This window comes from Vibrio azureus, assembly GCF_002849855.1.
Taxonomy (GTDB): Bacteria; Pseudomonadota; Gammaproteobacteria; order Enterobacterales; family Vibrionaceae; genus Vibrio; species Vibrio azureus.
The window spans coordinates 1,728,451-1,786,121 of the sequence record NZ_CP018616.1 but is presented as its reverse complement, the minus strand read 5'-3'; the positions used below and the strand labels follow the sequence as shown (position 1 = coordinate 1,786,121).

38 protein-coding genes (2 of these 38 only partly in view) are annotated in these 57,671 nt (G+C 41.4%); 19 read left to right on the top strand and 19 right to left on the bottom strand.

Going from position 1 to position 57,671, the window contains the following annotated elements; translation table 11 throughout:
* Nucleotides 1-1,513, top strand: the 3' portion of a protein-coding gene (locus BS333_RS08085; protein ID WP_021709534.1) for a UvrD-helicase domain-containing protein. It extends 458 nt beyond the left edge of the window; the window shows 1,513 of its 1,971 coding nt (coding positions 459-1,971); the start codon falls outside the window, past its left edge; it ends in the stop codon at nt 1,511-1,513.
* A 115-nt stretch (nt 1,514-1,628) separates the two neighbouring features.
* Here the strand turns inward: BS333_RS08085 and BS333_RS08080 are convergent, their stop codons facing one another.
* Nucleotides 1,629-2,009, bottom strand: a complete 381-nt coding sequence (locus tag BS333_RS08080) for a lecithin retinol acyltransferase family protein (RefSeq protein WP_021709533.1) — start codon at nt 2,007-2,009, stop codon at nt 1,629-1,631.
* 263 nt (nt 2,010-2,272) lie between these two features.
* Between BS333_RS08080 and BS333_RS08075 the strand changes: the two genes are divergently transcribed.
* From BS333_RS08075 to BS333_RS08065, 3 genes are read left to right on the top strand one after another with little or no spacing between them, the layout of a single operon-like run.
* Nucleotides 2,273-5,164 (top strand): SNF2-related protein, encoded by a 2,892-nt coding sequence (locus BS333_RS08075; RefSeq protein ID WP_021709532.1) that lies wholly within the window; start codon nt 2,273-2,275, stop codon nt 5,162-5,164.
* Between the two features lie 19 nt (nt 5,165-5,183).
* Nucleotides 5,184-8,318, top strand: coding sequence for a site-specific DNA-methyltransferase (locus BS333_RS08070; RefSeq protein WP_021709531.1), 3,135 nt, complete (start codon nt 5,184-5,186; stop codon nt 8,316-8,318).
* 2 nt (nt 8,319-8,320) lie between these two features.
* Entirely contained in the window at nt 8,321-11,788 is a 3,468-nt protein-coding gene (locus BS333_RS08065) for a DEAD/DEAH box helicase family protein (RefSeq protein WP_021709530.1), read from the top strand.
* Between the two features lie 158 nt (nt 11,789-11,946).
* Here BS333_RS08065 and BS333_RS08060 read toward each other — a convergent pair whose 3' ends face one another.
* Nucleotides 11,947-12,249: a hypothetical protein gene (locus tag BS333_RS08060; protein WP_021709529.1), complete on the bottom strand. Its 303-nt coding sequence runs from the start codon at nt 12,247-12,249 to the stop codon at nt 11,947-11,949.
* 315 nt (nt 12,250-12,564) lie between these two features.
* Here BS333_RS08060 and BS333_RS08055 point away from each other — a divergent pair, with 315 nt between their 5' ends.
* Both BS333_RS08055 and BS333_RS08050 read left to right on the top strand, forming a co-directional pair.
* Nucleotides 12,565-14,322 (top strand): DUF262 domain-containing protein, encoded by a 1,758-nt coding sequence (locus BS333_RS08055; RefSeq protein WP_021709528.1) that lies wholly within the window; start codon nt 12,565-12,567, stop codon nt 14,320-14,322.
* A 207-nt stretch (nt 14,323-14,529) separates the two neighbouring features.
* Nucleotides 14,530-15,348: a PhzF family phenazine biosynthesis protein gene (locus BS333_RS08050; RefSeq protein ID WP_021709527.1), complete on the top strand. Its 819-nt coding sequence runs from the start codon at nt 14,530-14,532 to the stop codon at nt 15,346-15,348.
* A gap of 67 nt (nt 15,349-15,415) precedes the next feature.
* Here the strand turns inward: BS333_RS08050 and BS333_RS08045 are convergent, their stop codons facing one another.
* The 4 genes from BS333_RS08045 to BS333_RS08030 form a co-directional block, all read right to left on the bottom strand.
* Nucleotides 15,416-17,527 (bottom strand): TonB-dependent receptor, encoded by a 2,112-nt coding sequence (locus tag BS333_RS08045; RefSeq protein ID WP_021709526.1) that lies wholly within the window; start codon nt 17,525-17,527, stop codon nt 15,416-15,418.
* Between the two features lie 286 nt (nt 17,528-17,813).
* Complete coding sequence (gene fhuB / locus BS333_RS08040; protein WP_021709525.1) at nt 17,814-19,820, bottom strand: Fe(3+)-hydroxamate ABC transporter permease FhuB; 2,007 nt, start codon at nt 19,818-19,820, stop codon at nt 17,814-17,816.
* Nucleotides 19,820-20,719: an iron-siderophore ABC transporter substrate-binding protein gene (locus BS333_RS08035; RefSeq protein WP_033003664.1), complete on the bottom strand. Its 900-nt coding sequence runs from the start codon at nt 20,717-20,719 to the stop codon at nt 19,820-19,822. The genes fhuB and BS333_RS08035 overlap by 1 nt, the downstream gene beginning before the upstream one ends.
* Nucleotides 20,720-20,738: 19 nt before the next feature.
* Nucleotides 20,739-21,506: an ABC transporter ATP-binding protein gene (locus tag BS333_RS08030; protein WP_021709523.1), complete on the bottom strand. Its 768-nt coding sequence runs from the start codon at nt 21,504-21,506 to the stop codon at nt 20,739-20,741.
* 193 nt (nt 21,507-21,699) lie between these two features.
* On the opposite strand from BS333_RS08030, the gene BS333_RS08025 reads away from it, so the two are divergent.
* On the top strand, nt 21,700-22,902 hold the full coding sequence (locus BS333_RS08025; protein ID WP_033003663.1) for an MFS transporter: 1,203 nt from the start codon (nt 21,700-21,702) through the stop codon (nt 22,900-22,902).
* Nucleotides 22,903-22,904: 2 nt separating this feature from the next.
* Here the strand turns inward: BS333_RS08025 and BS333_RS08020 are convergent, their stop codons facing one another.
* Complete coding sequence (locus BS333_RS08020; RefSeq protein WP_021709521.1) at nt 22,905-23,636, bottom strand: siderophore ferric iron reductase; 732 nt, start codon at nt 23,634-23,636, stop codon at nt 22,905-22,907.
* 221 nt (nt 23,637-23,857) lie between these two features.
* On the opposite strand from BS333_RS08020, the gene BS333_RS08015 reads away from it, so the two are divergent.
* Together BS333_RS08015 and BS333_RS08010 are read left to right on the top strand one after the other, a co-directional pair.
* Nucleotides 23,858-24,475: a class I SAM-dependent methyltransferase gene (locus BS333_RS08015; RefSeq protein WP_021709520.1), complete on the top strand. Its 618-nt coding sequence runs from the start codon at nt 23,858-23,860 to the stop codon at nt 24,473-24,475.
* Nucleotides 24,476-24,478: 3 nt separating this feature from the next.
* Complete coding sequence (locus BS333_RS08010) at nt 24,479-25,606, top strand: HNH endonuclease (RefSeq protein WP_021709519.1); 1,128 nt, start codon at nt 24,479-24,481, stop codon at nt 25,604-25,606.
* A gap of 411 nt (nt 25,607-26,017) precedes the next feature.
* Here the strand turns inward: BS333_RS08010 and BS333_RS08000 are convergent, their stop codons facing one another.
* Both BS333_RS08000 and BS333_RS07995 read right to left on the bottom strand, forming a co-directional pair.
* Nucleotides 26,018-26,341: a hypothetical protein gene (locus BS333_RS08000; RefSeq protein ID WP_021709517.1), complete on the bottom strand. Its 324-nt coding sequence runs from the start codon at nt 26,339-26,341 to the stop codon at nt 26,018-26,020.
* Nucleotides 26,342-26,514: 173 nt separating this feature from the next.
* A complete protein-coding gene (locus tag BS333_RS07995; protein WP_161622355.1) occupies nt 26,515-26,871 on the bottom strand; it encodes a hypothetical protein in 357 nt (118 codons plus the stop codon).
* Nucleotides 26,872-27,344: 473 nt separating this feature from the next.
* Between BS333_RS07995 and BS333_RS07990 the strand changes: the two genes are divergently transcribed.
* Complete coding sequence (locus BS333_RS07990) at nt 27,345-28,034, top strand: tail fiber domain-containing protein (protein WP_021709515.1); 690 nt, start codon at nt 27,345-27,347, stop codon at nt 28,032-28,034.
* 210 nt (nt 28,035-28,244) lie between these two features.
* A complete protein-coding gene (locus BS333_RS07985; RefSeq protein WP_021709514.1) occupies nt 28,245-28,553 on the top strand; it encodes a hypothetical protein in 309 nt (102 codons plus the stop codon).
* A 111-nt stretch (nt 28,554-28,664) separates the two neighbouring features.
* On the opposite strand, the gene BS333_RS07980 is transcribed toward BS333_RS07985, so the two are convergent.
* A complete protein-coding gene (locus tag BS333_RS07980; RefSeq protein WP_021709513.1) occupies nt 28,665-28,934 on the bottom strand; it encodes a DUF5062 family protein in 270 nt (89 codons plus the stop codon).
* 460 nt (nt 28,935-29,394) lie between these two features.
* Here BS333_RS07980 and BS333_RS07975 point away from each other — a divergent pair, with 460 nt between their 5' ends.
* Nucleotides 29,395-29,673: a helix-turn-helix domain-containing protein gene (locus BS333_RS07975; protein ID WP_237359099.1), complete on the top strand. Its 279-nt coding sequence runs from the start codon at nt 29,395-29,397 to the stop codon at nt 29,671-29,673.
* A gap of 468 nt (nt 29,674-30,141) precedes the next feature.
* A complete protein-coding gene (locus tag BS333_RS07970; RefSeq protein ID WP_021709511.1) occupies nt 30,142-34,770 on the top strand; it encodes a BspA family leucine-rich repeat surface protein in 4,629 nt (1,542 codons plus the stop codon).
* A 156-nt stretch (nt 34,771-34,926) separates the two neighbouring features.
* Here BS333_RS07970 and BS333_RS07965 read toward each other — a convergent pair whose 3' ends face one another.
* The 6 genes from BS333_RS07965 to BS333_RS07940 form a co-directional block, all read right to left on the bottom strand.
* Nucleotides 34,927-36,072 carry an RHS repeat-associated core domain-containing protein gene (locus BS333_RS07965; RefSeq protein ID WP_021709510.1) on the bottom strand — a complete coding sequence of 382 codons (1,146 nt, stop codon included), beginning with the start codon at nt 36,070-36,072 and terminating at the stop codon, nt 34,927-34,929.
* The gene (locus BS333_RS07960; RefSeq protein ID WP_021709509.1) at nt 36,065-39,754 is read right to left on the bottom strand and encodes an RHS repeat domain-containing protein; all 3,690 of its coding nucleotides are present in this window, start codon (nt 39,752-39,754) and stop codon (nt 36,065-36,067) included. The genes BS333_RS07965 and BS333_RS07960 overlap by 8 nt, the downstream gene beginning before the upstream one ends.
* Before the next feature lie 361 nt (nt 39,755-40,115).
* A complete protein-coding gene (locus tag BS333_RS07955) occupies nt 40,116-41,240 on the bottom strand; it encodes a hypothetical protein (protein ID WP_021709508.1) in 1,125 nt (374 codons plus the stop codon).
* Between the two features lie 692 nt (nt 41,241-41,932).
* Complete coding sequence (locus BS333_RS07950) at nt 41,933-42,286, bottom strand: hypothetical protein (protein WP_021709507.1); 354 nt, start codon at nt 42,284-42,286, stop codon at nt 41,933-41,935.
* A gap of 332 nt (nt 42,287-42,618) precedes the next feature.
* Nucleotides 42,619-43,590 carry a hypothetical protein gene (locus BS333_RS07945; RefSeq protein WP_021709506.1) on the bottom strand — a complete coding sequence of 324 codons (972 nt, stop codon included), beginning with the start codon at nt 43,588-43,590 and terminating at the stop codon, nt 42,619-42,621.
* Nucleotides 43,587-44,918 (bottom strand): sphingomyelin phosphodiesterase, encoded by a 1,332-nt coding sequence (locus BS333_RS07940; protein ID WP_021709505.1) that lies wholly within the window; start codon nt 44,916-44,918, stop codon nt 43,587-43,589. The genes BS333_RS07945 and BS333_RS07940 overlap by 4 nt, the downstream gene beginning before the upstream one ends.
* A gap of 418 nt (nt 44,919-45,336) precedes the next feature.
* Between BS333_RS07940 and BS333_RS07935 the strand changes: the two genes are divergently transcribed.
* Entirely contained in the window at nt 45,337-47,442 is a 2,106-nt protein-coding gene (locus tag BS333_RS07935) for a collagenase (protein WP_021709504.1), read from the top strand.
* A 256-nt stretch (nt 47,443-47,698) separates the two neighbouring features.
* Here BS333_RS07935 and miaE read toward each other — a convergent pair whose 3' ends face one another.
* Together miaE and BS333_RS07925 are read right to left on the bottom strand one after the other, a co-directional pair.
* Nucleotides 47,699-48,481, bottom strand: coding sequence for a tRNA isopentenyl-2-thiomethyl-A-37 hydroxylase MiaE (miaE, locus tag BS333_RS07930; protein WP_021709503.1), 783 nt, complete (start codon nt 48,479-48,481; stop codon nt 47,699-47,701).
* 93 nt (nt 48,482-48,574) lie between these two features.
* A complete protein-coding gene (locus BS333_RS07925) occupies nt 48,575-49,339 on the bottom strand; it encodes a hypothetical protein (RefSeq protein ID WP_021709502.1) in 765 nt (254 codons plus the stop codon).
* 442 nt (nt 49,340-49,781) lie between these two features.
* On the opposite strand from BS333_RS07925, the gene cysB reads away from it, so the two are divergent.
* On the top strand, nt 49,782-50,756 hold the full coding sequence (gene cysB / locus BS333_RS07920; RefSeq protein ID WP_021709501.1) for an HTH-type transcriptional regulator CysB: 975 nt from the start codon (nt 49,782-49,784) through the stop codon (nt 50,754-50,756).
* Between the two features lie 18 nt (nt 50,757-50,774).
* Nucleotides 50,775-51,980, top strand: a complete 1,206-nt coding sequence (locus BS333_RS07915) for a methyltransferase (protein ID WP_021709500.1) — start codon at nt 50,775-50,777, stop codon at nt 51,978-51,980.
* 129 nt (nt 51,981-52,109) lie between these two features.
* Here the strand turns inward: BS333_RS07915 and ald are convergent, their stop codons facing one another.
* The gene (ald, locus tag BS333_RS07910) at nt 52,110-53,234 is read right to left on the bottom strand and encodes an alanine dehydrogenase (protein WP_021709499.1); all 1,125 of its coding nucleotides are present in this window, start codon (nt 53,232-53,234) and stop codon (nt 52,110-52,112) included.
* A 156-nt stretch (nt 53,235-53,390) separates the two neighbouring features.
* Here ald and lrp point away from each other — a divergent pair, with 156 nt between their 5' ends.
* From lrp to lolA, 3 genes are all read left to right on the top strand, one after another.
* Complete coding sequence (gene lrp, locus BS333_RS07905) at nt 53,391-53,885, top strand: leucine-responsive transcriptional regulator Lrp (protein WP_021709498.1); 495 nt, start codon at nt 53,391-53,393, stop codon at nt 53,883-53,885.
* Nucleotides 53,886-54,039: 154 nt separating this feature from the next.
* Nucleotides 54,040-57,477 carry a DNA translocase FtsK gene (locus BS333_RS07900; protein WP_021709497.1) on the top strand — a complete coding sequence of 1,146 codons (3,438 nt, stop codon included), beginning with the start codon at nt 54,040-54,042 and terminating at the stop codon, nt 57,475-57,477.
* Between the two features lie 112 nt (nt 57,478-57,589).
* On the top strand, nt 57,590-57,671 hold the beginning of the coding sequence (lolA, locus tag BS333_RS07895; protein WP_033003667.1) for an outer membrane lipoprotein periplasmic chaperone LolA. It continues 494 nt past the right edge of the window; the window shows 82 of its 576 coding nt (coding positions 1-82); the start codon lies at nt 57,590-57,592; the stop codon falls past the right edge of the window.

Here is a 57,671-nt window from a genome sequence, read left to right as displayed (position 1 = left end):
TCAATGTACGACGAGGAGGAACGTTTCAAGAGTGGAGAATACAGCCAGTCTGCAACAGTTTTTCTTAGATTATGATCAAGAATTGGCAACTCGTTATGACATGCTTGAACAAGCTGACTCTGGCGAAGATGGTCAAGATGATTTCTCAGTAAGGCTCATTAATGGCGTTGCTGGTAGTGGGAAAACATTGATCTTGATAAATCGTGCTATAGCATTTTGTAAAAAGCATCCAGATAAGAAAGCATTACTTGTTATTCATAACAAACCGATCATTTCAGATATTAAGCATAGATTTGAAGAGTGGTTAGGTGGCGCCCCTTCGAACCTGAAAATCAAAACATTTCATCAATTTGCTCTTAATCAACAGAAGAAAGTTACAAACAATTGGAGGCTCACCCCATTATTTGAAGACAAAGTTGTAGAGCCCCTTCGTGCCCAAATTCTTTGTGCTACCAATGAGAGCTACACTCAATTGAAGTTAACGGATGGGCAGATCTGGTCTGAGTTAGAGTACATCAATGAGTATATGATAAAAGATGAAGATGAATATTTAGAGTATGAACGTCAAGGCAGAGGCTTTGCTCTTCAAAAGTCGCAGCGTGTGCATATTTGGAAGCTCTACGAGATGGTAGTTCAGACAATGTCCAGTCCTAATGGGTATCTTCCAAGCCTTTATATTAAGGACTTAGCTTTACGCGAAGATTCCAATGGGTTGGAAAAGTTTGATCATATTTTGGTCGATGAAGCTCAGTTCTTTACGCCTTCTTGGCTCCAGCTAGTTAAGATGTCGTTAATTTCAAACGGTGCAATATTTCTGTGTGCAGACCCTAACCAAGGCTTTCTAAAGAGCCGGTTGAGCTGGAAAAGTGTTGGCTTCAATGTTCGAGGGCGAACAAAACGGCTCAATTATTCATATCGTACCACTTATGAAATTATGATTGCTGCGAATGCCTTGATCGAAGATCTTGAAGAAGACGCTGATGATTTCGTAAAGCCTGATTTAGAAAGAATGGAGAGAGGTGTAAAACCTCAGTTAATCTATAGTCATACTCTTCAAGATGAAAAGACACGTTTTTTAAATGAATTAAGTGAATGTTGTAGATCCGGCGATATACCTCTTCAGCAAGTCATGGTGCTTTGCAGTAAAAGCTATAGTCCCTGGGACCTTAAATACGATATTGAGAACATCATAGGTAAAGGAACGGTGGTTAACTGCAATGACTGGAAAGACATTAAAGATAATATTGGTGGTAAAATTCGTCTTATGAGTATCAACAGCTGTACAGGAATGGAATCAGGAGTGACATTCGTTCTTGGGGCGGGTAGGGTAATGAATCAAGCCAAAAATATTGATTTAGATGATGCTGAAAGAGAGCTTGCTCAAAAAGAATCTCTTAGAAAACTTTATGTATCAATGACTCGAGCCGGGCAACGACTGGTCTTATTTAGTACTGAGAAACTGCCTGAACGCGTACATGAACATGTAGAGGTATCTGGTGCTTCAATAGATTGATCAGTCAAGCCGATTTAATCGGATCTACTTACCTAAAAATGTCAATTATTTAGATGAGTGCTTTCAAATTCTGCTTAGTTAAGGAGTGGGGCTTTATATGCCCCATTCCTTCCTTTTATACTACGCAATCGTATTTACGAGTTGAATTGACAGTCTTACACCCGATAAAACCACCAGCTAGAATAGGCAGCAAAGAGTTCTTCGATTGGCTGCAGTGAGCAAAAAGCAAACCTACAACTGCACCTTGTAGTTGTTCACTTGAGGATTCGCCGTGTAGCACTTTAGAGACTAAGTGCTCACAGTTATTGGCTAACACCCCATATTTATTAGCTTTCTTGCTCAATTGTTCTGCTTTACTAAGCAGTTCATTTTTCTCTTTCTCACTTAAGCGCTGCGAGACTACCTTGATTGGTTTTCCATTTGCGTACTTTTCTAAGGCACAGATTTCTATATTGCCATTACCGCCCGCATTTAGGGTGGCACAAATAATAAGCATTAAGTCTCATAACTTTACCTAGATCATTGTCCACTCCCTAATTTTCTCATATTCTCCCATCATCAAATCTGACGAGCAAGGCTGATTGGTCTTAAGTTATTGATTTGTAAGTATTATTTATCTTTAGGTGGCGTTTTTCTACCTCGATTTGGCGGAGAACGGCATACAAATTAGCAAGCGAAGGTAAGCTACTAAACTTTAAAGCTAGTGGCTCCTAGCGCTTCAAGAAAGTCGCTTAGAAAAGTGGATAGAGAGCTTAAAGAATGCTTAACAATATCACGCCATACCATGCAAAATACTTCGCTCATGAGCTTTCTATTTTTCATGCCAACAACGGTGTTGATAGGTTGTCGCAGTCGTTGTTTGACGCAAGTGTTGACCTAAACCCCCACCAAATTGAAGCGGCGCTTTTTGCAATTGAAAACCCACTAAGTAAAGGTGTGGTGCTAGCTGATGAAGTCGGTTTGGGGAAAACGATTGAGGCAGGGTTGGTGCTTTGCCAATATTGGGCTGAACGTAAACGCAAGCTGCTGATTATTTGCCCAGCGTCATTGAGACGTCAGTGGGCCAGTGAACTGTTGGAAAAGTTCAACCTGCCATCGCAAGTGATTGATGCAAAAACTTATAATCAGCTGCAAAAAGAGGGTATATATAACCCACTCAATAACAAGCAAATCGTCATTATGTCTTACCACTATGCAGCAAGGTTAGAAGACAAGCTGGTGGCTGAGATGTGGGACCTGGTGGTTATTGATGAAGCCCACAAGTTAAGAAATGCGCATCGCGAAAGCAACAAAATGGGCCAGGCGCTCAAACGTGCTTTAGATGGTTGTAAAAAGTTGTTGCTCACAGCTACACCGCTACAAAACTCTTTGATGGAACTGTATGGCATATCGACATTAATCGACGAGCATACATTTGGTGATCCAAAAGCGTTTCGAAAGCAGTTTATGCAAGCTGATAGTGACACGTTAGAGTTAAAAGAACGTCTATCGGGATTTGTAAAACGCACACTGCGCAAAAACGTACTCGAGTACATCAAATACACAGAACGTAAAGCAATCACAATCCCGTTTTATCCTAGTGAGCAAGAACAAGACTTGTATGACCGCGTTCAGCTACTACTCGAACGTGAAGATAGCTACGCCTTACCAAAGCGGCATAGGCACTTAACAGGCTTGATTCTGAGAAAGCTCCTGTCGTCGAGTACCAAGGCGGTCTTGAACAATTTGCAAATCCTAAAGTACCGTTTGGAAAAGCTGGCTAAAGGCGAGGCAGATGTAAGCGAAATCGACATTGTTCAACAGATTATCACTGACGATGATCTAGAAGACGATTTTGTTGAGGAGTTTGATAGTGCATCGGAAGCTCAAGTGAATAAGCCGCTTGATCATGCCATGCTACAGGCTGATATTGCTGAGTTAGAGCTGCTGATTACTAAAGCCGAACTCATTGGCATTGATACCAAGTCAAAAGAGTTACTGATTGGGTTAGAAAAAGGCTTTGCACAATTGGCTGAAATGGGCGCGGCGAAAAAAGTCATCATCTTTACCGAGTCGATGCGCACTCAGCAGTACCTAGCCCAGTTTTTAGAAAGCAATGGCTACTTGGGTAAGGTGGTGACTTTTAGCGGCACAAATAATACTCCGCAAGCTAACCAAATCTATCAACAATGGCGGGAAGAGTATCAAGGTTCGTCCCGGATCACGGGTTCTGCTCAAATCGATAAACGTTCAGCGCTCATCGACCATTTTAAAGATCATGCAGAGATCATGATTGCGACAGAGGCTGCTGCTGAAGGGGTGAACCTTCAGTTCTGTTCGCTACTGATAAATTATGACTTGCCTTGGAACCCTCAACGAGTTGAACAGCGGATTGGACGTTGCCATCGCTACGGGCAAAAGTTTGATGTGGTTGTGGTTAACTTCCTTAACCAGCGAAACCAGGCAGATCAGCGAGTGCTCGAACTACTGACAGAAAAGTTTAATCTTTTTGATGGTGTATTTGGTGCCTCGGACAGTGTGCTTGGCAGTATCGAAAGCGGTGTTGATTTCGAAAAACGTATTCAATCGATTTACGAGTCTTGTCGAACACCAATCGAGATTGAGACTGCATTCTCGTCGCTGCAAAAGGAACTTGAGGTTGAAATAAGCAACAAAATGCAAAAGACACAAGCGCAACTGCTTGAGCATTTTGATGAAGATATTCACGACATCCTAAAAATCAAACTGGATGAGGCTAAAGAGCGTTTGGATAAGGTTGGTCGCTGGTTTTGGGCAGTTACTCACCAGCAGCTAAAAGAGCAAGCCATCTTTGACCATGACAACTACCGATTTTCGCTTCAAAAGCCAGTCAATCAGTTGCCTGTTGGTCAATATCAGTTGCTCAGAAAGGCGGGACAAGGAGACAGTGAACTACAAGCCCAGGATAATCACAGCTTTGCCTACCGGATTAATCATCCTTTAGGTGAATATGTTATTGATGCGGCAAAATCGCAGTTAACCACCAGTGCAGAGCTTGTTTTCGATTATACCAATCATGCGACGAAAGTTTCCGTTGCTGAAAAGCTCAAAGGCCAATCGGGATGGTTAACTCTAAATATGCTGGCTGTCGATGCATTCAACCGCCAAGAGTTTTTGCTGTTTACTGCACGAACTGACAATGGACAGCTTGTAGATAGTGAGGATTGTAAAAGGTTATTAAGCCTTGGTGCAACAGTAAATAATACCCTTGATGGTGCCGATGTTCATACTTTACCCGTTGATTTGGCGGCACAAAAAAACAGGCAGGTTGAGGCCAAACTTGCAGAAGTGATGGACCAAAACAATGCATTGTTTGAGGTCGAGAAGGACAAGCTGGAAAAGTGGGCAGAAGACAAGATGTTTGCTGCTGAAGAGGCACTGCGGGATACCAAAGCGCAAATTAAATCGGTAAAACGCGATTCTCGGCACGCACTTACCATTGAAGAGCAGAAACTGTACCAAGAGAAACTGCAAAGACTGGAACGTCAGCAAAAACGGCAGCGCATGGAAATTTTCGATGTCGAAGATGAGATCGCCGATAAGCGAGACGAACTAATAGCTGCGCTTGAAGCTCGGATGAAGCAAAAGACAGAAGTCACCGAATTATTCACCATCCGTTGGCAAGTGATTTAATAACTTTAAAGAGAAAACAATGAGTAAGTACAACGAGTTAGTCAAAAAACTAAAAGAGATTTTCCAGATTGACCGTCCAGAGCTGGACTTTGGTATCTACCGTATCCTTAATGCTCGTGCTGACGAGATAAATGACTATCTAGATAACAAGCTTAAGGCCAAGATTCAGTCTGCACTGGCTGAGGCTGGCAATGCAAATAAGGCTGATCTTGAGCAGCAATTGCAAGCAGCGACAGATGCTGGCTTTGAACCAGATCAAAGTCCTAAAGTGCAAGAATTGAAGGGCCAGTTGGCGGCAGCAGCTTCAGGGGCTAACGAGCATGAAAATGCTGTTTTCTCTCATCTGCTAACGTTTTTTTCTCGCTACTACGATAATGGCGACTTTATCAGCAAGCGTCGTTACAAAGGGGATACGTATGCGATTCCTTATGCGGGCGAAGAGGTTATGCTGCATTGGGCAAACAAAGATCAGTATTACATTAAAAGCGGCGAGAACTTCGCCAATTATTCATTCAAATTAGATGATGGCCGTAAGGTAAGCTTTAAATTACTAGCAGCAGATACAGCCAAAGATAATCGCAAAGATAACGATGCCGATCGCCGCTTTGTGCTGATTGAACCGCATACTCGCACCAAACTTGATGAGGATGGTGAAGAGTTTGAACAAGCTTATCAATCAGTTGACGTTGTAAAAACGACTGATCTTGTTGATGGCGAAAGCGTTGAGACTGAAGAGCTGGTTATTCACTTTGAATACAAAGCAATGAAAAAAGGCACTAAGCAGGATGCTCTGGTACAAGCTGCCATCACCACCATTTTGGCTGATAGCGAAGTTCAACAACATTGGGTTGAATTAACTAAGCGTGCACCAACAGAAAAGAACCCGAACCGCACTGAACTTGAACGCCATCTGACGACTTACACTCAGCGCAATACCGCAGACTACTTTATTCACAAAGACCTCGGTGGCTTCTTGAGCAATGAGCTTGATTTTTACATCAAGAATGAAGTGATGAACCTGGACAATGTTCAAAATGCGAAAGTGTTTTCGAATATTGAAAAGCAGCTACGAATGATCCAGTGCTTACGCAAGGTTGCTCAAGAGTTAATTACTTTTCTGACTCAAATTGAGAGTTTCCAGAAAAAACTTTGGACAAAAAAGAAATTTGTAACGCAGTCTAGTTATATCGCTTCTTTAGACAAAATTGATGATAAATATTATAACGATATTATTGGTGTAGATAAGCAATGGGCTAAATGGCAACATTTAAATTTTATCGATACTAACGCAAATCGAGATGCTGAATATTTAAGAAATAATAAAGGTTTGTTGGTTGATACTAGTTTGCTATCGAACTCTTTAGCTGAAAAGATCATTAATGAAATAGAGTCTATTGATGATAATTTTACAGGTCTACTTATTCAAAGCGATAATTATCAAGCTCTACAGTTGTTGCAAAGTAAATATAATTCAAAGGTGAATACTATATATATAGATCCTCCTTACAACACTGATGCTGCTCCAATTTTATATAAAAATGGCTATCGAGATTCGTCTTGGTTAACTTTGTTAAATGATCGTTTGGATAAAGCGCACCCTTTACTAAAAAATTCGGGCGTGTTGTGTGCCACGATTGATGACTATGAACATAATGAATTTGCAAAAATCATTAAACAGAAATTTGGAGCAGATAATTCATTAGGAACTGTGACAGTCCGAATGAACCCTTCTGGTAGAATAACTTTGAATGGTTTGGCTCAAAGTCATGAATATGCAATTTTCTCAGGGAAAAGTTATCAATCTAGACTGTTTAAAATGGAACGTTCAGACGAGCAAAATTCTAGATTTAACAATACTGATGCTACCGGTACTTTCGAGTTGCGCAATTTTCGTAGAGAAGGCTCTTCAAGTGACCGAGCTGAAAGACCTAAAAGGCATTTCCCAATTTATGTCAAGGAAAATACATTCAGAGTTCCTACCATGCGATGGGATGAATCAACACGATCTTATGTTGATATAGAACAGCCATCTGATACTGAGCAGGTTGTATGGCCAATTGATGGTACAGGTCGAGAGAGAGTTTGGCGCTGGGGAATAGATCGTATAAAAAAAGAACACACTGAAATTTTTCCTAAAGTAAATAATAAAGGTGTTCTAAATATTTATTATAAATACCGCCCTAATAATGAAGGCATAACTCCTCCCTCTGTATGGATTGATAAAAAATATAGCGCGACAGAATATGGTACAAACCATCTTAAGCGTTTGTTTGGTAATCAAAGTATCTTTGATTTTCCAAAATCAATACATGCAGTGGAGGATTGTATTGATATTGCAGGAGCTAGAGAGAAAAACTCTCTTTGTTTAGATTTTTTTGCAGGTTCTGGCACTACAGGGCATGCGGTTATTAATTTAAATAGAAAAGATGATGGAAAAAGGAAGTTTATTCTTGTTGAACAAGGTGAGTATTTTAGAACAATAACTTTACCTAGGGTGATGAAAGCGTCATTTTCTAGCGATTGGAAGGGTGGGTTACCGAAGAATGATAGTTATCAATCTGTTGTTTTTAAAGTGATGCAGTTAGAAAGCTATGAAGATACCTTGAATAATATTCACTTATTGAAGAAGGATGCAGGACTTTTTGATTTTATGTCCCCAGAAGTGGCAAATGATTATTTGTTGAAATATATGTTGGAAGAAGAAAGTAAAGATTCATTGCTGAATACAGATAACTTCCGTAAGCCATTTAGCTATGAGATGGATATTGCAGCTGACTCAGCTGGTGCAACAGAACGTAAAACCATTAATCTGGTAGAAACCTTTAACTTTTTGGTCGGATTACACGCTAAATCAATAGAATCTAACGTTGAACGCGGCTATGTGCGTATTGAAGGTACGTTACCTACAGGCGAACGTACTCTTATTTTGTGGCGTGATTGTGACAAGATTGGTTATGACAAGCTAAATGAGTATGCGAACCGTTTTGACTTGTATGCTAAAGAGCAAACCTTTGATGTGATTTATATCAATGGCGACCACAACTTGCCAACTGCGTTTACTGTTGATGGTGAAGATGGGGAAGTTATGCGCAGCCTGAAGCTTCGCCAAATTGAGCCAGAATTCTTAAGCCTGATGTTTGCAGAGGAGGCTTAAGCATGGCTCGCGCTCCACAAAAAAAGACCACAGCAGGTAAAGCGACCAAGAAGCAGGCTAACAGCAAGCTGAGCTTCCATAAGCAACTGGTGCTTAATCGCTTTATGTTTCGTTTCTTTAAGGACGGAACATTACAAGGATTGAAGCTTCGTCTAGGTGAAGACCGTTTTGAGGGCATTCATGAGGATGGCCAAAGCCTGTTTTTCCATGAGTTAAGTAACTACCTGTTTGAGGTCGATTTAGTCGACCTTGATGAGTTGCGTCGTTACGATTTGAATATCGTCAAACACTGGCAACAGATCACGGAACACCGCAACCGCAAAGAAGATACGGTACTGAATATGAAGTACTTTCAGTACTTGTCTTTGTTGTTCACGGAGATCTACCTCGACTGGCATTTTAACCGTAAGCAAGAGTTACTGGATGGGCTGAATCGAGAACTTGAAGAATACAACTTAGAAAACAGTAAAACAGCAAAAGATAGAGCCAATCAGTTTAGACAGTACATCTTAGATGATTTGAATAAGCTGGCATTCTGGAATGCAACAGGGTCAGGTAAGACCTTGCTGTTGCATGTAAATATCCTGCAATACCTGCATTATTTCCAAAATGGCAATGCTAACCATTATCCGGATAAGATCATTCTGCTGACACCGGATGAACGCCTATCGCAGCAGCACATGAATGAGCTGTATGACTCAGGTTTCTCGCATATTCAGCTGTTTGACAAAAGTAAGCCAACGCCATTTCGCGGCACTATAGAAGTTATTGATATCAATAAGCTTGCTGATGAAATGGGGGATAAAACCGTAGCAGTCGAAGCTTTTGAAGGCAAAAACCTGGTGCTGATTGATGAGGGCCATAAAGGTACGGGTACTGCGGCTGGTGCTTGGATGCGTCGTCGTGACAAGTTAACCCGCGATGGTTTTGCTTTTGAATATTCGGCTACTTTTGGTCAGGCTGTATCCGATGGTAAAACTGTAGATGCAGTTGAACTCGATATTAAAAAGAAGAAAGCGAAAATGTTGTTTGAAACAACAGCATTGAGCAAATTGACAGATGAACAATTAGGTCAACTTGACCTCGATACTGAAGAAAAGCGTGATGCCCGTATTCAAGCAACGCGAGAGGTTTACGGTAAGTCCATTTTGTTCGATTACTCTTATAAATTCTTCTACGAAGATGGCTATGGTAAAGAGTCTTTGATCCTTAATCTTAACCCAGAACAAGATAAGCAAGATGAACGCCGCTATGAGTACTTCACTGCATGTTTGCTCAGCTTCTACCAACAGCAGTATTTGTTTAATAAAAACAAAGAGAAGTTAGCTGAGTTCAACATTGCAAAACCACTTTGGGTGTTTGTGGGCAATACCGTTGGCGGTGAAGATTCTGATATTCATGCCGTATTACGCTTTTTAGCTTGGTTCTTGAACAACGAAGCACAAGCGAAAGATTGGATACAAGACTTGGTGGACAACAAAGCGCGGATTCTCGATACCAAAGATAGAAATATTTTTGAGAAGCGTTTTACTGCTTTGATGAATGGCCCTCAAGACATTTACGCAGATATCCTCGCTAAGTTATTCAATACGACGCATTCAGGTCAGCGTCTTCGCGTATTGAATCTGATCGGTAGTAAAGGTGAGTTGGCGCTTCAGGTTGGTGAAGCAGAGCCATTTGGTCTGATTAACATTGGTGATTCACCATCGCTTTATAAGATGTGTGAAGAGGACACTACCTTTGATTATCAAAGAGATGATTTTGCGAGATCACTCTTTCATACCTTGAATGACAAAGACTCTAAACTGCACATCTTGATAGGTTCTCGTAAGTTTACCGAAGGCTGGAGCAGTTGGCGTGTATCTACTATGGGCCTTTTGAATATGGGCCGAGGTGAAGGTTCGCAGATCATTCAGTTATTTGGCCGTGGTGTACGTCTGAAAGGACGCGACTATTCGCTAAAACGCAGCACGCCAGGACAGCGACCAAAAGGAATTCATTTAGATAAGCTTGAAACCTTGAATATTTTTGGTGTTCGTGCGGACTACATGGCGACGTTCAAGCAATATCTTGAAGAAGAAGGTATTACGCCAAGTGATGAAATATTAGAGCTAAACTTTGAAACGCGTTCGAATTTGCCTGCCATCAAGCTCAAAACTCTTAAGCTAAAAGATGGCTACAAAGACAACCAAAAGCACGGCTTCAAGCGGGTGCACTACCCAGAATTGTATCAGGTTCCTTCGGAGTTTGAAGGCAAAATAAAACTGCCGCATGTGAAATTGGATCTTTATCCAAAGCTCGAATCGATTGATACCAGCAGGAAGGAGGGTAGCACGCCAGTTAAATTGCGTTATGACGGTAAGATCGATTACAAAGTTATTGCGGCTTTCGACTTTGAGCGCATATATCTTGCGGTTCAGGACTGTAAGTTACAGCGTAGCTGGTCAAACTTGCGCCTTGATAAGCAACGCTTGATGGACTTCTGTTTGGGTAAAGCAGGCATTTCAAACAAGTGGTATACGTTGCTGATTCCGAAATCAGACCTAAACATCAATAAATTTTCGGATGTAAGAAAGCAAGAAGACATTATGTTGCGTTTGTTACTTGATTACACAGAGCGTTTTTATAACGCATTAAAAAATGCTTATGAAGGCCAGTTCTATCAGGTAACGCAAGTGCAAGAAGACGATCCCGGCATGCTCAAAATGTATCATTTTGAAATTGAAGAATCGGATGAAGGCTTGGATTATGCCCAACGTTTAAAGCAATTACAGGAAATCGTTGCCAAAGGAGATATTGGCCAAGCGAAAGAGTGGAATGCACCAGGAATGGTGGCAGTGACATTCGATAAGCACTTGTACTATCCAATGTTTTCGGTAGAGAAAAATGCTGATTTGCCGCTGAAGATGCGCCCAACGGCATTTGATGCACCAAGTGAAATCACATTTGTTCAAGACTTGCAGATGTTCATTGAAACACCAAAAGGCCAAGAGATTATAGGAGATAAAAGTCTCTACCTGTTGCGTAATGCCGACACTAAATCGAAAGGTTTAGGCTTTGCGACCGCGGGTAACTTTTATCCGGATTTCCTTCTCTGGCTGGTGGATGATAAAACGGGTAAGCAATGGCTCAGCTTTATTGACCCTAAAGGTATCCGAAACCTCAATCTGGATGATGCCAAGTTTGGTCTCTATAAAGAGGTCAAAACATTGGAACGCAAACTTAATGACGAAAGTCTAGCTATTAGCGCGTTCGTCGTATCTTCTACAGAATATCGTGATCTCATAAACGTGAGTGAGCATCAAGATCTTCTGGAAGAGAGAAACATCCTGTTCATGGATGACAACACCTATCTTGAAAAGATGTTTTTGAGGATGCTCGCAATCAGTCATATCTCTGTTGATGACATGGCAGAAGAGCAGTTAGCGAACTTGCTTCTGGCCAAGGTCAAACGGGCAGAGACTGTGTAATGTAGGACAACATGTTTTTAAAGAGAGTCTCGAACGAAGAAGGTTCTTGGGAGCTGAACGAACGATTCACAATAAACCCTTTCTGGTGACTATTTTCTTTCCTGTAACGATACAAAGGTCTCTGTTAATAGATTCCTTTGTACCGAATTTACGGGCAGTTATAGCCAATGCTTAGGGATTTCTAATTCGAAACTCTTCGCTGCATACTCAAGCATCTTGATGATCTCACGGTGCTTTTTTTTATCATAGGGCTGACCGTTTTGCTTTTGCAGAACAATGGCTTTGAGCTCTACGAGGTTAAACATGCCCAGCTTATAGAAGTTTCCCCAACTCGGTATGCCAAATAAGTTGTAGATGACTTCGGTACTATCACGTTCACTAGCAAGGCGTTTGGGTTCATCGATTTTGGCTAGTGCTACTTCGCCTTCTTCTTTAGTCTCGTAGGTGTTGAGTTGTTTCATCGTGCTATGGTGGATATCCTTAAGTAATATCAGACTAGCAAATCTGACGCTGAGAGTCTCGTACACAAGCTAATAATGTTTCGCTTTTCAGTATCCATTTTTCTACTGATTTTGTGGTGTACCGCATTCATTTTTAATAAACTTGTGTTCTATATGCAACAGATTTTTTTTGAGTTTTGCTTCTCTTGTACGCCAAGGCGAAGATAGATACGGCACAGGCTCTAGATTCTAGGGTTATGTTGCAGTGGTATCGTCGATTAGCCAGATTTTATACAAGAGAATAAGTATTTGGATTTAGTTAGAAGGATTTCAAAAGTGGCATATTCAAGCCTGTCGATTAAGCAGTTAATCACCGATATTAGTGACAGTAAGTATTACCTACCGGCTATACAGCGTAAGTTCGTATGGGGCGAAGAGAAAATCTGTAACCTTTTTGATTCAATAATGCGCGATTACCCCATTGGCACTTTTTTATTCTGGGATCTTCCAGCCGAAAAAGCAGACCAATATACTTTCTATGAATTTCTAAAAAACTACCATCAGCGTGATTCTAAGAATGAGTTGGTTCGAAAGGACTTTACTCAAGAAGTTCGGGGTGTATTAGATGGCCAACAAAGAATAAGTTCATTGTATATAGCTTTACAAGGTGTTTACTGTTCAAAGCGAAAATATGCAAAAAAGACCACAGATAATGCATACCCCAAGCGCCAGTTGTACTTAAACTTGTTTGGTGATGAGAGAGATTATGAGTTTAAGTTTTTAGAGCAAAAAGATGCATTGGAAAAAGATGATTCAAAATACTTCTATCTCGTGAGAGACATCTTAAAACATGGTAGAGATGTAGACCCTCAAGATATTATTGAAGAGCTAGAAGATAGGACTCCTTCTGATGCAGATATGTTGAGGCGAAACGGTCGTGTTGCAAGAAAAAAATTATTTTTGCTGGCTAAAAAGTTAAACCAAGATGAGTTGATTAACTACTTCAAAATCGTGGAGAAAGACCTAGATGATATCCTGGATATATTTGTGCGTGTAAACAGTGGCGGTACTATTCTATCAAAATCTGATTTGTTATTTTCTACGTTGGTCGCTCATTGGGAGGATGGAAGAGAGCATATCGAACAGCTTATTGAGACCATAAATGGTGAGGATAGTCTCTTCAATTTTAACACTGATTTTTTAATGAGAACGTGCTTGTTTTTGATTGATGCACCGATGAGCTTCAAGGTACAAACGTTTGATCGAAGTAACATCGCTAAGATTCGTGATAACTGGGAGGCAATCTTTACGGCGCTAACAAAAACTTCATCAATCCTACGTGAGTTTGGTTTCAATAAGACCAGGCTGTCATCTAACTATGCTGCTACACCAATAGCATACTACGTTTACAAAGGCGGAAGGGTAGATAAAGAATCGAAAGCCGAATTGCGAAAGTTAGTCATTCATAGTCTGCTCAAGCAAATCTATAGTGGGCAAGCTGATTCAGCTTTAAGTGGATTACGTGATGGATTGAGAGATAAGCGTGAAGGCAGTTTTCCTCTAAAACAGATTAGCTTTTCATTTTCTAGTTTCCAACATACGAAACTTGCTGGTGGTAAGAGGCTTACAATTGACGGTGATGATATAGAGGATTTCCTAGAGTATAAGAAAGGTAGCTTCTGTTTCTTGCTGTTATCTGTCCTTTATCCAGATCTTCAAATAGACCAAATCAGCTTCCATCAAGATCATATGCATCCCCACAGTGGCTTTAAAACATCAGCATTAGTCGACATGGGATTACAACAGGAAGATATTACTCATTGGCAGAACCTCCGTGACCAGTTACCTAATCTCCAATTACTTGAAGGACAAGAAAACGCGGAGAAACAGGCCACACCGCTGGACATTTGGGTATCCAAGAGTGGGATTGACGAACAGTATTATCGTCAACGTAATTATGTGCCCGCTACACAATCGCTCAAGTTAGTAGACTTTGCTCTGTTTTTCGAAGCTAGGAAAAGATTGATGCGAAAGCAGCTACATCTAATGTTTGATGTTGATACAGCAGATAAAGTAGTCGAGTTAACTGAGTAACCAAGGAAATTTGGTAGCTCAATATTGATTCAGTATAGTTGTAATGGAGGGTAAGTTTATTTGTAATTGCCGGTTGGAATCTCTTTTAATGGAAATGTCCGCTGTATTCTGCTGACTCCTCAAAAAACATCAAACTGTGAGTTTCCAACCACCTGTGTTAGTTTGAACCTCTGTTCGCGATGATTTATCAATCAGGAAAGATATCGTATGGAATTAGAGATTTATCAAGTTGATTCATTTACTCAACAAGTATTTAAAGGCAACCCTGCTGGGGTTTGTATCACGCAAGAGCAGCTTAGCCGACCGTTAATGCTGGCGATTGCGGGTGAAATGGCGGTATCCGAAACGGCTTTTTTGTCCCTTTCAGATATGAACTTAAAGTGGTTTACGCCTGAAGCCGAAGTCAACTTATGTGGTCATGGCACCCTTGCTGTAGCTCATGTATTAAGAGAGAAAGGGCAAGTAAAGGCAGGTGATAAGGTGAGCTTCTCAACCTTGTCAGGCACGCTGACTGCACTGATTAATGAATCGACGATTGAACTTGATTTCCCATCGCCTAGCATTGAGTTTTCTGTGCCGAGCCCTGCCGCTTTGTTAGAACATCTCACGCTGACTCAAGAAGAGATCATCTCGTTCGGCCATTTTGATGAAAAAGTATTGATTGAATTAGCCAGTGAGCAGACTCTACTTAACCTGCAGCCCAATTTTGATGGATTAAAGCAACTGCCTGGTCGTGGGGTTCTTATTACTGCACTTTCGTCTGATCCACATTTAGACTTTGTGTCTCGATACTTTGCGCCTTGGGTGGGGGTGAATGAAGATCCGGTCACAGGCTCTGCTCATTGTGCTTTAACGGTTTATTGGTCAGAAAAACTAGCCAAAACCCAATTGAAAGGTTTTCAAGCTTCCCAGCGAGGAGGGTATGTCGACACGGAACTACTGCCCAACGGTAGGACAAAGTTAATTGGCTCAGCGGTTACGGTGATTAAAGGCAAGATGCAAGTCGCTGAAGAAAGCGGGGCCTAAAACCAACGCGACACCATAGGCATTTGGCCGTAGCTCATTGCCTATGGTGTCTTGTGTGGTTTAAAGCTTAAAATTTAACTTGGTAATTTAAAGTAAATGTACGTCCACGACCTTTGTAGTCAAACATCGCAGAGTTGCCATACCAATATTTTGCTCTTTGACTCCAAATGGTTGAGTAATCCTCGTTCAGCACATTTTGGATACCAAACCCAAGATTGCCGATAGGAAGTTGATAACTACCTATTAAATCAACCACAGTGTAGCCATTCAGCTTTCTATCCGAGGCGTCTTCATAATCAAACATTGTTTGGCTTTGTAACTTTAGGCTATAGTCGTGATCATACCATCCTATCCAAGTGTTGGCTTTGGAAGTGCTTGCCTCCATAGCTTTAAAGTCATCCCAGCCGTGGTCGCTTTTTTCTTGGGTCCTGACGTGATTGCCAGAAGCACCGATCTGAAGGTTGTCCGTTGCCCAATATTTTGCTTGGGCCTCAATGCCATATACTCTTTTCGGTTTGGAAAGCCCTTTAATGGTGAACTCATCGGTATATAAAATTGTTGCATCTGTATAAGAATAATAAGCCGCGGACTGAAACTCTAGGTCATCAATGTTAGTTCGATATCCTATTTCATAACTGTCGGTAGTAATGCCTTCAAGCTTAGAATTTGAAACCCGACTATTTGCATCTTTACCATAGTATTTTGCTGCATTAGGTAGATCGAATCCTTGTGAGAAGTTTGCCCACAGCTGTGAGTCAGGAGTGAGGTCATACATGGTTCCTAGATTGAACAAGAGCTCGTTGTAATCGGTGCTACCACCTGGAACAAAGTCTGAGTTGGTACTTTTTTGGAAGTCAGAAATGGTGGTATGAATATATTGATAACGAACCCCTGCCTGTACAGACCAGCGATCCGATATCGAGTATTCAGATTGTATGAATGATGCTAAAGCCCTGGTTTCAACCCCCGGGTATCTGCCTTCCATATGATCAATGATATGGCTAAGGCCGCCACTTGATTCAGTAATCGATTGATCATAAATGGCATTATTACTTTCAAACTTGTCCAAGTAACTGTCGATTCCGAAAGTAAGGCTTAAATCATTAAATGAACGATTTAAAGCCAGTTTAAAGGCCAAAATGTCTGAGACTTGATTAGATGAACTGGTTTTTAAGTTGTTTTTGCCTGAGCTTGTATATGGGCTAAAAGTATGATCTTCAGTTCTAAAAGAAAGCTCTGACATCAATTGATAATTAAAAAAGTCGTCATTGCTATAAGTTGTGCTTAACATAAAGCGTTGAGTACCTTGCTGCCTGGGCGAAGAGTAGCCTTTACGAACATCGACGAACTGAAATTTTCCTTCGTCATCTTTTTCGAAGTAGAGGCCATAAGGCGAGTCTTGCTGGCTTTCGTAATACTGGGTCAGTATGTTAAGTTGCTGTCCTGCTGTTAGATTGACTTGTGCGTTGGCCATCAAATCGACGGTTTCGTTAAATTGAGTTGAACCTTGGGTGATATCTGGTGTGATAATGTCGCCATGCGCGTCATAATAACCCTGATTTTTAGTGTAAGCGACAGCCACTCTCCCTTGAGCTTTTTCATTACCGAATGCAATGGATTGGGCCAGCTTGTAATCGAGATCTTGATTGGAACCGAAACCTGAGGTACCACCCACAAAGCTTTCAAACTCTCTGCCACTGTCGGTTCCTTTTTTAGTGATGATATTAATCACGCCACCAGATGCGCCTGCGCCATAAAGCGATGTTGCACCGGAAAGGACTTCGATCCTTTCAATATTGAATGGATCAATAGAATCCAATTGTCTGCTAATGGATCGAACTGATTGAAGAGAGACACCATCGATCATAACCATCATGCTCCGGCCACGAAGGTTTTGTCCTGAATGCGTACGGCCACCACTTGCAACATCGAGAGAAGGAACCGCAGTTGCTAAGATCTCGTCTAGGTTTTTACCACCTCGATATTCTTGCTCAATCAGCTCTGAATCTACGTACCAAACGGTACCAGAAATATCACTTAGGGCTTTAGGCATATGGCTTGAAACGATGACCATTTTCTCTTCTTGAGCCTCTTGAGCGAAAGCGTTAAACGCACCACTGGCGGAGAACAGTGCAAGGGAAAGAGTAGTAAGCTTAAAATATCCTTTTCTTATGTTCATAATATTCTCTGTAATCATTATGATTAGGGCGCACTTCGGCCCACTTTAATAAAGGCAGTCTTTAAGTCCCTCAAGCCTTGATTGGATAAATCAGACCTGAGGGCAGAGACTGGCAAAGTATAAATTTTTAAAATTAGACCGCTAAAAGTTATACAACGGGGGTTAGCGTTCGTGTATCAGATGAGTGAAGGCATTACCCTGTCACAGGTGTTTGGTAAAGGTTGGGACTGAGCCACTCGATCATGCCGCGTCCAGAATCGGTATCGAAGTTGGTCATCACATAAAATTAACGCCTCATCAAATAAAGGAAGTAGCCTCCTCCAATGAGTGAAGCCAACAAACCTGAAGGGAACTGCCATGGAAACCACACAACTCTGCCAACCCAGTCTGCCAAAACCATAATGATTGCTCCGAGTAAAGCTGCCGTTAGCATCTGTGGTAAGGCACGATATTGATGGAGAGAACGAGCCATGTGTGGCGCGAGTAAGCCAATAAAACTTAATGGACCTATGACGATGGTACATAGCGTAGTAAACAAGGCGACGAGCAATAATAAGACTAATCGGACCAACGCAATATTTATTCCAATACTATGAGCCACGGTGTCACCCAAGCTGATGAGATCTACCCATCGATACAGTAATAACGCAGTCATTCCTAATATTGACACTCCCACCATCAATAGCACAACGTCGTTGAAATTTGCCAGGTAAGTCGAACCGGATAACCAAGTCAATAGGGCGGTGGCGTTATCATGACCCGAGCTCATTGCAATCCTAAGCAATGCATCAAGGCCAGCACTCAAAGCAATACCAATCAACAATGTTTGAGTTGGCGAAAATTGACTTTTCCTTCCCAGTAACCACACTAATGCGGTGACGGAGAGTGCGCCTAAAGTACCAAGCAACATCTGTTGTTCTCTCTGGACTGCGCCAGCAAAGATAGTCCCTAAGACCAAAGCTAATGCTGCGCCAGAGCTTATCCCTAAAATTTCTGGACTTGCCATCGGATTATTGGAGATTCGTTGGATCAAGCTGCCAGCAAAGGCCAATCCTATCCCAGCAAGTAGTGCAACGAATACCCGTGGCGCTCGCAGTTCAAATAGCTTTTGGTTAAGGGTGAAGCTCCAACCATCTTGATTTTTACCAATAATGAGTGCCAAAAAGCACATCAAGGTTAGGCTTAGTATCAGTACTATGAGCGTATTTTTTGGAGCATGAGACTGATAACCAGCGGTTGATTCATCACGGGCTTTAAATTCTGCTTGTAATGGCGTTTTGTGTAGTAGCCATAATAGAAAAGGCGCGCCAATCAGAGCTGTCATGGCACCAGTGGGTAAAAGCTCTCCTCCAACACCTGAAAAAGGCTGAATAACAAGATCGATCATTAAGAGGAGGCCACTACCAATCAAACCACTGGTAATAATCTGTTTCCAGAGCAGCCTTATACCTAACATTCTTGCGATAGCTGGTGCGACGATACCGACAAATCCAATCAGGCCAACTTCGCTTACCACCGCCGCACAGATAAAAATAGCCAATGACAGACACAATAGCTTGATTTTTTTAATATTGATCCCTAACGATAGAGCAACATTATCACCAAATTGTAAAGCAGATAGTGGGCGTTGAAGCAGCAAGAGCAGCAACGTAGGAACGATGACAATAGGGAGTAAGGTTTGAACGCTAATCCAGCCATTTTGATTTAACACCCCAGCTCCCCAAACAAAAAGGCTGCTGAGTTTTTGCTCGTTAACCATTAATAGCATGGTGGTGATAGAGCCTAAAAATAAACTGACAACCATGCCTGAAAGTACCATATGTAATGGTGCATAACCCCGTGTTGAACTTAGGATAAAGACCAACCCGGTTGCCAGGCAACCACCGATAAAAGCCGCGACAAAGGAAGATAAAGCAAATTGAATTGGAATAATGAGAAGACCGAGCACCATGCCAAGCTCTGCACCTGAGGCAACGCCCAACGTGGTCGGAGAGGCGATAGGGTTGCGTAAGACAAACTGCATTACACAGCCCGACACGGCTAAGGCAAATCCACACATTAGCGCCATAGAAAGGCGAGGTAGATAAGTTAATTGTGTGATCAGGTGTTGGTAATTGTCAGGGTCAAAATAAAACAGAGTCTGCCAGAGTGAACCAATGCCTTGTGAATAAGGAGCGGTAAGGTGCAGTAAGCCACCGAAACTGAAAAAAATAGTTAAGAAAGTCGTTAAAACAATAGCTTTCAATGGCCATTGTTTTGATGAAGTAGATACGTCAATGGAGCGAGTATTCATTATTTTTTTGTCAATTGCTGTGTAAGGTGATCACTCAAGCGTTGTGCGGCAATTAATCCACCAAATGTCCATATCGCGGGCAGTTCATGGACAGACTGGGTCCGTGTAAACGCCATAGCTTGCCAAAGTGGTGAGTGCGACAACTTGTCACGTTGCTGCTGAGTGAGTGGACCAAATAGCGTGACAGTGGCCTTCTGATGTTCCGCAACTTTTTCAGTCCCAACGGTGGTAAACCCCCATAAATTAGTCTCATCTTGCCAATCATTATTTAATCCCATCGAGTTGACGGTTGCATCAATTAAAGAGCCCCGACCGTGAATACGTAACGTTTTATCATTCATAAAACGCACAAATAAAAGAGGTGGGTTAGACAGGTTGACAGAACGAATTTGTTCACCATTTTGTTGTAATTTCAGCTTTGTTTGCTCAATTAACTTGTGAGCTTGTTGCTCTTTATTGAACAAGACACCAAGGGAGCGAGTGATCTCCATTGCTGCGTCCAAGGGACGTTTTTTGTCACTATAAAGGCTATAAACCATAACGGGAGCTATCTTATTCAAAGGCTCAAAAGCTACGGCCATGTGTTGGCTCATTAAAATAACATCGGGCTTTAACTCAGCAAGCAGTTCAAGATTAGGTTCACGACGGGATCCCAAATCGATGACGTTAGCATTCAAACGCGGCTCAACGACCCATTGCTGATAGCCTTTTGCATCCGCAATACCTTGTGGCTCAATACCTAGGCTTAAAATGGTTTCTGCTAAGGCCCAATCGAGAACAAGCACTTTTTTGGGGGTACTTTTAAAAGAAGCGGTGCCCATTTCATGTTGGATTTCTAGAGCAAAGCTGTTGAAGGCACAAGCCAATACAATGAAAATTGCTATAAGACTTTTTTTCACAATCAATACCTTTTGGAATTCAAGCAATGTAGCTGATGGGTTGACCCGTTTGTGGATGTGTAAATAGAGCGAGTTCCACTCCGTAAATCTTTTGTAAAGTTGCAGGTGTCATCAATTCTTGGGGGGCACCTGATGCAATGACTTTTCCTGAATGCAAGGCGAGCAATTGATCACTGAACTTGGCGGCCATATTAATATCGTGAAGAACCATGATTACAGTTAACCCCATTGACTGATTGAGTTCGCGAATCAGGCTTAGCAGTTCATGCTGGTGGGCAACATCAAGCGCCGAAGTAGGTTCATCCAGTAAAATACATTGGCTTTGCTGGGCGAGTAACATTGCAACCCAAGCTCTTTGTCTCTCTCCACCCGACAGTGTTGCTACGAACCGATGAGCCAATGGATTGAGTCCAACTCTCTCAATCGCTTGGTCTACGATGGCATAATCTTGTTTACTGTAACGACCAAAGGCTCCCTTCCACGGGTAGCGACCAAAACAGACTAATTCACGTACCGTAACACCATCAGTAATAGGGGGGTGCTGTGGCAGATAGGCAACTTGATGAGCAAACTCTGCATGGCTAAAAGTGGAAAGTGGCTTTTGATTAAAAGTGATCTCACCACTTGAACAACGGTTTTGTCTGCTCAATAGTTTAATTAGTGTGGATTTTCCGCATCCATTATGCCCAAGTAACGTCGTCACCTTACCTGCCTGAAAGGTCAGATTCGTTGGAGCAAGAATCGTTTTAGCATCAATGACAAATGATGCATCGACCAATTGGTACATATTCTAATCATCGGTTGAGTAAATATTCAAAAGAAGATAATGTAATTATAAGTCAATGTAAATAGTAATAATTTTCAATACCATTAGTGTTATTTTTGTCATTTGCTTTGTTGGGTGTTGAAGATGCCCACCACTGGATATAACAGGCTTATAATTGTTAATGAATCACCCCACACCTAAAGATAAAAAAAAGATGCCCCAAAAATTAAACAAATACTCTCAATTAACTTTGATAGGATTTTCCGCAGCTTTAATGGGGGTTGGCCAAAATGGGCTACTTGTTTCACTGCCATTTTTAGTTGAAAGAACGGCATTTAATTTACCTATTTGGTCTATGCTCATTGCCATTGGTAGTTTTCTTTTTTTGCCATCGGCACCTTTTTGGGGGCGATATAGCGATAAATTTGGCCCGAAAAAAGTAGTGCTCCAAGCTTTGCTAGGTATGGCCGTGAGCTTCTCTTTACTGTGTCTTTTTGCTTTTCTCAGTAATTATCGTCAAGAGTGGGCGATGGTGTCGCTATTAGGTCTTCTGTTCGCCAGAATAATCTATGGTTGCACTGTAGCTGGAATGGTTCCGGCTAGTCAGCATTGGGCGATCATTTTGTACGGAAAAAATGATCGTTTACAGGCGATCACAACGGTAAGTATTGGCCTAAGTGCAGGGCGGTTGGTTGGTCCTTTATTATCGATTTTAATGTTAAAGTTATCTCCTTTTGCGCCTCTACTTCTCATGATTGTTTTGCCTTGTATCGCTTTGTTGGGAGCAATAAGCTTACCGTCACCAAAGTGCGAAGCCTCGGAAGAGCAGCAAAAGAAGTCACTTTCTTGGTATCCACCAAAGAAGTTATTGTCGTTTTTACTCTGTGGGTTATTTCTATGTAGCGCGATTGCTCTTCTACAATATAGCTTTTCACCACTAATTTTCTCGATTACCAGTTGGTCTACTGAACAAATCAGTGATTCGATTGGAGTTTTGTTGACTATTCGTGCAGGTTTAACCTTTTTAACTCAAGTTATGGTGATCAAGAAAAACAAATTAAACGCCTCGGTAATGTATCTCTATGGTTCCATTGCTTTGTTAGTTGGATTTATGCTGTTTTTAATTCCGAATATTTGGGGATTTGTATTAGCAATGGCGATGACAGCAATAGGCTCTTCGTTACTGGTACCTGCCTATACTTCTGTTGCAACAGAGCAACAAAGTCATGCGCCAGGTGCTATTGCTGGTTACATCTCTATGTCGCACACTATTGGTTATAGCCTCGCTTCATTGCTCGTTTTCAGTGTTACGCTCGATCCTCTTTATCCAATTTACTTGTGTATTGGTTTCTCGATATGCATTTTACTCACGGCTTTGTCGGTCAGTAAAAAGGGGCAAGAGACAATCCGCGAATAGCCCTAACGTTTGTTATTTGGTTGTCTTGGACAGTTTTGGCAAAGCTCGCGGTCGTGGCGTTTATAAACGAAACAACAGCTTGTTCTGGTAAAAGTCAGTTGTTTGGTTTTTTGGTTATATTTTAATTTGTCGATTAACTTTTCTGGTAAATTACATGCCGCTAACCAGAGTTTGGCCTGCTCAATCAGTGAACGATTAGCAAGGGCGGGTAGCTGCCACTGAAGCTTGACTAAACAACTTAAGATTCCGTCGGCAAACAGGTAATGAGTGAAGCCTGGTCGTATACGAGTCCACTGGTTGATCTCCTCACGAAAGTGACAGAATAGCGTCTGTAACTCTTGGCCCGCATAAGTGATTAATTCTTTTTGCTCGCCAATATAATGGTGGTGTTGCTCAAATTGATAGCCACTGATAAAGCAGGGCTGAACTTCCTGCTTTATATAAGATAGTTTAGGCAATCCTTTACAACAATACACAGATACACAAGCAAGATAAATTGGCTGCCAACATAGTAAACTCCAGGTTCTCGTCAACCAATAAGCAGAGCCTGCTTCTGGATGCTGGTGTTGTAAACTTTCATAAAGACCACGGATTGATTGTGAGTTAGAAGCTTGTATATCAATTAAAGGCCAAAGTGAGACATCATTTGAAGCTGTTTTTATCTCACCAGAAAGGTGAGGGTTTATCTGTTTAGAATGGCGAAAAAGGTCGTCTAAAAATGAAATACTGTCCATGCTTTTGAATTTATTCCTTTAAATATTGAAAGAATAAATAAACTTTACCATTATTGCAATTGATTATCATTGCCATTCGCCTTTGTCTGAATGCTAAGTTTTCTCAAGTGACAGTCGCGATAAACTTAAGTGAACTAAATCACAATAAATCATACTAAGCTAGCACTAATCTAGAATATGCAATTAAGCTAAAGCTCTAAGTTTACTGATCTTTTTAAGCAATGTGTCACACTGTTAATTTTTATCATCACAATGCCGCCCAGCTCGCGGCGCAATACAATGCAGTCACATTCGAGCAAGTTCACTGTGCATGGCGATCATATTGGCCGTGTTCGGGTGAGCAGGTTCTGGATGTAGGTGCTGGCTCTGGCCGAGATGCTCGGTGGTTCGCTGAGCGAGGGTGCAAGGTGGTGGCTATTGAGCCCGCGCAAGCATTGCGTAAACTCGGTAAGGAATACACATCAGCCTGTTCTATGAACCGTGTCGAATGGCTTGATAGTGCGCTCCCTGATCTGGCAGCACTCAATGCAAGTGTTTATCGATTTGACCTTATACTTGTCTCCGCGGTTTGGATGCACCTGAGCCCAGATCAAAGAGTTTTAGCCATGGCTAAGCTGGCACAACTTCTCTCAGCATCGGGCAAGTTGGTTATTTCTTTAAGACATGGACCTTTTGATGATGCTAGGCAGTCTTTTGCGGTTTCTGTTGATGAGCTAGAACAACATGCCATGAATGTAGGTTTGGGCCTCTGCTACGTCGAAGATAGCGAGGATATTCAAGGACGAAATGGGGTCACATGGCAGAAGGTGGTACTTGAAAAGAAACGAGCCGGAAGTTAAGCAATGGCAATTGAATACTACGTAGGCCGTTTCCAAAGCCTAAAAATGAACAATAGCCTTGGTCGCAAAAGCCCTCATAAAGTATGTATGCTGCTTGCAGTAATGGACTTGATACAAGCGGGTTATATTGTAGGCAATCGAATTGAGCTCAACACCACTTTAAAAGAACGCTTTACTCAGCACTTTAAGCGACTTTCTCAAAGTAACGACAAGAATACCCCTGAAAACCCTTTCTTCCATCTAAGAAGTGACGGTTTTTGGCATCTTTCCTATCATCAAGGTTACGATAAAGAGTCAACGAAGCGTTACTCTGCAAAAGCCATTGCTTATGCGTTTTTAGATGATGAGCTTTTTGATTATATGAAAAGCTTTATTGTTGTTGATCAGTTAAAAGATGCACTTGTCTCTAACCTTTCTGATATGACGACATTGTTTTATCGTTGGCTTGTCAATGTTGGTAAAACAGAGAATACGGCACGTGATTACATAACAGTAATAAAGGGTGATATTTCAAATTGGCTCATGGACTCAGGGCTATTAGAAGATAACTTAACCGACATACATTCGTATTATGAATTCTCTCGCTATGAACAAAAGGCAAGACAGTTAGAACAATTTCAAATTGAAGATACACGCAAAAAAGGCATGTATGGTGCCGCATTATCTCATTATCATAAGTTTTTTGCAGATCTTACTAAGAGCGATGTTAAGGCGGACATTAATCAAGTCTTGTCTGATAACACACTCACCAAAACAGAAAAATCCATTCTCGTGAATACAAGAATAGGGCAGGGTCATTTTAGAGAAAAATTGATTCAGTTGTGGGGTGGTTGTGCAGTGACAGGGTATCGTAATACTCAGCTGTTATTGGCGTCACACATTAAGCCTTGGCGTGATTCGAGTAATCAAGAACGTCTCGACAAGTTTAATGGGCTTCTTTTGTTAGCTAATCTTGATAAGGCGTTCGATCTCGGGTTTATATCATTTGATGATCGAGGAAAAGTCCTGATCTCTGATTATTTAGAGGCGCCAGAGGTGATTGGATTAAAAGAAGACATGGCATTAAAACTGACACCAGCTCATCAATATTATTTAGAACACCACCGAAATGAAATCTTTAAAAGGAATTAGAGTTATTATTCTATTTTTTAGTTCTAGGAATGACGTATTGGCTGAACATTATTTTGTACAATAATGACCTATAAAGAATAAAATAAGGTCGTTATTGGCAAAGTTGCTCAAAGTTTTGTTTATTAATCAATTTACAGGTCTCAATAAGTCGTTGAGGGCTATTGGTGCATATTGTATTTAATGAACCTGTTTGAGCGCTCCAATTTTGTTTTTGCCACTTATTGATCAGTGCTTTCACTTCCTCAAAAGAATTTAAGTTTTGAAATGAATGCGTCAATATATGAGTGGCGTTGGTTTGCTTCATCTGAGCAATATATTTACCTTGCTCGTTCATGGAGTAATATAAAAAAGCGCCCGTTATCCAACCTGATAGACTGAGTAGTATAATTAATGACCTGAGCAGGTATGTATTTATATGTGAAGTCGACATACGGTGGTCACTCCTTCTTCAGTTAGGATTCTTCTTAGTTTGTCTCTGCCATACTCACACAAGGTGGTTACGGAGCCAGTTTGAGCTGTCCACTCATTTTCAAACCAATACTGCATAGTTTGAACAATTTCTTGTTGTGTACGCTTTTTTCTTAGTGCTTGTATGACAATGTTGTAGGCATTTTCAGTACTGATACTCTCTAAGTGTTGCTGTTGTTCAGACATGTAGTTGTATAGCATGGCACTAGAAAACAACCATCCTGTAAAAGAAAGTAGCAATAGTATAATTAATCGTCTCTTATTCATTTTCTAAACTCTAAATACCTTTATATTCACTGCATCTATAGATGGGTTGTTCTCAGACAGTTTTTGAGTGATATTGCTCGCAAAAATTTCGCGTTATTTATCGGACAATATTGTTGATGTTATCAGGTAACGTCACCTAGCCGTTTAAAGAACGCAATTGCGTGCGGGCACCACTACTCAAGAGGTGTCCGTTTTTTTCTCAGCTTTATGGATTCTCTCTTTATCTCAAAGTGTTGTTTGATGACTTGAGATGGGATACCGGTATTACGCATGACTTTGCTTATGGTAATGCTGTTGTTTAAAAAGACATTCTGTTCAAGCTCTTCGGCTGCGATGTCTCTATCGGCATTCTCAAACAAGTAAGTAATCAGTCTCAGGTTACTGCTGCCCTTGCGGAAGTTGAGTAGCTTTCTATCATTTTGCCACAAAGAGTAATCATCTGCTTTAAACTCTAGAACGCTTTCATGCGTGAATAAATGCAAACAGATAAATAGAAACAGAACACTGTTAAGCACAAGTAATAAACACACTAACATACTTGTATTCAGTCCAATTGTTTTAAAAATTAGGGGGCGGTTATTATCTTTTTTAAGACTTAAATGTCAAAGGTAAATTGCCTTTATTAAATATAATATAAGCTTATGATCTCTACATAAGTAAAAATTTCACATAGTTACGTATCTTGTTTGTAAAACCCTAGTGTTATTATTTTTTTTGTTGATCTGATGCTTGTCTTTGTTAATTTTAACTCACTTGGAAATAATTATTTTTATTAATAAATCTATCTTTAAATGACAGATTAAGTGTATTTGTTAACAGTTTCTGTATTAGGTTTTAAGCTCTAAAAGCTCTGCTTATGCATCCTATCAACACCCTTATCATTAAATGTTGAGTTATTTTTTGATTCATATAACAAATGACAGAATCCAAATCTAAAAAACTTCCATAAATTTAACCTAAAAGAGATATTACATTTGTATTTTTTATCAATCGAGGGTTAATTATGCGTAAAAATTACAGTTACATGTTACTTGCTGCTAGCCTTGTGCCATTGAGTGTATATTCACAGTCTTTTAATATTCTTTGTACCAGCGAATATGAGGATGTTTCTGAGTATTTGCCTGATGACGTTACTTACCGAGCAAGCTTAAAGAAAACATTTACCGATGACTGGCAAAGGTACTTTCAATACGTAGATATCAGTGAAGATAAATACTTGAATTTTGTGATTGAGTGCCCTGTGGGTAGTTCTCCAACGCCAGCGATTAAAGACGACTATTTTTCATATATTTTCCGTGTCCATAAAGTAGATAAATCTTATTGGGCGCCTGGCTCTGCGACATTTTTTGATGTTGTAAACGAGCTCACATATCGAGTAATAAACCCGCCAGAGCACCTCTTCCTTAGATTTAGTGATATTTACTTAAAAGAAGAGATTACCCCTTTTAATACCTCTGTGGATGAAATGCTTCAGCTAGAAGCGTATCAGTATCGTTATGTCAATCAGGAGCAAACAGAGATTGGGCTGCTTGCTCAGCAAGTGGAAGAGGTCTATCCAAACCTTGTTTTAACTGATAAAGAGACAGGAAATAAGCTGGTGGATTACAAAGGCATGGTCCCAATTTTGTTGGAATCGATCAGAGAGCTAAATGAAAGAGTCGAACAGCTTGAATCGAAATTAGAACAGCAATAAACCCATATAAATCACATTCGCGCCTATTTACAAACTTTAAGGTTACTTTACGCTGTATTATAAATCACAGTTTTTGTATGAAGGGAGACAGTTTTATTGTGTCACCTTGCCAATTTTGGTTATTCTGGTTTTGAAGTTAAACTTAATTAAATCAATACTTTAATTGTTTTTCTTCTCAATTTTAACTCACAATAAGATAAGGTTTTAACCATGAAAATGACAACAACGTTACTGGCTACTCTACTTTTTGCTTCAACTGGTGCTCTTGCTAATACTTCGACATTAACCGCTCAAGAAGAGCAATTGATTAATGAAGCTGCGACTTTAGATATGCGCCGTTGTGCTCTCCATTCTCTTATTGAGTTACGTAACCCAGAAAAGAAAGAGATGCTCAATGGGTTATTTAAAAATTTGAATACTGATTTGAAGAACATGGGGTACGAGTCGAATGGCTCTGAACTACCAAGCTCTGAAGAAATGGCCATTGCGATTATGGCGATGTGTAAAGCGAAATACTAATCTTTTATACCCATAACCTGTGTTCGCTTGGGTGTATATAAAAAAGAGTGAGCTCGGGCTCACTCTTTGTTTATTCGGTAATTTGGTTTATTCGGTAGTTTGGGCTGAAACTCATGGAGTAATGGCTTGCGAATTCGCTTTTTTTAAATTGCCTTTCATCCATATCGCGAGTCTACGTTTGATATTTGGGCCGTTGGTCTTATCCAGTGGAAGCGGGGTAATCTGACGAACTTTGACGAGGAAGAGGTATAGAGCCTTGGCAACAACTGGCTGAGGTTGGTTTTTATCCGTGAGAGGGTAGCCTTGCATTTCTGCGAGTTTACACCCAACTTTTAGGGCTTTTTTGAACAGCTTTTCGTCTTGCTTTGCTTGGTCGTTCATAGTATTAACCTTACCTTGTGTTAATTAATTCATCCCATACTTGTTATTATAGTGTGCTTTTACTTAATAGCATGCTTTAAAATCAAGTAACCATTATGAGCAAGCATCCCTATAGCCAAGTAACCCCCTATACCTAAATAACCTCTTGAAGCCGTGTTCAGCGAGATGACCTTAACTCTCAGGCGCGGCAACGATTCGCAGGTGCTATAGTTCTGCATTAAGATTCGACATCAAGATTCCACATCAACGTTTCAAGCTTATGCACAATGAAATACAGGAAACATTAACCTTTAAAATGATATGGTTAATTTGTGTATTTTGGTGATGAGATATAACAAAAACCGATAGTAATGGCCAAAAATGATAACGAAAGGTATGTTTTTATGAAATTTGACAGGAAATTTCCCCTCAGTTCTAGACAAAAGGTTTCTGATGCTGATAATAGCCCGAAACTATTTTGATGCCAGATAAGAAGACTATGCTTGAAAAGCAACCCATACTTGATCGCAAAACAGTAAAGCAACTGATTCGTACTGAACTTGAGCCTACTTGGTCGGACTCTCGAGCAAATCCAGATATGTCTTGGGTTATCCCTCTTGTAACTAACGAACTGTTTGAAGCAGTGTTAATCCATTGCAGAGGAAATCAAGCGAAAGCATCGAGAACGCTGGGTATTAACCGAGGCACTTACCGCACTAAATTAAAAAATAGTCACCGTAAGGAATTTGGTAAAGCTTAAAGCTTTCTATTGCTATGCATTGGGTGGAACCACCGTTTTTAGGTGGTTTACACTCTCCTGAGTTTGTCTCTGTTTTCAGTTGGTCTCGTTCTCTCTTGTTCTCAACTCATTCCTGCGGCTAAAAATAGCACTAATATTTACTACACATCTTCATTTGATTCCTCAAATCATTGGTTCCTCATCCCCTGTCTCTCTTTTGCTTGTACCACCTACTTTTTCTGATGCATCACATATAACAAACTGACTTCAAAATGCTTTATTCAGAGCAAGATCACTTGGGTATAGAGGTGTGCTTCATCGTGTCTTTTACCTCTGTTGATCTTGCTCAATCGAGACTCTGTCTAAATTTCATAGCTCTCTTACTACAGATAACAAAAATAACATTAGTGTTCTATTATTTTATAAGTGATAAATTTGTTAATTTTTGGCTCGTTGAATGTACATTTTGAGCCATCAAAGGAAGGGAATATGGATAGAATTCGTCGACTCTCATCTTTATGCTTTGTTGTTTTATTCGCTTACTCCACAGCGGGTTGTAAAGACGGTGGGATATTCAGTAACTCAGAAGATGATTCTCAGACTAAATTGACACTGCTTTATGATGTCACTGTCGTAGCACAGGGTGCAGGGGTTGTGACCCCAGAATCTTTTTCCGGTATGCAAGAAGGCAGCCTTGTCGAATTTATTGCGATCCCAGATGATGGTCACAAACTGGAAGTGGTTGGCGGTGATTGTGGCCTGAAAGCGGTCAAAGACAGCGATGACGAGCATACCTTTACTGTTGGGCCGTTGACGAGAGATTGCCAAGTTCAAGTGGGGTTTGGTCCCAAAGAGTTTGCTTTGACGACACCGACATACGATGTGCATGTCAGTGCTTCTGAGGGAGGGTCGGCATCACCGAGCTATTTTAGTGATTATCTGCAAGACCAAGTTGTTGAATTCACTGTGACGCCAGAAGAGGGGTATCTGTTCGATGCTCTAAATGGCAATTGTTTTGCGGATGTAACCAGTGAGACAGGTGACATAAAAACCTTCAGTGTGGGCCCTCTTCAACAAGATTGTGATTTTGACGTTACGTTTGCAGAAAAACTCAACGCCGCTTCACTCCCGGTTTATGATGTGGTGGTTAAGGCGCATGGAGAAGGGCAAGCACGGCCTCATATTCAACAGCAAATCGAAGGTGAAAAAGTCACCTTTACCATTACCCCCGAAGATAATTACAAATTGTCATCACTTACTGGCGATTGTTTCTCTGCCCTGACAGAAACCGACGGTGACACTCACACGTTCAGTGTCGGCCCCTTGAGTAAAGATTGTGAGATTGAAGCGCATTTTTCCAATAAGAACTTTTCTGGTTTTGTACCTACCTACACCGTGAATCTTAATGCCATGGGTAATGGTCAAGTCTCCATACAACAGGAAGCCTACCTTGAAGGAGAATTTGCTACTTTCACTGCCACACCCAGTGAAAATTACCGTTTTGAAACCATCAAAGGCGATTGCTTTGCAGCTTTAACCGCCGAAGATGAGGATAATAAAACCTTCAGTGTTGGCCCCTTAGTCAAAGATTGTGAGATTGACGTTTCTTTTACTGGCAAGGCAAACAGTGAATTTCTTGCTGTTTATGAGCTTTCTGTGACTGCTTCAGAAAATGGCAGTGTCTCTCCGTTCTTTCAAGAAGTGTTAGCCGGTAAGCGCGCTTCGTTTACCGTAACACCCAACGACGGTTATCGTTTTGATGCCTTGGAAGGCAACTGTTTATCTGCTTTAGAGAGTAGCAGCGGTGATAATCGTACCTTTACTATTGGGCCTTTTGATAAGAACTGCTCACTTCACGCTCGCTTTATCGAAAAAGACAACGCAGCGCTTGTGCCTATTTATCGCCTTGAAACCAACCTTATTGGGGGGAATGGACAAGTTCAGCCTGCTTTCCAAGAACAGTTAGAAGGTTTGCTGTTGAATCTTTATATCACCCCTGGGGTTGGAAGCAAAGTCACGACTTTCGAAGGCACATGTAACAAGAGGTTAGAAAATAAAAATGGCGATACTTATGTCTTTGAAGTTGGCCCGATGGTTAAAAACTGCACCTTTGATGTCGGTTTTGCAGAACAAGATAACCTTGCTCTCATTCCTGAGTATGAAGTGACTGTTAATGCCCAAGGTGACGGTGAGGTAACACCAAGTATGCAGACTGAACTCGCAGGAGCGTTCGTTAATTTTGACGCTATTCCAGATGATGGTTTTCGGTTGGACAGCGTTTCCGGTGATTGTCTAGTAGACTTTATTGCCGTTGATGAAGACAAGCGAAAATATAGTATTGGTCCGTTAAATAAAAACTGTGAAATGAATGTGAGTTTTATTAAGAAAAGTAATGTTGGACTGACACCCATTTACCATTTTGAAGCGAGTGTAACTGGGGAGGGCAGCGTTGATCCACTGAGCAAGTACGTTTTACAAGGCGAGCCAGTTAAATTTACGGCAATCCCAAATGAGGGGTACCGATTTGAGGCCTTGGAAGGAAACTGTACCGCCACCATGGAGAGCCAAGAGGGAGAGCTACGAACGTTTATCATCGACCCTGTTGAACAGAATTGCTCGATGAGTGTCTCTTTTACTGAAAAAGATAATGCTTCTCTGATACCGATGTACGATGTGATCATTAACCCAGGTGAAGGAGGCACAGCCTCGACGCAAAACTTTCATGTTAAACAAGGCAATGATGTGTCATTTACCGTGAGTCCTGAGCCGAATTATCGTATTGGGAAAGTCGAAAGCACACTGGTAAGTTTAGGTGGATGGAAATGCCAACCTGTTGTTGCATCAGGTGATGATGATATTCCTACCCAGTCAACGGAATACATGGTACGCAATGTGTCGGGCAATTGTGGCATCAAGGTGACCTTTTTTCAGATGACAGACAATGACCCGATTAACACGGTCGAGCATGTCAAAGTGAGTTTTAACGCCAACAGTGGTGGCAGCATTAACCCGAACCATTTTTACGCAGAAAAAGGCTCAGACATTGAATTTACCGTGACGCCACTAGCAGGGCAACGTATTGACAGTGTTGAAAGCGTTCCGGTGCATTTAGGAAATGAAACCTGTAAGGCAGAGCCTGCCGAAGGTGATGATGGGGATATCACCACAGCGACAACCTATGCGATAAACAACCTGCAGGACGACTGTGAAGTGAATGTGGGTTTTGGCACTTTCGACAGTGCGATACAAGAGCCTGAGGATATTATCGGTGTCAGAATCAATGTCGCTGGAGAAGTAAAAGGTACAGTCTCGAAAAGCTTTGTTTACCCTAATGCAGGAGAAGCGGTTACTTTCAATGTGAATCCAACAACGATGTTTAGCCGGATAAAATCAGTTACGGGTGACACGTGCAGTGTGTCTGTGATGTCGAATGATTTTAACCCCAAGAATGCGACCGACTACATAACCGATGATATTTATGAGTCATGCCAAATCTCGGTGCTATTTGAAAAAATTTACGATGTCCATTTCAATAGCGGTGGTCATGGAGAGATGAATATTACCAAGATTTTTAACGGTTCAGAGGTGACAAGTGCTAGCGGTAATAACGCTGAGATTGTGAAAGGTAGCCAAGTGGAATTTACTGTTAAAGTCGCTCCCGGTTATGAATTTTCGTCGATTAGTTATTACAATGAAGCGTCTTGTGGGATTGAATCAGCCCCATTAAGTGACTTGTCTGAAAATGAGGGGACGTTTAAGACCACTCCGCTTCTTGATTTTTGCCGTTTTAATCTTGAAGTAGCACTTAACTCAAATCCAGTTTGCGTTGAGTCTGGTAATCAACTGATCAAAGTTGATCAAAGTTGGACTGTAGATAGCCCAGTACCAGCCTATCCACCCGGGCAAGAGGTGTGGGCGGTAACGAATACGACGATTCACCATCCATTAATTATAAATTGGTTGGTAAATGATCAAATTAAAATTGATACGACATGTGTGACAGATATGAGTAACTTGTTTAATCGAGAATATTATGATGAAGAGCAACTAGTAAAATTCAATTCCAATCCAGATTTTTTCAATGGTGATGTGTCTGGTTGGGTGACACATAATGTAACGAACATGTCTCATATGTTTAGGGGAAATAAACAGTTTAATAACAAAGGCATTGAGTCATGGGATGTCTCAAATGTCACGTCGATGGAAGGCATGTTTACTAATACTTCTGATAAACCGAATGATACAGGTTTCAATCGTAATTTAAGTAACTGGGATGTTTCCAATGTCACTACGATGAAAGATATGTTCAGTGGTGCGCAAGGTTTTAATAATGGGGGTATACCCTTGTGGAATGATGACAAAGGACCAAGTTCCAACCTAATCGATACGTCTGGTATGTTTAGTAATGCGAGAAGTTTCAATCAGGATATCAGTAACTGGGATATGAGTCGTGTAACAAATATGTCAAATATGTTCTATGGGGCTGAAAGTTTTAATAATGCCGGCAAACCTCTTTGGAATGGTAATGTTGTCCCTGGTATGTCGTTGAGTCCTGAACAAACGTTAATGATATCAGGTATATTTAATAGAGCTCACTCATTTAATCAACCTATTAATAATTGGATTACCGCACAAGTTACAAGTTTTGCTGATGTTTTTCATGATGCTTTTATTTTTAATCAGCCGTTAGATAATTGGAGCACAGATAATGTGGTAAACATGAATAGTACATTTAATCATGCCTCAAATTTTGCTCAGCCTTTGAATAGTTGGAATACAGGAAGTGTGGAAAATATGAGCAGTATGTTTATGAATATGAAATTCTTCAATCAAGATATTTCTTCTTGGGATGTCTCGAATGTAAAAGATATGACATCTATGTTCCAAAGTTCATTAGCTTTTAATCAAGACATAGGTAATTGGAAAGTAAAGCCAGAATTTAAAAATGAATTGTCATACATGTTTTTTTACGCAAACCAATTTGACCAAGATCTTACTTGCTGGAATTGGATTAACCTAACAAGTAAACCAACAAGCTTCATAGCAGGCAGTGCTTCACAAAATTCTGATTTACCTATTGCTGGGCAGGCACCAGCACCAGAATGTAACAACGATTAGTAATTCAATACTATCAAAGTCCTGTTTGACTTGAGAGTATTTTAGAAATCAGTCTTTTAAATCTTAAAAACTGTAGTTTATGATCGCTTCGCTCCTTCAAGATTAGAAGGAGCGAGTTTATATTGAGGTGCTTTTAACTATGCACCTTCCATGACTTTAAGACAGAGGCAGTTGCCTTACTCTTTGCTGGGCTTCTTGACAGAGTTTTATTCTTTGACGAGTTTCCTCCAATGACGCCATTTGGGTTTTCATCGCAATAGGGTTTATATTTCGTCCTTCAGTCACTGCTTCCGCTGTATCACCTGCAACGGTAATCGCGGCTTTATTTGCAAACCTTCCAGGAATGGTAGACACAGTTTTTGAGATAAGGCCAGCGATCGACTGTGCAGTGGTAATGCTCTTGTAAATAGTAAAGCCTCTCGGCCCGACTTTTACTTGACCTAATAAGATTTTGGTATATCCCCCATGTATGGGAGGCGGGGTATAGGTTAACGTTTTACCACCTTGAGTGATTTTAGTTGCAATAACATTCCCTTCGCTACGCCCAAGTCGCATGGCTGGATTGGTCTTTTGAGCCCATTGTAGGTTGTACTCGTTAGAAGGCTTTAGCTTTTTAATGAGTTGGCTAGCAAGACCTGGCTGTGTGACATCTTCAAGCGCCCCGCCAGCCCGAACCCAGCGTATATTCTGTATCGATTTGTAAGCAGAGTAACCGCTACTGATCACACCAAGGACATCAAATGCTACGGTAGCCATATCGAGTTGACGTGATATCTTGCCATCATCAATGGCACCCGAAGCGATTTGAAGTGAGCTACCTGCTATCCCGGCAACACCGCTAATGATACCAGCAGCCAGCAGCATACTTGAACCACCTGATGGGGCCGCTAGGGCAATGCCAATAATGCCTGTAATCACACCGAACACACCAAATATTATTTTTTTGATGTCGAGGTGTCCACTGGGATCGGTGAAATTGATCGGATCATTGTGGCAATAGGCATAAGCGTTATGAACACCTTCACCAAACGGCGCTAGGCTATCTGGGGCATTAAAGCGCATAAGACTTGGCTGATAGACGCGATACCCTTGACCTAAGTGGTAACCATTTAGGATTGGATCGAGCCATTCTCCATTAAAACCGAGTTGTGTGTTTAGGCTAGTCATGGATTGAGCCATGGCTAAACGCACTGAAGTCGGCAGCAGGGAGACACCGCCAGCCACGGCTGTAGTTTGACCAATTTTAATCAAAAACTCGCGTCGATTGAGAGGTTTGATGAATACAGAATCTTTATTATTCATATGTCTTTCCTGCTTGTTCACGTTGACCAAATGGAGAGTAACGGTACATGGTATGGGTTCCATCAGATTGATTGGAGGCAATCACAGAACCATTTTGATCAGTGGCTAATAATGATGTGTTCTCACCTTGCTGTGACCATTTTGGCGCACCTTCATGGGAGATATATTGTGTTATTTGGCCATCTTCTTGTATTGCTGAAATATCACCCCATAAATATTCGAAGTGGCGGCTTTTAGTATCGGATCTTTGCTCTATTAAGCGATCATTACTGTCATATCGATAGTGCCATTGGACTTGATCTGCGGTGACACTGTTCAGCTTGTCGAAGTTATCGTAGCTAAGCTCTCGACCTTCTGCGTCCCTAAGCATGTTGCCATTTAGGTCATAGCGAAGCGTGATTTCACGTTGCAATTGTGGGTGAGTATGGGTAATTCGAGTAAGCTGACTCGGGTCTTCTGACTCATAGTAGTATTGAGCAAAGTCATTGCCATTGACTGCAATACAATGTTGCGTAAGCATGTTGCCAAGCGAGTCATATGTCCACTCTAGCGATTTAATCGGTTGTGACCAGTCACTCAGTGGGGCGTTACCCGAAAACTCAACTTTTTTCAACTGTGCCTGCGCATCATAGTGATAGGTTTCAGTCAGATCGCCAAATTCGGAACACGCTTTTTTACGCGATCGAAGGAGCCCGAGAGAGTCATAGTCTTGCGTTTGTTCAAAGATGTACACATCATTTAATGCAACAGCACGATGAACTTCATGGTTTCTTGCATCCCACTCGATCTCGGTAATCTGGGTAGCATTGTTCGTCACGAGTCGTTCGAGGTTTACTCGAGCAAACTCATCATATTCAAACTCAATTTTGTTGTCAGGGGTGCTTATTTGAACCAGTCGACCCAAAGAGTCGTAGCTAAATTGGCGGTTTTCGTTATCGCTTGTCACCGCCGTGATAACCCCACCATAGGAGTAATGATATTGGCGAATTTGACCATTGTTATTTTCAAATTCTGGCAAACCGGTTGTGGTGTAACTGAGCGTTGTTTTATTGCCCTTGCTATCGCGACTTCCAGTCGGTAATCCCGTATTTGGATCGTGTTCATAAAGGGTAATATCACTTCCAGATTCTTTTGCTCCCAGAACGCCAAGTTTGGTATCTCGAGTAAACTCCCTCACAGGACCAGCTAGACTGCGTTCTGTCGCGGGGAGGTTACTGCTATCATTGTAAGTCCACTCCAAAGACGGGGTTGAGCTTGATCCTCGGTAGAGGTTTTGTGCGCGACCTAAACCATCAATATCACGTTTTCCGATCACCTTATTATCGATCTTCAGCTCAATGACTTGAGTCTGATCAGTATGAGGTGCATAAGTAATATCGTGTATGGAACCATCGGTCTGAGTGATCTTAGTGGCACGATCAAATCGGTCATATTGATAGTGTTTAGACTGATTAAGTGGGTTGGTTTCTGTTTCTAGGCGGCCCCAGTCATCATATTGGTTAACCCAAGTATGTTCACCTTGTTGTTTTTTTTCTACAAGCCCCCAGCTATTCAGGTGGCTAATTGAAAGTTCTAGCCCTTCTATGCCCTGAATTTTTTGTTGTGTGGCGAGATTATTCGATTCAACTCGACGTTTGCCATTAGGCAATAAAATCGCTTCGACTTGGTTCCATTGGTCATATTCATAAGTCTCTGTTTGGGCTACCGTCATTAATCTGCGATTTTTATCTGGCAGTTGGTCGAAGCTGGTCTTACTTAACAGACGACCTAGGTTATCGTATTGTTTAGTCCAAACCGTATTAGTGCCTAATTTCGCTTCAAGTTCTCTGCCTTGGCCATCCCAACTTTGTTCGCTGATATTGCCATTACAGTCAGTTAACACCATGATCTGACGTGCTCTAGCGCTGTCGAAAGAGTACTGATAAGAACGCGAAAGCTTATCATCAAGGGTTTCTTGTGTATTACGACGTAGAGCATCGTAAGTGTATGAGCAACGAACACCATCGGAATCAACTTGATAAGCCAACAGACCAATATCTAAGAAGTGTGCAAGCGTTAAGTGAGTTTGAGTTCCGTCATGATTAATGAGTTGTTCGTGTTCGGCCAGAGTGTCTCGCTCTAAGGCATAGTCATAAGTTGAGGTTCTGATATAGGTTCCCGTTGCATCAAAGAGGTTATGCTTGATGGATTTAACACGACCCAATGAGTGAGAGGTAGTGTGATTATCATGGTAATCGTAGTTTGTCTGATAACGAGAAGGGGAAAGTTCTGCACTCAGTAAGACAACCTTGTGATTGTTCCAGCCATTAAATGTCATGTATTCATAACTGATGGTTTTGGTTTCTGAGCGACTTTGTAAACGTCTGCTTTTTAGAAAATGAGGTATACCTGACGGCGAAGCGGGACAGCCTATTTCGCCACTCGCAGAATAATACTCGTAACTTTCTTTGATATTATTTTCATCAGAAAAAGAGAGTAAGTTACCAAAAGTATCGTATTCCCAAACTCTTTGCTGACTGTGGCTGTCTGCGCCATCTTGCCACCTATTTGTTTCAGTATGAATGAGTGCGTATTGAGCGGGTTGTGCAGAAAAAGAAAGGTTGTTTTGAGCAGGGTAGCTGAGCGTTCTTTGATAAACGACTTTGTTGTTAACAATCCTAGCTTCTTCCACTAATAGGTGAAATTGATTATAGGTTTGTATCGTTCGAGTGCCATCATTCTCTGTCTTTTGCACGCGATAGGTATATTCGTAACCACGTTCGAGCAAGTTATCCAGCCCCTCACTCAATTGGCCCCCAGCGACACCGAAGCCCATAAAGTTGCGAGTATCGGTTCCTATTGGCCCGTAATTGGTCGAAATGATAGGAGAATTGCGCGTGATCACACGATGTAAGGTGACCGCTGGCAAGTAGGTTGTATTGGTGACTTTTATACCACGACTGTCATGAGTCAACCGCTCTTCCATTCCACATGGATGAGTCACCCGGGAAATAACGTTATGCAATCCAAGTTGCTCATAACCAAAGCCAAAAGAGCCATTTCTATCGGCTAAGTTATACTGAACTAATTTTCCATTATTGATGATCAGACTAAAATAAGCCGCGTGCGTACTATCAACATTGGTAAAAACGTTAACACGACCTGCACTGACGTAATCAATATGAAGAAGAGGCGTGTTTCTTGATGTCCTATCATCCCAGATCTTACTTAAATATTGATTTTGGCCTGAACTTAACCAATAAAAATGCAACGCATGGCCATCGCTCTGAGTAATTTTTACCAAGTTTCCATATTGGTTGAAGCGATCCTGTCGGCCGTTTTTATAAGTGATTAAATAACCGTTGGACTCTACAGAGACAGAGAAGTCATTTAGCTTCTTGTAGCGAAGGACGATTTTATTATTCGCGGAGTGCTCAGCACGATATGATTGGCCATTGGCTAAATAAAGTTGTTTATTGGTTATATCGTATCTTGGTAAGTTTAATCTCCAGCCTTTACCAAAACCTAAATTCTCATTGGAGAAAGGTGAAAACAGCAGTGAAATATCTAGGTTAGGGCCTTTAAGCCAGTTACCAACCAATGAACCAAAGGATATTTGATAGGAGAAACTTCTTGTTCTTTGATCGACACCACCAGAGCAAAAGGTATCGAAGTTAAATGCATTTGATATCCAATTTGACATATTATGTCCTTTAGAGAAAAAGTAAGCGCATAAGCTGAATTTGCTTATTGATGAATCTTGCTAGATGAATGCATATTTAACGGAATATACCCAAGTAAGACGCTCGCAAAGGTCGCCTATCTAAACACATCATCTTGAGGTTACTTGGGTATAAATAGGCCACCGATTTTTCTACTATGACTTGTCTTCTAAGAGTCAAATAAGCAATTAAACCTTGTTGATTCTAATTTGCTAGTAATAGGGAATTAGTGGCTCTATTAAAATAATGCAATCTTTGATTTAAAACCTAAAACATAACCGAATGACTTAATACAGAGTATTCTGAATACAGCATGTTGAGGCTACGAGGATAAAAATAGGTTTATTGAGCAGCTAGGAACCACTTGGTGTAATCCCATTTCTGACCGCCACCGTTATGAGAACTCAAAGGATAAACAATTTTAAGTGGTGCTTTATTACCGTATTGGTCGAAAGCAGTGAATCGGTATTCTTGTTGTTTCTCCTCAGTATTTGAACTGATGTTTGAATACAACAACTGGCTTATCGTTAGTGAGCGCAACTTTTGGTTTACTCGCCAAGTTGCGGTTCTTCCTTCACCCGCAGCGCTGTTGAAAACATATTGATCGGACACTGTACGTTCAGAGCCTGGCTTAAAGATATAGCCTTTTACAGAGCGGAATGCATCATCACAAGGGGGGAGACAACCCAGCCAAGTATCATTTAGGAACAATTGGTCTCGTTGAGCTTCATCATCATTGTCCACTGAAACATTGACCAGTTTGACAGAAGTGTCCATTGGGGTGATATAGAAGTTTCGTATTACCGCAGGGTAAAAATAGAAGTCATCATAATTAGTTTCTTTCCAAACTTCTTCACCCATTCCAATGTCTGCAAACTCAGTGATATTGTATACTTTTGGTTCAACCGATTGATAAATCGCGGATTCATTTTGTGGGTGTTGGCAGCTGTCGTATACTTTGCCACCGTCAAATTTTATTTGTGCACATACTTGTCTAAACTGAGCAATTTCATTTGTGTAGACCCAAGCAGTGAGCTTTGTTGTGTTCGGTGAACCGATTCGTGAATGTGGTAATGTTCTACCGTAGCCAGAGGATGCCCCCATTTGGTGTGCGTACTCATTTGGTGTATATGTAAAACCCCAGCAATTGATGCCGAATGTACAGTCTCTATCCTGAGTTAAAAGTCTACCATCGCCTTTTAAATAGAAAGATATGGATGCCTTTAGCTCATCAGTACTTACATTGACAGGAGAACCATATTGGTCACCAAAAGAAGCAGAAATATTTAACTTAGATTGCATTCTGCCATTGGCAAAAAAAGGCATCGGCACACCATTACCTTCATTATGGTCGGCGGACAGTTCCAATGATAATACATCATAAGATTCGTTTATTGCAGAAAGAGCAGGGTAAGAGATCATGCTTATAGATAATGCACTTAAGATAGTTATTTTAAAATTTCCCATGATTATTTTCTCGTTTTTAGTAGATGAAATTAACGGATAATTAATTACGGAACATTACTCTTAGCTAAAACTTGATTTGCTTAATGAATATTGATGGCTCTGCTAGTTGATTATGTTCATATTTGTGCAATTAATTATTAATCATACTAATATTGATAATCTATTGATGTAAAACCGACTGATTTTATATAGGGTGGTAAGCTCTTGAAATATTAATCCATTTAATATCATGAGTTTAAAGTCAAATTTCAGAAAAATTTATATAATTGTTTGTTTTTTGTTCTGATTTTTTGTGTCCATTTCAATAATATTTACTTTTATCAATTAGTTTATTTGATATGTACTACAAATAAAAAATGTATTACTGAGTGATTTATTTATCTGGAAATGTGGTTTTCTGGTCAATTTCTAGCTTAAATAAAAAATTTAACATTAAACGAATGGTAATAAGATATGTCTTTTTGACTGTTTTAACGTTCATTTACTTATGATAGAAAAGGCTGAATATAGGAAATATACCCAAGTATCTTGAAGTCACTTGGGTATACACCCAAGTAACCTCAAGATGCTTACTTTTCTTGAGGTAACCAGTTTCTCAAGATGACTGGTCCTCACAAGGTAACTGGTTCTCTCAAGGTGACTGTTTCTCTCAAAGTAATGGAGTCACCTCAGAGTACTTGGGTAGAAAGTGCTTAGTGCTCTAAGCCATCACCGTGGCTAACCAGTACTTTTTTACCGCTGATTTTACCAACGTAGAGAGCTTCATTGCCTTTCTTATCTGCGTGTTTCAGCTTGCCGCCTGCAAAAGTTGCAACACGTCCATCTGCAGTTGATCCAGAACAATCAACGAAAGTTTTATATTTACCTTGCCCTTTTGGTGAGAGTTTACACTTCATATCATTAGCCATCGGGTAGCCTTCCATTTCGAACATTTGGTCTACCTTTTCAGCAAGAAACCCTTCAACCCACTCGATAGGGTTGCTACAACCGGATAACGTGATGCTTGAGCCAAGAAGAAGTGCAATTGAAGCGGCTTTTAATTTCATTTTATTTTCCTTTTCTTATTAATACTCAATCAAAAACAAAATGCTACCTGGAGTTAGGCAACTAAGGTGATTGAGCGTAATTGCTTGGGCATTGTATTAACAAAGTGACTTAAGTTGTCCCATTTGTGTAAATAATAGCAATATTAAATGCAAATATACGAAATTATTGTAAATATTACAATTTATCGTGCGGTTTATAGTTTTGTTATATGGAATAGGGAGGATGCAAAGATTATATTAATCAATCTATTGCTTTTGTTGGGGCTAAGTTGACCTCAATGAGTATAAGGCAACGGTACTCATTGAGGTTACTTGGGTATATTGTGATAGGTTTATATCTCGAAAAAGCGACGCCGGAAGTCCTCTATTCTTTGTTGATAATATACCTCCCAATTTTGTTTTTCTGAGTAAGGCTGAGCTCTATACTCTTGCTCTAGCTGGTGTTTAAATTCCTCTAACCGAGATTGATATTCATCGATTTCTTTCTGTTGCTCAAATACTTGTTGCTGACGTTGTTTGATTTGTGATATTTGCGTTTTGTTCAAATACCGATTTTGTAGCGATTGAATAAGACTTTTTCGCTCATTGGGACTGACCTGTGATGAGATTAAGGATATGGCTTTTTCATATTTCGCTTGTGGCGTGTTGAGACCTAGAATATGTTCTTCATTCTTCCAGGTTTGCATTAAGTGGTTAAACATTGGTAGGTAGTTTTGTGCACTTACGTCCCTAAGTTTCTCTGCTTGTAAACTGAAATCGTACAGTACGAATTCATCAGCAAAAAGAATGTTAGCCGAGTTTCCCCATACTTCATTTGCTTTACGTTTAAGCTCTAAAACACGCGATGAAAGGGACTGGTGCTGATTAAAGACTAAGTTGCTCAATTGCTGTTGCCAAGTTTGATTGGTCTCGAAGTAATTCGCTAATAATGCCCAGCGCTCTGAAGATAAATGACTTTTTAGGCCTTCTAATTGCTGAATACAATCATAATTTGTTTGACATGTTTGCCAAAAAAGTTTGATTGCCACAATCAAGCTTCGACCAGAACTGTTACCAAGCTGCTCAACAAGACCGCGAGGAGAGTGTGTATCAGAGGCGTTCATTTCAGTTTTTGTCTGATAAGTGGCCACCTTCTTACCAGGTTTTACTGTGCTTTCAGGCTGTGATTGCTCTACCTGCTGTGTTGCAGAAAATTGTAATGCGGACCTAGCTTGTCTATTTTCCTCGATGGCTTTGGGCTGGTTATGCAGAAGGATGAGACCAACGACAACAGTGAAACCACCGAGATATAGGAATCGTTTCATGGTCTTATCTCTGCACTGACAGGAAAGTGGTCGGATAAATTGTATTGTTGCCAGAGTCTTTGATCGGTTGTTCGAGGGACATCAACACGATTATTGTTATATGAGCGCTGCCCATATTCATTACTGACGAAAACATAGTCTAAATATTCGACATTTTCGCTACCGGTGAGTGCTTGTCCTGCATAGCTATTAATCCTCGGGTCGAAAGTGGAATCGATATAACCTGAATATTGTGGTTCTGCTGCATTCAAATTAGCTAACATTTGTTGGTAGTCATCAGGGAATTTACGTTTATTCACATTGAAGTCGCCACTGTAAATGACCGGTTCATAGCTTGGAATCTCTAGCGATGTCGCCAGTGCACGGATATGTTTGAACTGTAACTGACGGTTATGACGGGCTTGGTCTGTGTCGTGAGAGGCAGTATGGGTAGCGAAAACATGATAAGCCAGACCATCTTTGATGACTTCAGCGTAGACAACCCCTTTGTCAGCGAAACAATCACTGCCGCTACATTCAGGAAAAACAAACTGTGCCTCATTAACGATCGGGTGGCGGCTAACTATCACGACGCCACCATCATGGATGTTATAGCTGCCATTACTGAGTATTTCAGTCTGATAAGGGTATTCACGCGCTAAGGTTTGTAAAAATGCCTGTCTACCCGATGCAAAGACTTCCTGAAAAGCGATCACGTCGTAACCATGGACATATTCTGGAATGATTTCGAGGCGTTGGCTTATGTCAGCGGCTATGGCAGGCAAGGCCCAGATGTTGTAACTCAATACTTTTAAATGTTGCTCGTTATTGTCGACTGGATCTGTCGGGTATGCAGGCGTAATGGTGTAATGCAAGTCGTCGTACATCACGGTTGAAGAGGATTTAAAAGCCAATTCAGTGGCAAGATCACCAAATGATTGCGTTTCAGAACGATGAATTTCTCTGTCGCTTTTCAGTGAGGATTCGACATCTGCTGCGCTCACACCAAACTCAATTGCTGAATTGTACCAATAGCCTCGCATGACCTGCCTTAGAGTGGTACTTTCACCGCGCGAGTTTGAGATTACGGTGTGAAAACGATAGGTTTGGTTGGATTTCACTCCGACCCAACGATTGAAACCTAACACTTTTTTCGTTTCCCAAGGTCCGATTTTTTCCTCGTATTGTTGCCATTGCTCACCGTATTTGAGCCTGTCGGTCCCGTCATGTGCGACTTGGAGAGTTAATGGCTGATCCGAGTTATTGGTTAAATAAACATAGGTGTCCGCGATGCTGGTAAAGGCAATGAGACTTAAGGCCAGTAGCCAGCTGATTGATTTCGTTAACATATGAATTACCGTCTGTCTGTATTTAAATTAATTTTGTTATGTCAACGTTCTCACCTCGTAGTGACTATCCAGCCTGATGTCATGGCTATTTATGTTATCCATCATTTCGGAAGTGAGTCGTTTGATTATTGATGTATGTGTTTTGCCAATTAACTATGGATGACAGAAGTGTTAGTGACTGGATTTGTTATCAAAGTGTGATCCTTTTATGCATTTCTATGCATAATCAAGTTAGTTTGTCTGACTAAAAATGTGATTGAGTTAAAAGACATCAACCTTATTTTCTTTTTGTTATTGAGTAACCATATTTTTAATATGGGATAGTTTTGAAGCGAAATCATGAACGACATCAAACTAGGTTTATCTTGAGGCACGATAGGTATAACGTCATAAAAACTATGGAATTAGTGAGGATGTTATGCTTTTTTCCCGTTATATTGCCTTTTTGGTTTTGAATCTTGTTTTTTTTCTTATCATGTTTATTTCAACTGCATTTGCAAATCAGCCTTGTAATATTGCTGCCTTAAGGCTCGCAGAAGATTTACCCGAGCAAGTTGCTGTTGCAGGGCAGGAGTGTTACCAATCTTGGTTTAGTGCACCTGATGAGGTATTAGAAGATATTTATAGTGAAGCCAGCTTAGACAAAATACAGGTGGCTTTAAAACATGAAATTTCTCAATATCAGGGCAAGATTGAACAAGCTTCAAGATTAGAGCGGTTAGGGGAATTTGTTCGAGCTGCCTATTATGTTCGTTATAACGCCAAGGCTCCGGCTTTTTCTGAAGCGCTTAGTCAGCGTTTTGCCCAAGTAACCAATCAGTTTCTTGAAAATCCGTATGCTTTACAACTAGGTCAAGAGCAGGTTGAAGCGATGAATAGCCTGACACTTATGGTCGATAACGTAAAGCAACTGCCTCTCACTATGGATTCTATGATGCGTACGCTTGAACACTTCAATACTGACATGGCGAAGCAGCCGCAATGGGTAGAAGGGGTCAATAATTTATTTCGCGCCATGGCTGGTCACAGTACTTATGATGAATTTTATACGTACATGTCGACACATAATCAGCACATTCGCGTGCTTTCAGACTTTGCCCGAAATAATGAGTGGGCATTAGGAACAGAAGTCGATTTTTTAGTTTATAACGCTATACGAGAGACGGGTCGCTTGTTGGCCAGCCCTTATTCTTCAACACGACAAGCAGCATTGGATGAAATGCAAAATGTCATGCAGCGTTATCCATTGGGTAGTGAGCATGAAAGGCTTTGGTTAGCAGCGGTAGAAATGCTGAACTTTTATATGCCTGAAGGGCTCAATGGCCTTGATCTAGGTTTAGCAAAGCAACAAATACAAATACGAATATTGCCTAATTATTATGAATGCCAAGGTTCAGCCAGAATCCGTTCACAGGATTTGACTTTAGAGCAAACACTGGAAGCCTGTCAGCGCTTGGCCGATAAAGAAAATGACTTTCATCAATTGACAAAGACAGGCTTTCAGCCAGTAGAGGAGGATAACAATAAGCATGTTGAAGTCGATGTGTTTGCCAATAAAAAAGACTACGGTTATTACTCATCATTTTTATTTAATAACACAACCAACAATGGAGGTCAGTATTTAGAGGGCGATCCCAGTCAGGTTGATAATGTGGCTCGTTTTGTTGCGTATCGGTATGAGAACGAGCAAGCGTTGGCAATACTGAACTTAGAACATGAATATGTCCATTATTTAGATGCACGCTTTAATCAGTACGGATCTTTTCACGATAATTTAGCTTATGGTCATATTGTTTGGTGGTTGGAGGGTTTTGCGGAATATATGCACTATAAACAAGATTACCAAGCGGCGATATCCTCTATCCAGACTCAAAAATGGTCGCTTTCTGATGTGTTTGCCACAACCTATGAAGATGATGCTAACCGAATATATCGATGGGGATATTTAGCCGTTCGTTTTATGTTTGAGAAGCATCCACAAGAAATCGAATCATTACTGACCTATTCGCGCGCAGGAGAGTTTTCAAGCTGGGCAGAACACACCCAGCAGCTTGGTGAGCAATTAAATGAGGAATTCTCGCAGTGGCTTGAGACTTTAAATACTGAAACCTCTCCTTCGGACTCCAGCCCTCCTATAGAGGCGGAGGAAGAGCAGGAGTCAGGTAAAGAAACTCATCCACAACAAGACGATTTAACCCCCGTTGTACTAGAACCTACACAGATGACAACATTAAAGGTACATCAGCGTCGATATGCGGCTATTTATGTTCCCGAAGGCGTCAAGGAAATACGGGTATGGGTAATGAATGAGAGTCGAGTAGAGCCTGGAAAGGACCTGAATTTATATGCAAGCTTCGATGTTTGGCCCACTACAGAGCAATATTACTGGGCGTCACAAAATACTGATAGCAATGAGTATTTACAGATCCCAGCTTTAAAAGAGGGATATCTCCACTTTTTACTTAATGCGGACTCTCTTGGCGAAGATGTCGACATGGTGGTGTATTTCCATTACGGACAATAGCAGTTGACTTAGAAGGAGGGCAGAGTCACCTGAGAGTTAAGGTCACTCGATCTGAATCAAGCATCTTGAGGTCACTTGGGTATAAAACATCTTTTTTGAACCGAAAGCCTCTTCTTTGAAACCATAGACAACCGTTCACTGCAATACACAGGTCGAACGGTTGACTGATAGCTTGAATGGTTAAAAGATACTTGAATGCTTAGTTGGTGCTCGAAGGTTGAGTTGATACACGAATAGTAAGCTGATGATCGACCGTTTAACTGGCCTTAGTTACTGGTATACCGCTATGAAATTTAAAGTCTTCATCAGGTGTTAAGATCAACTCTGCCTCGATTTGGCCAAAGTAAGCAATGCGCTCACTGATATCTTTTCCGGCAATTTGTTCAGCTAGCACGAGGTAATCTTGATAATGTCTTGCTTCTGAACGAAGTAATGATACATAGAACTTAGCAATATCATCATCCATATGTGGAGCGAGTTTTGCGAATCGCTCACACGAACGAGCTTCTATATACGCACCGATGATGAGTTTATCGATCAATGTTTCGGGCTCGTGGGTTTTCATATGAGAGATCAAGCCTTTTGCGTAACGACTTGCTGGGATGTTGTCATACGGAATACCACGACTGTCCATAATCTCGAGAACTTGGTAAAAATGGTGTAGCTCTTCTTTGATCAGGAGCACCATCTTATCGATCAGATCTTGGCTATAGGGAGAGTCCGATTTAGCCATGATCGCTTTAGAGATATTGCTCTTACCTTTAAGAGTTTCTAAAGATCCTGTTTTACGATAGGCAAAATCTTCGTAAGGCTTGAACCAGTCTAACAGCGCATGAGAACTTGCTTGATCAACCGCGTATTTGCGAATTAAAAACATCGCAGATTGTCCCGCTTTTAACTCACACAGTAAATGATCCAATAAAATCGTCGGAAGATTGTCAGGCTTTTTGGCTTCCTCTACCCATTCATCAGGGGTTTGACATTGTAAAAATTGATTGATTGGGGCTAGGAGTGCCTGATAGCTGTCGAGGTTAATCATGTTTATCTTCGTTTATAAATAAAATATTTGAAGGAAAAGTTCATAAAAAAATTAACAGAAACAGGCTGCCAAGGCAGCCCGGGTATCTTTAAATCACCATTTTTTCTTTTCACCAAAGAGGGCATCCATATCACTGTCTCGCTCTTTGTTAGCCATCTGTTGCATCTCTTGATCGTTTTTATCTTGACGCTTTTGGTCTAACTCATCCAGCATACCTTGCAATTTTTGCTTAGCTTTAATTGAATAGGCATCGCTTTTGGTGCTGAGGGCATCAATCCCTTTACGTAACAGCTGCAGTGCTGTGCCTGTTTGACCGCGAGCGATTGAGTCATTGGCACGTTTGATCACGTTTTCAATGTTGATACGAATTTGAATGGTTTCCAAGCGAGCATTTTCGTTGACATAACTTTGTGTGTCAAAACGTCCCTTGTTGTGTTCGTTACGAATGGTTTCGCGTAAGCGTTTAACAAGTTTCAGCATAACAATGGCTTGTTTATCGCTACTAGGCATTTTGAATGAGGTACTTTCTTCACCATTTGAGTTCTGTTTTAGCTGAGCAATTTGTTGTTTCACATGCTCAAGACGTTGTGTCAGCTGTTTATTCTTGGGATCAAGCTCAACCATGTTTTCTAGAGCATCAAGGATACGGTTATTAAGACAGAGCAATAGCGCTTTGCTAAAAGGGATATGATGAGCATGGCCGATCAGTTCTTCGGTACTGTCTATTAACGTCACATAACGAGCTGATTCTTGCCTCTTGGCAGTTTCAACCTTAACTTTGTATTGTAACATAATGTTATAGCCAAGAATTAAAACCAGCAGTATGGCGACTAAAGCAATGATTAAACCGATATTCATATTTGTGTCTACTTCGATACTCGTTTGTGACTAGCGACTAAGAATACATGAATCTTAGCCTGCTCGGCACTCTATTTATTGATTATTTTACTACATTATCATCGGTATTATACCCATGTATCTGTTGTGGTCTCAAATCAGAGTGAAGCATTGATAGTATTTTTAGTCAGTTTTTCATCATGATGATAAAGAGCATACTCTTGATTTAATGGGCAATACGTTGGTTATGCAATAAAATCAAAAACCGAAATTACTGTTCATTTCAATGTGAAAGCGATATAACTAATTATTATATCCAAGATGCTTGATTCAAAGTGATGTCTCTGAGTTGAATTCAACCACTTTACGTCACTTAGTTAGCGGTCACTAAGGTATGGATTCATGGTGTGAGTTGTTCAGGCCCTGCAATGCCCATACTTGAATAAATCAATAAGGGATGATGATGAAACTGCAACAACTGAAATACATTGTTGAGGTCGTTAACCACAACCTAAATGTCTCTGCCACTGCTGAGAGCCTATACACTTCACAGCCGGGTATTAGTAAACAAGTGCGGTTGTTAGAAGATGAACTGGGTATCCAAATATTCGAAAGAAGTGGTAAACACTTAACACATGTGACCCAAGCTGGTGAGGAGATCATTCGCATATCTCAGGAGATTTTGGGACGTGTAGAAAGTATTAAGGCCGTCGCAGGTGAGCACACGCATCCAGAGATGGGCACGTTGAATATTTCCACGACTCATACACAAGCTCGTTATGCCTTGCCAAGTGTGATCAAGGGTTTTACTGCGCGTTATCCAAAAGTTTCTCTGCACATGCATCAGGGGACCCCATCACAGATGTCGGAAGCAATTGCAAAAGGTACGGCCAATTTTGCTATAGCGACAGAAGCGCTGCATTTATACCAAGATGCTGTGATGCTTCCTTGTTATCATTGGAATCGCTCCATTGTTGTTACGAAAGATCACCCATTGGCGAGAAAATCGCAGGTCACACTGCATGATCTTGCGGCTTACTCCCTCGTAACTTATGTGTTTGGTTTTACCGGGCGATCAGAGTTGGATACAGCATTTAATCGTGAAGGTTTGACACCTCGTGTTGTCTTTACTGCAACGGATGCTGATGTGATTAAAACTTATGTTCGGATGGGAATTGGTGTCGGTGTTATTGCGACTATGGCTGTTGACCAAGAGCAAGATGATGATTTAGTGGCCATTGATGCCAGTCATCTATTCGGCTCAAGTACCACGAGCATTGGCTTTCGTCGTGGCACTTTCTTACGGTCATACATGTATGATTTTATGGAACGCTTCGCACCGCATTTAACTCGTCCTGTTGTCGAGCAAGCTATTTCGTTAAAGTCTAATGCCGAAATTGAAGAAATGTTCAAAGACATTGATTTGCCACAGCGATGATCTTTGAGTGAGGGAAAAATGAAAAAACGATTTGAATCTATCAACCAATGCTTGATCAATTATCAGGCTCTTTGGCGATTCGATCCTTTTAGTTTAAGCATTGATCCCTCGCTGCCTTGGCAGAATGATCATCCAGAGCTTTGCCAGTGGTTAGCAGGTTTAACGGCTTCACAAATTGAGCAGTTAAAAACCGATCCTTTAAGTGTACAGGATATCGTGCTCGAATGGCTGCCTGACTTAAAACCCATGATATCGCTGAGTGCTCTTCAACCACTGCCTTTACAGGGATTAACGTTACAAAGAGGGCTTGAAAGCGGCATACCTGGCCGTAAAATGGAACAAATTCGAGCGATGGGGGAAGCCGCAATACTTCATCATGAAGGTGAGGAGTGGTTAGAGTGGTGTTCTGGAAAAGGCTATTTGGGGCGTATATTAACCACTCAAACTGAGCAAGCCGTCACGAGTTTTGAATATCAACATACACTGTGTGATGCCGGACAATCCGCAGCAGATGCGCATCATTGGCGGATGCATTTTGTCCAAGGAGATGCATTTGATTCCCAAGCCCAAAATGTATTTAAACCTAATCAGCACGCGGTTGCTTTGCATGCTTGTGGTGACCTTCATGTCAAGCTGCTGCAGTACGGTTGTCAAAGTCGGGTAACTGCCATGACGTTGTCACCTTGTTGTTACCATTTGATACAATCGGATATTTATCAACCGCTTTCTGCGCAAGCACAAAACTCTTCGTTGAGACTGTCTAAGCAAGAACTGAGAATTCCTTTGCAACAAACTGTAACTGGGGGAGAGCGCGTACACCGCCACCGGCAACAAGAGATGGTATTTCGCTTAGGTTTTGATCTGATCACTCGTCAGGTACTTAATTTTACAGAGTATCAACCAGTACCGAGCGTACGTAAGTCACAACTGAGTGAAGGGTTTGAATCATTGTGTCGCTGGGCTGCTGAGTATAAAGGGTTCACTTTGGCGCACGGTGTTGACTCTGACCATTTTGAGAAGTTAGCGGTTGAGCGCTTTTGGCAAATGGAACGGTTAAGCTTAATCCAGTTAGTGTTTCAAAGGCCACTAGAGATATGGCTTGCTTTGGATAAAGCATTATTTTTGCAAGCGCATGGCTATCGTGTTTCTTTGGCTGAATTTTGCCCAAAATCGGTCACGCCACGGAACATTTTAATCTGCGCTAACTTGGGTGAGCCTAGTTAGTTTTTTGGCTTAAGTTGAAAAATATTTCACACCTAAATCACAAAATAAAAACGCCCAAGCACATGAGTCGCTTGGGCGTTTTTTATTCAGCATTATCTTTATTTAGCTAACGTTAGCTAAACAAGCATATTAGTGAAACATTTCAATGGCTTTAGCAGGTTCAACATACTCTAAATCAAAGCTTTCAGCGACTTCTTTGCAAGTCACTTTACCGTGAATGACGTTTAGACCCTCTAAGAAGCCTTTATCTTCAAGGAGCGCAGTACGGTAGCCTTTGTTAGCCAGTTTAACGATGTATGGCAGAGTTGCATTGTTCAGCGCGAATGTAGAAGTGCGTGCAACCGCACCTGGCATATTTGCAACACAGTAGTGGACAACGTCGTCAACCATGTAAGTAGGCTCTGCATGTGTTGTTGCATGAGAGGTTTCGAAACAACCGCCTTGGTCAATAGCAACGTCAACAACTGCTGCACCAGGCTTCATTTTTGCAATGTGTTCTTTTGTGACCAGTTTAGGCGCTGCCGCACCTGGGATCAGTACCGCACCAATGACAAGGTCTGCTTCAACGACGTGCTTTTCAATTGCGTCTTCTGTTGAGTAAACCACTTTAGCACGGCCTTGAAATTCCTCGTCGAGTCTACGTAATGTATCAACATTGCGATCGAGAATCGTTACATCAGCACGAAGACCAATAGCCATGCGAGCTGCGTTTGCGCCGACCACACCGCCACCGATGACCACAACTTTCGCTGGCTCAACACCGGGTACGCCACCCAGTAGAAGGCCGCGGCCACCGTGTGATTTTTCCAACGTTTGTGCGCCAGCTTGAATTGACATACGGCCTGCAACTTCTGACATTGGTGCTAATAGTGGTAAACGACCTATAGAATCTGTTACAGTCTCGTATGCGATACAGACAGCTTTGCTCTTGATTAGCTCATCAGTTTGTGGAAAATCTGGTGCTAGGTGTAAATAAGTAAATAAAATTTGCCCTTCGCGGAGCATTGCTCTTTCGATTGCTTGGGGTTCTTTTACTTTTACAATCATATCTGCTTGCGTGAAGACGTCTGCAGCGTTAGGAAGAATGGATGCGCCAACAGCGATGTAATCATCGTCTGAAAAACCGATACCAGCCCCTGCGTTAGTCTCAACTAGCACTTGGTGGCCATGTGAGATAAGTTCTCTGACACTTGCGGGGATCATGCCCACTCGGTATTCATGGTTTTTAATTTCCTTAGGTACACCAATGATCATCCTGTATCCTCTTTCTATAATGGTTGTATTAACTGTTTGTAGGGTGTTATTGTCGAATTAATATCTAGTATAGAGTTAGATTTGTAAAATTTGGCACCAAATATTAAGAAGTTGTAGTATATTTTTTTGCAAGGAAGTAATAAGGTGGAATAAAAAATGGTAGATAACTACAAAAAGCCGTCCAAGGAACTAGACCGTATCGATCGCAACATTCTCAATGAACTGCAGAAAGACGGTCGAATCTCAAACGTTGAACTCTCGAAACGTGTCGGGCTTTCTCCAACACCCTGTTTAGAACGTGTGAGACGATTAGAACGTCAAGGTTATATCACAGGATATACCGCGTTACTCAATCCTCAATTTCTCGATGCGTCACTTCTGGTGTTTGTCGAGATTACTCTGAACCGTGGTGCTCCGGATGTATTTGAGCAGTTCAATACTGCCGTGCAGAAGTTAGACGATATTCAAGAGTGCCATCTTGTCTCTGGCGACTTTGACTATCTGTTAAAAACACGAGTGGCTGATATGAGCGCTTACCGTCGTTTATTGGGCGACACCTTGCTTCGTTTACCCGGTGTGAATGACACACGTACTTATGTCGTGATGGAAGAAGTGAAGCAATCCAGTCAACTTGTGATTAAAACTCGCTAGTTTTTGTCACGAAAGCAAGATAGTTTCTGCTTTCTGCATAGAAACATTGGGTTTTTCTCTTTGATATGGTTAAATCAAAGGAACGGGCGGTGTTATGCCGCTCGATAATTTTTCTGATTTTTAGATTATTCCAATTCCATATTCAAGTTGATTTATGTTCAAAGAGAGCGCAAAGAAAGTCGAAACCATCATTAAAACCAATGAAGAGCCTCAATCACGCCGTTTGGATGGCTTCCAACGTTTGAAAGAGTGTTGCTTAATTGTTGGTGTTCTTAGCTCGGTATTACTTGCCGTCGCTTTATTTACATTTAGCCCAGCGGACCCTTCTTGGTCTCAAACCGCTTGGGGCGGTCAAATTGACAATGCTGGTGGCCTGTTTGGCGCTTGGTTGGCGGATACGCTATTTTTTGTATTTGGCTCTTTGGCTTACTTGTTACCTTTTCTTTTCACTGCGGGTGCTTGGGTTCTTTTTCGCAAACGTTCAGCAGATGAGTCTATCGACCTCATGTTATGGGGGACACGTTTACTGGGTTTAGCTACTTTGATTTTGACCAGTAGCGGACTTGCTGATCTCAACTTTGATGATATTTGGTATTTCTCTTCCGGTGGTGTTGTTGGTGATGTTTTAACCAGCCTTGCCTTGCCGACTCTAAATGTTCTTGGTACTACACTCGTCTTACTCTTTTTATGGGGAGCAGGTTTTACTCTGTTTACAGGCATTTCTTGGCTAAGAATTGTTGAATGGCTGGGTGAAAAGGCGTTTTCTGTGACTTCAGCGCTGGTTAATAAAATCCGAGGCAATGGTCAAGAAGTGTTAGAGCCTCAGCTTGAAAAGTTTAATGACCAAGAGATGAGCCCAGAAGCTGGCAATGACCACATGGCTGGCACCGATAATAGGGAAGCGAACTTTAGGGATATCGAGCTTGATGAATCTGAGCTCTCTCCACATTTCAAATCGGTAACCGAACAAGAAAAGTCAGCTGAAAAAGCATCAGCACAAGGCTATCCAATTTACATGCCTCAATCGATAGCTGAAGCAGCACCAACTTCTGCTTCAAATCAGGCAGAATTGGTGACACCACAAGCGAACATCACTTCACCTCAGATTCCTGCTTCTCATCAACAGGTGCAGTCTACCAACGAGGCATCAAGACAGATATCAACTGAAACGGTTGACCTAAATGTTGACAGAACAAAACAGCTTAATGTGACGATTGAGGATTTAGAAGCGGCGGCACAACAAGCTGATGATCTCGCTTCTGAAGAACTGCTTTCTGGTTCCTCATCAGTTACTCAAGAGCCGCTGGTTTCTTCGTCATCGTCCCAAATGCCGAATCACTTTGAATCGAGACCGCATCAAGTCGCTTCTCGAGTTGAGCTTGATGAAGCAATCAGTTCGGAACCGCTAAGTAATACAGAACAATTAAGTAATACACCAAACAGTGATACACTTGTCAGCAGCACACCCGTTGACCATTCATCTACTGTTGAGTCTTCACCAACAGACCGCCACGGATTGAGCAGCGCTTTACTTACTAATGAAGAAAAATGGGATGAACAGCTAACGCATTCAGAGCAGCCTGTGCATTCAGCTCTAAACCAGTTTGAGCCACTTACGGAGAATACTGAGAAACAAGAGGTTGTTTTGCCAGTGTCAGAAGCGGACAATACGGCTCAACATACTGAAAATGTGTTTACAACAGAACAAGAGTGGCAGCAACAAAACCCCGATGAGTATTCATCCTTCCAACCAGCTATGGCTCAAACTGCTGAGGTGAAGCCTGAACCGTCACCAGTTCATCCTGAATCTGCTCAGTATTCTGAATCCGTGAATTCTGAGCCATCAGTGCAGTCAGAACAAGCAGCGCAATCAGAATCACCAGTTCAATTAGAACAATCGGTGACTGAGAATGCTACTTCTGCTGCGGGCATCGCAACTGAAGTTGGGTCTCCGCTTGACTCTCAAGTTATTGAAGAAGTGCAACCTGGAGACCAAGATGTTGCTGCATTCCAGAACTTAGTCTCTAGTGCACAAGCTAAAGTAGCTGCAAAGCAAAACCCATTCTTGGTTCAGCAAGATCTTAACCTGCCGGTACCAGAAGAACCATTACCGACTTTAGAGCTTTTGTATCACCCGGAAAAACGTGACAACTTTATTGATCGTGATGCTTTAGAGGATGTAGCGCGATTGGTGGAAAGCAAATTAGCAGATTACAAGATCAAAGCCGATGTGGTTGGCATTTACCCTGGCCCTGTGATTACCCGATTTGAACTTGATTTAGCTCCGGGTGTGAAAGTCAGCCGTATTTCTGGTCTATCGATGGATCTTGCTCGAGCCTTATCTGCTATGGCAGTGCGTGTGGTCGAGGTAATTCCGGGTAAACCTTACGTCGGCTTAGAGCTGCCCAATATGAGCCGCCAAACGGTATTCTTGTCTGACGTTATCAGTAGCCCTCAATTTGAGCAAGCCAACTCACCGACGACGGTTGTTCTTGGTCAAGATATTGCTGGTGAAGCTGTCATTGCGGACATTGCAAAAATGCCTCACGTCTTGGTCGCAGGTACCACAGGTTCTGGTAAATCAGTGGGCGTTAACGTGATGATCTTAAGTATGCTTTATAAAGCTTCTCCTGAAGATCTGCGCTTCATTATGATTGACCCGAAAATGCTAGAGCTTTCGATCTATGAAGGCATACCGCACTTACTTGCTGAAGTGGTCACGGACATGAAAGATGCTTCCAATGCACTTCGTTGGTGTGTCGGTGAGATGGAGCGGCGTTATAAGTTGATGTCGGCACTTGGGGTTCGTAATGTGAAAGGCTTTAATGAAAAGCTTAAAATGGCTGCTGATGCTGGCCACCCAATTCATGACCCATTTTGGCAAGATGGCGATAGCATGGATGCAGAACCACCATTGCTTGAAAAGCTGCCTTACATTGTTGTTGTTGTCGATGAGTTCGCTGACTTAATGATGGTCGTGGGCAAAAAAGTTGAAGAATTGATCGCACGTTTGGCGCAAAAAGCTCGTGCAGCTGGCATCCACTTAATTCTGGCAACTCAGCGCCCATCGGTAGATGTTATTACTGGTTTGATCAAAGCCAATATTCCAACTCGTGTCGCGTTTACAGTATCTACGAAAACAGATTCTCGAACTATCCTTGACCAAGGTGGTGCAGAGTCGCTATTGGGTATGGGTGATATGCTTTACTTACCGCCGGGTTCCAGCCATACCATACGTGTTCACGGCGCATTTGCATCGGATGATGATGTGCATGCAGTGGTGAATAACTGGAAAGCTCGTGGTAAACCTAATTACATTGATGAGATCATCAGTGGTGATCAAGGTCCAGAAAGTTTGTTGCCCGGCGAGCAAGCTGACTCTGAAGAAGAGATGGATCCATTGTTTGATCAGGTTGTGGAGCATGTTGTGCAATCTCGTAGAGGCTCGGTTTCTGGTGTTCAACGTCGATTCAAGATAGGCTACAACCGAGCCGCTCGGATTGTTGAGCAGTTAGAAGCTCAAGGCATAGTCAGCTCGCCGGGACATAACGGTAACCGGGAGGTCCTTGCTCCAGCACCTCCGAAAGATTAATGAACTTGTCCAGCTCACCTCAGTCCAACTGAGGTGAGTCGTTTTAACAATAGGATTTTTAATGAAAAAACTTGTTTTAGCAACGCTTGTTCCAGCGCTTGTTTTCTGTTCGATGTTTCTCTCTACGGCCTCTGCCTCGTCTGCAAAAGAAGAACTCAGTCAGCGTTTAGCCAAAAATGATGGGTTCCGTGCTA

Excerpts from the sequence above, each read along its gene's own strand:
- BS333_RS08080 (WP_021709533.1), bottom strand. The coding sequence starts at position 2,009 with ATGCTTATTATTTGTGCCACCCTAAATGCGGGCGGTAATGGCAATATA.
- BS333_RS08075 (WP_021709532.1), top strand. The coding sequence starts at position 2,273 with ATGCTTAACAATATCACGCCATACCATGCAAAATACTTCGCTCATGAG.
- BS333_RS08070 (WP_021709531.1), top strand. The coding sequence starts at position 5,184 with ATGAGTAAGTACAACGAGTTAGTCAAAAAACTAAAAGAGATTTTCCAG.
- BS333_RS08065 (WP_021709530.1), top strand. The coding sequence starts at position 8,321 with ATGGCTCGCGCTCCACAAAAAAAGACCACAGCAGGTAAAGCGACCAAG.
- BS333_RS08060 (WP_021709529.1), bottom strand. The coding sequence starts at position 12,249 with ATGAAACAACTCAACACCTACGAGACTAAAGAAGAAGGCGAAGTAGCA.
- BS333_RS08050 (WP_021709527.1), top strand. The coding sequence starts at position 14,530 with ATGGAATTAGAGATTTATCAAGTTGATTCATTTACTCAACAAGTATTT.
- BS333_RS08045 (WP_021709526.1), bottom strand. The coding sequence starts at position 17,527 with ATGAACATAAGAAAAGGATATTTTAAGCTTACTACTCTTTCCCTTGCA.
- fhuB (WP_021709525.1), bottom strand. The coding sequence starts at position 19,820 with ATGAATACTCGCTCCATTGACGTATCTACTTCATCAAAACAATGGCCA.
- BS333_RS08030 (WP_021709523.1), bottom strand. The coding sequence starts at position 21,506 with ATGTACCAATTGGTCGATGCATCATTTGTCATTGATGCTAAAACGATT.
- BS333_RS08025 (WP_033003663.1), top strand. The coding sequence starts at position 21,700 with ATGCCCCAAAAATTAAACAAATACTCTCAATTAACTTTGATAGGATTT.
- BS333_RS08020 (WP_021709521.1), bottom strand. The coding sequence starts at position 23,636 with ATGGACAGTATTTCATTTTTAGACGACCTTTTTCGCCATTCTAAACAG.
- BS333_RS08015 (WP_021709520.1), top strand. The coding sequence starts at position 23,858 with ATGTGTCACACTGTTAATTTTTATCATCACAATGCCGCCCAGCTCGCG.
- BS333_RS08010 (WP_021709519.1), top strand. The coding sequence starts at position 24,479 with ATGGCAATTGAATACTACGTAGGCCGTTTCCAAAGCCTAAAAATGAAC.
- BS333_RS08000 (WP_021709517.1), bottom strand. The coding sequence starts at position 26,341 with ATGAATAAGAGACGATTAATTATACTATTGCTACTTTCTTTTACAGGA.
- BS333_RS07990 (WP_021709515.1), top strand. The coding sequence starts at position 27,345 with ATGCGTAAAAATTACAGTTACATGTTACTTGCTGCTAGCCTTGTGCCA.
- BS333_RS07985 (WP_021709514.1), top strand. The coding sequence starts at position 28,245 with ATGAAAATGACAACAACGTTACTGGCTACTCTACTTTTTGCTTCAACT.
- BS333_RS07980 (WP_021709513.1), bottom strand. The coding sequence starts at position 28,934 with ATGAACGACCAAGCAAAGCAAGACGAAAAGCTGTTCAAAAAAGCCCTA.
- BS333_RS07975 (WP_237359099.1), top strand. The coding sequence starts at position 29,395 with ATGCCAGATAAGAAGACTATGCTTGAAAAGCAACCCATACTTGATCGC.
- BS333_RS07970 (WP_021709511.1), top strand. The coding sequence starts at position 30,142 with ATGGATAGAATTCGTCGACTCTCATCTTTATGCTTTGTTGTTTTATTC.
- BS333_RS07965 (WP_021709510.1), bottom strand. The coding sequence starts at position 36,072 with ATGAATAATAAAGATTCTGTATTCATCAAACCTCTCAATCGACGCGAG.
- BS333_RS07960 (WP_021709509.1), bottom strand. The coding sequence starts at position 39,754 with ATGTCAAATTGGATATCAAATGCATTTAACTTCGATACCTTTTGCTCT.
- BS333_RS07955 (WP_021709508.1), bottom strand. The coding sequence starts at position 41,240 with ATGGGAAATTTTAAAATAACTATCTTAAGTGCATTATCTATAAGCATG.
- BS333_RS07950 (WP_021709507.1), bottom strand. The coding sequence starts at position 42,286 with ATGAAATTAAAAGCCGCTTCAATTGCACTTCTTCTTGGCTCAAGCATC.
- BS333_RS07945 (WP_021709506.1), bottom strand. The coding sequence starts at position 43,590 with ATGAAACGATTCCTATATCTCGGTGGTTTCACTGTTGTCGTTGGTCTC.
- BS333_RS07940 (WP_021709505.1), bottom strand. The coding sequence starts at position 44,918 with ATGTTAACGAAATCAATCAGCTGGCTACTGGCCTTAAGTCTCATTGCC.
- BS333_RS07935 (WP_021709504.1), top strand. The coding sequence starts at position 45,337 with ATGCTTTTTTCCCGTTATATTGCCTTTTTGGTTTTGAATCTTGTTTTT.
- miaE (WP_021709503.1), bottom strand. The coding sequence starts at position 48,481 with ATGATTAACCTCGACAGCTATCAGGCACTCCTAGCCCCAATCAATCAA.
- BS333_RS07925 (WP_021709502.1), bottom strand. The coding sequence starts at position 49,339 with ATGAATATCGGTTTAATCATTGCTTTAGTCGCCATACTGCTGGTTTTA.
- cysB (WP_021709501.1), top strand. The coding sequence starts at position 49,782 with ATGAAACTGCAACAACTGAAATACATTGTTGAGGTCGTTAACCACAAC.
- BS333_RS07915 (WP_021709500.1), top strand. The coding sequence starts at position 50,775 with ATGAAAAAACGATTTGAATCTATCAACCAATGCTTGATCAATTATCAG.
- ald (WP_021709499.1), bottom strand. The coding sequence starts at position 53,234 with ATGATCATTGGTGTACCTAAGGAAATTAAAAACCATGAATACCGAGTG.
- lrp (WP_021709498.1), top strand. The coding sequence starts at position 53,391 with ATGGTAGATAACTACAAAAAGCCGTCCAAGGAACTAGACCGTATCGAT.
- BS333_RS07900 (WP_021709497.1), top strand. The coding sequence starts at position 54,040 with ATGTTCAAAGAGAGCGCAAAGAAAGTCGAAACCATCATTAAAACCAAT.